Source organism: Streptomyces atroolivaceus (assembly GCF_000717025.1).
In the GTDB taxonomy this organism is placed as follows: domain Bacteria; phylum Actinomycetota; class Actinomycetes; order Streptomycetales; family Streptomycetaceae; genus Streptomyces; species Streptomyces atroolivaceus.
Map to the genome: position 1 here is coordinate 343,654 of NZ_JNXG01000018.1, position 50,833 is coordinate 394,486.

Below are 50,833 nucleotides of genomic sequence, written 5' to 3' on the forward strand. Positions count from 1 at the left end.
TCCGGCGGGGGAGTGGGGGTTCATGACCGGGGGTGCCGAGGGCGCGTGACACCGACACCTCAGAGGTGTAGCTCAGCGAGTGGCACCACGGATGCGCACGGTGCACTCGGGCCGGTACGCAGACCTACCAGCGCCTGGCATGTACCGTGCGTGGGCTCCGGCCGACGGCCGACCGGCAGCGTCGTACTCACACGCCCTCAGGCACTCCCGCCGTCCATTCTTCTGAGCTCGGTTACTTGGCAGGCTCCGCGACTTCGTCGCGCTTCGCAGCCGGCACCGGGCTGTAGTAGACGGAGCGTCCCTGCTTGGAGCGCTCCAGCAACCCTTGGGCGACGCCGTGCTCGAGAGTGTTGCGGACCACGGTGACCTGGGCCGGGCGCTGCGGGTGGGTCTCCGTCAGGGCGGCGGTCACCTCGGCGGCGGACTTCGGCTCCCTCTGATCCGCCAGATATCCGGTGACCAGCTCACGCCACGTCGGCTCGCCGGCCTCCTTGGGTGCTGCCGTCTTGGCGGCGGAGGTCTGCTGCGCGGCGCGAGTGCGAGGCTTGGACCCCTCTCCTCCTCCCTTGGCGGAGGACTTTCCCTTGGCCTGGCGGGCGGCGGGCACGGACGCCGCCGCCTTCCGGCCGTTGCCCTTGCGGGCAGCCGGCTTTCCGGGGCCACCCAGCACCTCTTGCATCTTGACCAGGATCTGCTCACCCTCCTCCAGGCGGACGAGCTCGTCCTGCAGCCGGGCCAGCTCGGCACGCGCCTGCTCCTGCTCGGTCCGGTTGGCGGCGAGATCGTCCGTGATCCTCTGCGCGTAGTCTGCGCTGATGCCGGATGTAGGAGTGTTTTCGGACATGCAGTCCTCGTCTTTCGTCGTGTCTCAAACGGGTATGGGCGGCTGATGCTACCCACAAACGAAGGCAACGCCCCAGTGGATGCCGATTTACCACAGATGCAAGGCCTTCCTCGGCGCTCGATCGCAAGGAACCGGGGCGTGCTGCTTCACAGGTTGAGGTTCCCAACGCCACGCTGAATGCGAGTTGTTGGCGCGAAGTTGCGGATGCAGGAACCGCGATCAGGAAGTTCGGGCGGGCGAGCCGTTGGTCGTCCGGCCGGAAAGTCCTCTCTGGGCAAGCTGTCTGCCGAGGAGCGGTACACCGTCGAGCTCCGGCCCTCGTGAGGCCGGGTCCCCACACGGGTGGACGCGAACGAGCGACGGCGAGCAGTGCGGGCTGGTGCGGCGAGACCGGTCTCGGCGTCACCCCTGGTGGGGCACTCGCCTCCTCGTTCAGGGTGGGCAGGTGCGGGGCGCGGATGTCCGCGACCGCTTCGGCCGCGAGCCCGGGAGCGTGAAGTCGGACCATCGCCCCTGTGCCACCCGGCATGTACGAAGGTGTCAGGGCTTCCACGGTTTTCACGTCGGTCCGTGAGCACTGCCTTCGTGCGCGGTTCGCTGACGGGAGGACCTTGCCGGGGCGCCGGGAAGGTCTCAGCGGTCAGCCGTGATCATTCGTGGGACGAGGGTCGACGATCCGGCGGCAGGAGTCCGTAGTTCGTGCACAAATCGTGCCGTAGGAGTGAGTCGGGTCCACTGGATGTGCACATAGCGTCGTTGCTCTCTGGTGGGGGCCGGTTTCGCCATGTAGCGTCACTGCCAGATGTCGTGGTCCGCCGTACCTGCCCGCGCTTCGGTGCGGGCGTTCTGCTGTGCCGGTTCGGGCCATGACATCTCCGGGACCGCGCGGTGCGGCGCCGGATATCAACGGGAAGGCACGAGCATGGCCAGCGGAACCGTCAAGTGGTTCAACGCCGAAAAGGGTTTCGGCTTCATCCAGCAGGACGGCGGCGGGCCGGACGTCTTCGCGCACTACTCCGCCATCAACGCCACTGGCTTCCGGGAGCTCCAGGAAGGCCAGGCCGTCACCTTCGACGTCACCCAGGGCCAGAAGGGCCCGCAGGCGGAGAACATCACGACTGCCTGATCCGGTAGTCGAGTCGCCCAGGCCCCGGACACGATCCGAGGGCCTGGTGCCGACACAGCCGGCGTAGGCGTCCGCCGGGGGCGGACAGATGTACGTCTGCCCCGGCCCGGGGCGTCGAGCGGGCAACGTCAGGCGGACTCGCGCAGTTTCGTCATGCCGACGCGGGCCGCAGCCCCCGCCGAGACAGGCCCCGGTCCGAATAGCTCCCGCGTCCCACATCGAGGTGGGCGCGGTTCGGGGAGCGGAGAGGCCTTGCTCCAGAGGACACCCACCCTGAGCACCTGTTCGTGCAGGGGGTTGTCCAGCCGCCCACGGCCGTGCCCGGCCTCGCAAGGGAGCGAACTGCGTCGACTGGGGCGGCGTGTGTCGTCGCCGGCCACGGTCGAGCACATCTTCACGTCCTGCCTGAGGGGGTGTTCCGGGCTCGGACGGGGTATGTGCTCGGTGCGCAGGCCCCGAGTCCGGTCTGCGGAACGGCTCACGATGCCGACGTCACGTCGGATGTCCCGACTCACCCTGCTCACTGAGGAGTCAGCAAGTGGAGACGGACGAGGGTGCGAGTGCGGGTGATCATCAGGCGCAGGTGATCGTCGTGGGTGCTGGTCCAGCCGGTTCGGCTACGGCCCTGCACCTGGCGCGGGCCGGTGTGGACGTATTGCTGCTCGAGAAGGGCACCTTCCCCCGGGACAAGGTGTGCGGGGACGGCCTCACCCCTCGCGGAGTGCAGCAACTGGTCCGCATGGGCGTCGACATCGACGCTCCGGGCTGGATGCGCACCAAGGGCATGCGGTGGGTGTGCGGAGGACGCCAGGTACACATCGACTGGCCTCGCTCCGGCAGCCATCCGGACTTCGGTCTCACTCGCTCCCGGCGCGACTTCGACGACATCCTGGTCCGCCAGGCTGTGGCCGCCGGAGCACGGTTGCTCCTGGAGACGAAGGCAACGGGCCCCCTGACCGACCGTGCCGGACGCATCACCGGCGTAAGCGCTGTCGTGGGAGCCGACCAACAGCCGAGGAACTACCACGCCTCCGTGGTGATCGCGGCTGACGGCGCCTCCGCCCGAACCGCTCTGGCCATGGGGTTGGAGAGGGACCCGAGCAGGCCGGTGGCCACCGCCGCCCGCCGCTACTACCGCAGCGAAGCCCGCACCCACGACCCCTACCTGGAGCTCTGGGCCGATCTGCTCTGTTCCCGGACCGGACGTGACCTGCCGGGATACGGCTGGATATTCCCGCTCGGTGACGGCCGGGTGAACGTCGGGTTGGGCGCCCTTCCGCACAGACGTCACGGTGCGGTCGATCTGCGGGCCACCATGGAGCAGTGGGTGACACGGCTGCCCCCGCACTGGGAACTGCGGGAGGAGAACGCCGACTCGCCGCTGCGCAGCGCCGCTCTGCCCATGGGCTTCAACCGGAGGCCGCAGTACCGTCGCGGCCTGCTACTGGTCGGCGACAGCGGTGGCATGGTCAGTCCATGGAGCGGTGAAGGCATCGTCCAAGCCATGGAGGCGGGTGAGATCGCCGCAGAGACCGTCGCCCTGGCCCTGCAGCGTCCGGGCGGCGCCGGGCGTGAGCAGGCTCTGCACCAGTATGCGAGCGAAGTGAACTGCCGCTGGGGGCGCTACTACCGGCTCGGCAACACCGTCGCCGAGCTGGTGTTCGCCCGCTACGGCTACCGCCCGCTCCTCAACCGCCGAGTCATGGCCTCGCCCACTCTGGTGCACACTCTCGCCCGGTTGCTGACGCACGGAACCGACGCGCCCTCAGGCGACCTGATCGACACCGTCGTCCGCGGCCTCGTGCGGATGGTTCCCGCGCCACGTCGGCACGCAGGGGGCCTGGGCGTACGCCGTCGGTGATTCCTGAGGCGCGTCCTCCGCCCGAGAGCGACCGGATGAGCGACCGGTCGAGCGGCCCGGCAGGAAGGCCGGAAGGTCCGCTTCCTGGTATCCCACCGAAGCCACTCCGGTCGACAGCCCGGCGTGCGCAACGGCTGTGTCGGACCCTGCTCATCTGGCGGGCCTCACGACCTGTACGCCGGCCTCGCAGCCCCGTGGCCGAATCGTCTCGGTGTGGGCTTCCGGGCGCGGGTCAACCACCTCGAACCCGGCGGGCCTCCACCGCCGAACCACCTCACAGTCCTGCCAGCGACATGTCGAGTACCCCTCCCACGGCGCCGTAGAGACTGCACCGGAGGGAGTGACGTGCCCTGCGGCGCAGGGCGAACGCCAGCAGGAACGAGAACGCGAAGAGCCCACCGAGGGCGACCGCCGCCCATTGGCTGTGGATGAAGAAGACAAAGCTGATGACTCCACCCCAGACCAAGACCGGCAAGAGCGAGCCACGCAGTACGGTCCAGAACGCGACCCGCACCGCCCCGGCCGGCAGCACACGTCCATTCCACACCTCGATGTGGTTCCTGGTCACACAGTGCTCAGGGCGCATGCGGCCATCAGACCACCCCATGATTCCCGGCGGGCTGGTATGCGCGAGAGAACGCCCCGGAAGGGACGCGGACTGGTAGCAGCCCACCGCCGAGGCTCCGATACCGAGGGCCCGGCCTGTTCCCGCGACCGTGCCCCGTCGAGCGAGCGGCAGGTGCGTCGTCGGGCGGCGTGGCGCCGTGGCGGTCCGGAACAGGTGTGACGGACGAGGCAGCGGTCGCGACCGGCACCGGGACGTTCCGGGCGTCGGCTGCGCTGTCTCTGCTGCGTCACGCTCGCCGCAGACCCGGCCCGGCCGGAGGTCGGTCGCAACGCGCGACTTCGTTCGGCCGAGCCTGTCAGGCGCCCCGTCCGACGCGGCGCCCCGCCGAGGTCCGCCCCGTCGTACCCGGCCGTCGCACCGGCCCGTCGGACCAGGCATCGGCCGAAGCGGGCGACTGCGGGGACGATCGAGTGAATCGCGGCGACACACCGCAGTAAGGGGCGAAATCTGGCTAGAAACACCCAGTCAGTGAACGCACATTCGCTCAAATGGCGGGCGATCCGTACTGGAAGGCTGACAGTGGGAACGCTGAACAAGCTGGAGCAGCGCTTCGAGGCCTGGGTCAACGGCGCCTTCGCGAAAGCTTTCAAGTCTGCGGTGCAGCCCTTGGAGTTCGTCGGCGCGCTCCGGCGCGAGTGTGACGTCAATGCCAGGATCTGGAGCCACGACCGCACGGTTGTGCCCAACAGCTTCGTCATCGAGCTCAACACCGACGATCACGCATTGCACAGCACATGTCTGGTCATGCTCGGCGAGGAACTGGTCGAGAAGGTACGCGACTATGCCGAGTCGCAGCTCTACTCCTTCGTCGGCCCTCTGAAGGTGCAGCTCCAGTGCGCGGACGACCTGGAGACGGGGCGGTATCGGGTGAGGAGCCGTATCGAGATCCCGCCGAACGTCCAGCAAGCCATGGAAGCCGCCGAAAGGCGCGCCGTGGCTGCGCGTGAGTGGGGCGGCCACGGGGAGGCCATGACGTGGAGGCAACCGCCACGGTCTGTGAGCGAGGGGAAACAGGTACTGACCGTAGAACAGTTCATAGAGCATGAGCTGACGGTCGACAGTAACGGCATGCTGGTCCGAAAGGGCCTCCGGGCGGTCGCCAGGTCGTCGCAGCTACGCAGCATGAAGGATCTCGGAACGAAGGGTGCTGACGCTCCCGAGCTGCTTCCGTCCGGGCACGGGCCGTCGACCCGCCTGCACCTCGGGGACCGGCCTCCAGACGGTCCCACGGCGGGGGCCGGCCGGCCGAACGGCCTGGTTCCCGAGGTCCAGAAATGCCTTCCTGCCGGCCAGCCGCAGCCGTCTGAGTCAGATGTCGAGGACTGCTCCCGCGAAGACGCACCTCGCCGACCCGAAGAACACGGTAGATCGATGGCGGAAGCATCCCGTCGTCGACGCGCCGAACCTGTCCCCACGAGCTCTTCGAGATCCTTGAAAGGACTGAACAGTATGACGCACGACCGTGACATGAGCGTGGGCAGACCTGCACCTGATGGAGGAGAGGAAAGGCCGGACGCCTTCGGAGGCCACAGGCCGCCGGATCGGTATGCCGCGAGCGATCCTCAGTCCGCCGTATCGCGGGAACCCCGGCCGTTGGCGCGGTCGGGCGACGAGTACATGCCCGGTGAGTACGGGCAACAGGCTTCCGCGGGCGTGCCCGCTGCCAACAGCTTGGGTGCGGCCCCTCTGTCACGCCCGTACGCCGGAGCGGCGCAGCCCCCACGGTTCGCCGATGTTCCGCCGGTCAACCACCGGGCCGCGGCCAACTACGCCCCCGTAGGTCCCGACCGTTCAGGGCACGGCGCCGCTCTGGGGCACAGCTCGTCGGTCGAGCTCTCGTCGGACCGTCTTCTGCGCAACAAGGCCGGCGTCCGGGGCAGCTTCAAGAAGCTGCGTATCGGCGGCAGGAGCGCGGAACGGGTACGACAGCAGAAGCTGGCCGTGCTCCGCACGCCGGTGATGGACTGCTACAAGATCGCCGTCATCAGCCTCAAGGGCGGGGTCGGCAAGACCACCACCACGACTGCTCTGGGTGCGATGCTCGCCACCGAACGCCAGGACCGGGTCGTGGCGATCGACGCCAACCCGGACGCCGGAACACTCAGCCGCCGGGTACGCAGGGAGACGAGCGCGACCATCCGTGACCTGGTGGCCGATCTCCCGAACCTGCCCAACTACATGGCGGTACGCCGCTACACGTCCCAGTCCCCGAGCGGTCTGGAGGTTCTCGCCAACGACGTGGATCCCGCCCTCTCCACCGCGTTCAACGACGAGGACTACCGCAAGGTCGTCGGCTGCCTCGGGCAGCACTACCCGATCATCCTCACGGATTCCGGCACCGGCCTGCTCCACAGTGCCATGGGTGGTGTCCTTGACCTTGCCGATCAGCTGATCGTCGTCGCCACCTCCAGCGTGGACGGCGCTGCCAGCGCGAGCACCACCCTGGACTGGCTCAACGCCCATGGCTACGCGGACCTCGTCCAGCGGAGCATCACCGTGGTGTCCGAGGCGCGTAAGACCGGCAAGATCATCAAGCTGAACGACGTGGTGGCGCACTTCCGTGCTCGTTGCCGGGGTGTGGTGGTTGTCCCCTTCGACGAGCACCTCTCGGCAGGAGCGGAGGTCGATCTGGCGAAGATGAGGCCGCAGACCCGTGAGGCCTACTTCAACCTGGCGACTCTCGTGGCCGCCGACTTCCACCGTACCCAGCACGAGCCCGTCGGCTGGCCCGCCCTCCCGCACTCGGGGTACAACTCGGCCAGCGTCTTCTCGGCTCCTGTCTGGGGCTGAGCGCTCTCCTCCCGACCACGCAGGTGCAACGTGCAGCGGGTCGTGCGGCGCATCCGAACGGCCGTTGCCGTCCGACCCGTCGTCGCGATGAGCACACGTGGGCGGAATGACCCCGCTCCACGGTAGTGGCCGCCCCCGGCTTGCCGGGCGGCGGCCAGGGCCGGGTGCGGCGCCGGCCGCACCGAGACACGGCGGTGATCCGCGGGGTCGTGCCCCCTCTGTGGCTCCCGTCGCTCCGGTGCGCTCCCCGGCGATGAGCCACGGGGCCGGACAAGGGCGTGCGAGCCCTCATGCTGTGAAGTCGATTCCGGGGACCATGCCCGTCGTGGACGGAGGCGCCCTTCTGTCAGGGGGCTTGGGGGGAGGAGCGGTGACTGAGGACCGTCTCCCGGAACGACGCGACCACCGGGCGTAGGTCGGTGTGGTGCCACGCTGCCCAGAGGTGTACTGATTCCCGGTGCCAGGGCAGTTCGCGTACTTCGACTCCTTCGGTGGTTCCGTGGATCATGCTTCTCTGGATGAGTGCGAGCCCGAGGCCGGAGGCGACGAGGCCTAGGGCCGTCAGCGGTTCCGGTGCGTCCAGGCGGATGTCAGGCGTGAAGCCCGCTGCCGTGCAGGCGGCGATGAACGTGTCCCGGGCTGCCGGCTGATGGGACGTGTTGACGGCGATCCAGGGCAGGCCGTCCAGGTCGGGCGCTGTGATGTCCTGACGGCTCGCGAGGGTGTGATGCGCGGGGATGGCGAGGAGCAGCGGGTCCTCGAGAAGTGGTGCTGCCATCAGATCGGGATCGTCTGCTGCTGGGGGCTGCTGGACCAGGGCGATGTCGAGGCTGCGTTGCCGCAGGCCGACGAATTGTTCGTCCGCGGTCAGGCTGTAGAGGGCGACGTGGATGCCGGGGCGTTCCTGCTGCAGGGTGCGCAGTGCCGAGGGGAGCACGCCCGTGTGCATGGCGTCCGGGACGTAGCCGATGCACAGCCCGCCCTCCTCCCCGCGTCCGAGACGGCGGCCGAGGTTCTCCAGCCTGTCGGCATGCCGCAACAGCGCGCGAGCCTCGGTGAGGAAAACCCGTCCGTCGGCGGTCAGGCGGATGCGCTGCTGCATGCGCTCGAAGAGGGTGAGGCCCAGGCTCTTCTCGAGCTGGGCGATCTGGCGGCTGAGTGGTGACTGCGAGATGTGGAGCTGTTCCGCGGCGCGGCCGACGTGTTCCGTTTCGGCGACGGCGATGAAGTAGCGAAGTTGTCGCAGGTCAAGCATGTAAGACCTCGGGGGACTCAACTCAGTCCAAGCGAGTCTTGGACAGTCTCAAGTATGGATCGTAGCGTCGAGGGAGTCAGACCGGCGGACCTCGCCTTCCCTAGGAAGCGACGTCGCCCCCCTCCCCTCTCCAAGGAAACACCCCATGGGTATCGCTTCCCTACTGCCCGGACCGCTCGGCTTCGGTACTGCTCCGCTGGGCAACATGTTCCGACACGTCCCCGACGCGGAGGCGGCCGCCACCGTCGAAGCCGCCTGGGACCACGGCATCCGCTACTTCGACACCGCGCCCTTCTACGGTGCGGGGCTCGCCGAGATCCGCCTGGGCGAGGTCCTGGCCGCCCACCCGCGTGAGGCGTACGTCCTGAGCACCAAGGTCGGCCGCCTCGTCCTGGACGAACCGGAAGACCCCGCCGCCCGTGAACTCGGCGAGAAGGGAGGCCTGTTCGAGTACGGCCGCCCCAACAAGCTGCGCAACGACTACACGGCGGACGCGACGATGCGCTCGATCGAGGACAGTCTCGGCCGGCTGAAGACCGACCGGCTCGACATCGTCTGGGTGCACGACATCGCGCAGGACTTCTACGGTGACCAGTGGCTCGCCCAGTACGAGACGGCTCGCACCGGCGCCTTCCGTGTACTGGAGCAGCTGCGTTCCGAGGGTGTCATCAGGGCGTGGGGCCTGGGTGTGAACCGGGTGGAACCACTCGAGCTCACTCTCGACCTCGACGAGCCCACCCCCGACGCCTTCCTCCTGGCCGGCCGGTACACATTGCTGGATCACGCCCGTGCGCTGCAGCGCCTGCTGCCCGCCGCTGCCGAGCGGAACGTCGACATCGTCGTCGGTGGACCCTACAGCTCGGGGATTCTGGCCGGAGGGACCCATTTCGAGTACCAGGAGGCGCCCGCCGAGATCGTCAGCAGGGTGGCGCGGATCAAGGCTCTGGCGCAACGGCACGGCGTCGGCATCAAAGCCGCTGCCCTGCAGTTCTCCCTGGCCCACACCGCCACCGTTGCCGCCATCCCCGGTGCCACCAGGCCCAGCCGTGTCGCGGAGGACGTCGCCGCGCTGGGCGAGCGGATCCCGGCCGGGTTCTGGACGGCGCTGCGCGAGGAGCGGCTGATCGCGGCCGACGCTCCCGTACCCGCCGTCTGAATGCTGACCGACACCTGCAAGGAGAACCCTCATGGCCACGACCACCGCATCGGTACGCATTCCCGCACCGCCCGACCGGGTCTGGCAGCTCATCGGCGGGTTCGACAGCCTGCCCGACTGGTTGCCGTACATCCGCAAGAGTGAGCTCGGCGAAGGCGGCCGGACCCGTTCTCTCACGAACGAGCAAGGCGGCCGGATCACCGAGCGTCTCGAAGCCTTCGACGACAAGGCCCGCACCTACAGCTACTCGATACTCGAGGCACCGTTCCCGGTGACCGGTTACCTGTCGACCATCACGGTGCGCGAGGACCCGGAGAGAGGCTTCTCCCTCGTCGAGTGGAGCGGCACCTTCACACCGGACAGGATCGGCGACGACGAAGCGATCGCCCTGTTCCGCGCTATCTACGGTGACGGTCTCGAGGCGCTGCGGCGCACCCTCGCACCCTGACCGGAGCGAGGCAATCATTCGACGACAGGTGAAACTGTCATTTTTAGTCGACGGTAAATTTACTTGTCATCTGAAACAGTGACAGGTAAATTTGTCGTATGGACGATGCAGTGGTGATCCCGACCCCGGACAAGAACGACGACGACTTCTGGACCACCGTCATGACCCAGGTGGAGCCCGCCTGGAACGACCCCACCGATGACGACGCGTTCACCATGGACGAAGCAGTGCTCGACGCGGTCCGCGCACTGGCTGAACGGATTTCGACCCGTGCGCTGGCCTATCGCACCGCGGGCAAGCCCTTCGAACCCGCTCTCATGGCCGCGCCCGATGTGCAACTGGCGCTGCTGCGGGCGCTGTACGAAGCCAAGCGGTCCGTCGACCGGCTCGCGGAAAGCGCAGCGACCGTAGCAGGCCGCAGTGGAGTCAACTATGCCCAACTGGGTGCAGCCTGGGGTGGCATCAAGCGTCAGTCCGCTCGCCTCAAATGGCCCCACGCGGTAGCCAAGAGGTCCGCCAGCGAGTCCATCCCGCTTCGCTACGCAGGCGGTACAGCCGTCATTCACCACGATCCGGACGCCGATGCCTGGTGGTACGCGGCCATCGCCGCGGACCGCCAGGAGGAGGAGTCCGACGCCGTCCACGCAACCTCCACCGAGGCCATCGCGCGGGCTACGGAATTCCTGCTGGCACACGCTCAGCCCGCCCGGCCGGCCTCCGCCTGACCGCAAGGCACAGCCCCGGCGGCAGGTTCAGGCGGCGTCACAAGACGCCGACCGCCGGGGCGGAGGTGATGTGGACGCGGGTAGCGCACTGCACGACGCTGCCCGTTCGACCCGGCGCTCGCGGGGGTCGAACGGGCAGCGTCGTACGACCTCGCGATGGCGGGTTCAGCGCATGAGCGTCGATCCGTTGATGGTCCGTGCCCGTGGCCTGTGGTCAGGTCCCGATCATCACCGGGTGCGTAGGTGGCCACAGAAGTACTTCCGGAACGGGTGCACCATGGCCCCGCACCCGTACCCGCGGTGGAGCCCGTCGTCGCACTCGGGAACGCAGCAGGACAAGGATGCGTTGTCCGTTACCCAGGGGGTACGCGAGGTGCGAGAACGGCCCGCCCCCCGAAACCGGAATGGGCGTGCACCGAAGGGAGTACGACATGACCGACCGCAGGCCCCAGGGCACCGCCTACACGGGGGCCGAGGGCAGCCCGCCGCCTGTACCCGCAGATATGCCCGACCAGCAGGTTCAGGACGGAGAGGACGCGCTCGACGTGATAATCCCGCCGAGTACCGAACGCCCCGAAACGGAACCGCAGGCTGAGCCTGATGGCGACGATCCCGACCCGGACGAGGCCGGATCGGGACGCAGCGCTGCCCGCAACGCCGGTGTCCACCCGGAAAGCCCCACCCCGGACGAGCCGACGGGGTGAACCGCCCGGCCGCGTCCGCGAGTGCCCGGTGCCTGTACGGGGCACTCGCGGGCGGTAGCCTCTGACACCCTCCTGTGGAGGGCCACGCGCCGAGCAGGGCGTCGGGCGGGCGGGCATCACGCCGAGAGGAGCTCCGCAGACGGTCGGTGCGACGGTCGAGGCTGCCCGGATGTCAGGGATGGAACGCTCCTGCCTGTCATGCGCCCGCCCATCCACGGGGGAGTCCCGGCAATCAATCGGGTGCGGCACCGGCGCCGCACAGCCCGGCGGAGGCGACTGCTCCCGTGCCGGCGCCTGACGGCACACTCGCCCGCGTGGCGGACGTGCTGGTCACGGCGCACACTGGCCGGGGATGACGGCAGCCGGTCCGGAAAGGCCTGGGACGATGGGCGACTACGCGAACCTCCCCGGTGTCACGACGTGGTACGAGACCGAAGGCGCCGGCGACCCGCTGGTCCTGCTGCACGGCGGCTTCTGCACCAACGACACGTGGGGGGCGCTGCGCGCCGACCTCGCGGCCGAGTACCACGTCTTCCTGCCCGAGCGGCGCGCGCACGGGCACACCCCCGATGTCCCGGGGCCCCTCTCCTACCAGGACATGGCCGACGACACGGTGGCGTTCCTGGAGACGGTCGTGGGGGGACCGGCGCATTTGGTGGGCTGGAGCGACGGCGGCGTCGTCGCGCTGCTCGTGGCCATCGCCCGCCCCGACCTGGTCCGCAAGGTCGTGGTGATCGGGGCCAACTTCCGGCCGTCTCCCGAATGCTTCGTGGAACCGGCGATGCTGGACACGATGACGCCGGCCGGTGCCGACCTCGCGTTCTTCCGGGAGATGTACGAGGCTGTCGCACCGGACGGCGCGGAGCACTGGCCGGTGGTGGCGGCGAAGGTGATCGACATGTGGCGCACCCAGCCGGCACTCACCACCGGGGACCTGGCCCGTGTCCAGGCGCCCGCGCTCGTCATGGTCGGCGATGACGACATGATGACGCTGGAGCACACGATCGCGCTGTACCGCGCGGTCCCCAGGTCCCAGCTGGCCGTCGTCCCCGGTGCCTCCCACCTGGTCCCGCTGGAGAAGCCGGCCCTGGGCAACCGGCTGATCACAGATCACCTCCTGCAAGATGAGGTGGAGACGCTGCTGCCCATCCGGCGCGCGCCGGCACCCGAGGCCGCGGGCGGCACTGCGGCATGACGATGCCGGGGCCCGTCCTGCCCAGCCACTTGACCGCGGGGCCGTAGGTGTGCCGCTGAGACGGAGACCTGCCCGAACTTTCCCGGCCCGCGAACCGGCGGCGGGAGCACGGACCGGCAGGCGCACGCTTCTACGTCCGGCGGCGTGTCGCCCCGCACGCGCGGGGCGACACGCCGCCGATACAGGACTTCTCGCACCCTTCGGGACGAACGGGTGACGTCCCGGTCCACAGCCCGGGGTCACCGGAGTCACCAGGGTTCAGACGTCCTGCCTGGCCCGTGCCATTTCGTGTACCCGGCCGCGGACGAGGAACCAGCCGCCGACCAGCGCAGCGGCGATCAGCGGCAGGAACATCACGGTCGTCCGGCCGACGCCGCCGCCCCACCACATCAGGAAGGCCACACCGACGAGGAACAGCAGGGTGACGATCTGGGTGTACGGCGCCCAGGGCAGACGGTAGGCGGGCCTTGTGACCTGACCGTTCTGCGAGCGGTGCCAGAACACCAGGGAACAGAGCATGATCATGCCCCAGGTGCCGAGGATTCCGATCGAGGCGAGGTTGAGCACGATCTCGAATGCCTGGCCGGGTACCACGTAGTTCAGCCCGACGCCCAGAACCCCGAAGCCTGCGGTCAGCAGGATGCCGCCGTACGGGACCTGCCCCTTGTTCATCAGGCCGGTGAAGCGGGGGGCGGAACCTGACAGCGCCATGGAGCGCAGGATGCGGCCGGTGGAGTAGAGGCCGGAGTTCAGGCTGGACAGGGCGGCGGTCAGCACGACCAGGTTCATCACACCGGCCGCACCCGGTACGCCGAGCTTGTCCATGACGGTGACGAACGGGCTCTGGTCCCCGGAGTAGGCGGTGTAGGGCAGCAGCAGCGCGAGCAGCACCACCGAGCCGACGTAGAACAGCCCGACCCGCCACATGATGGAGTTGATCGCACGGGGCATGATCTTCTCGGGGTTCTCGGTCTCGCCGGCGGCGACGCCGCACAGCTCGACCGAGGCGTAGGCGAAGACGACGCCCTGGATCACGAGCAGCATCGGAAGGGCGCCGACGGGGAAGACACCGGTATCCGAGACGGTGGACAGACCTGGGGTGTGGCCGTCCACCGGATGCTGGGTGACAACGAGGAAGATGCCGATCAGCATGAAGGCGACGAGGGCCGCAACCTTGATGATCGCGAACCAGAATTCCATCTCGCCGAAGTACTTCACCGAGATGAGGTTGGCCGCCAGCACCACGGCGAGGGCGATCAACGCGAGGAGCCACTGTGGGATGTCGCTGAACATGCCCCAGAAGTGGGCGTACGTCGCCGCAGCCGTGATGTCCGCGATCGCGGTCGTCGACCAGTTGAGGAAGTACAGCCAGCCGGCCGCGAAGGCGCCCTTCTCGCCCATGAACTCACGGGCGTAGGAGACGAAGGCGCCGGACGACGGGCGGTAGAGGATCAGCTCACCCAGCGCGCGCACGACGAAGAAGGCGAAGACACCGCAGACGGCGTAGGCAATCGCGAGCGAGGGTCCGGCGTCGGCGAGCCGACCGCCCGCACCCAGGAAGAGTCCGGTGCCGATCGCGCCGCCGATGGCGATCATGTTGATGTGGCGGGACTTGAGGTCCTTGCTGTAGCCGGCGTCGCCGGCGTCCACGTGGGGGGAGTTCGCAGCTGGTGTGTCAGCTGCGAACTGATCGGCTGCTGTGATGCTGCCGTCACTCATGGAGGGGGTTCGCCTTTGTGAGGGGATGATGGTCGGTCCCGGCCGGGTCCGTGGGGGGAACACCGGCGATGGCTCGAAGGCGCATGATCAGGAACCCTGCGATTCTGGCAGTGCGCCATACCTCTGGAAAACAAATCTGAGGTATTCCAGAGGTTTCGGCACAGTAAAGCAAGCGGGCTCTCATCTGCAGAGCAGTGAGCGCAGTGCTACGCACCTCAGAGATGAGCCCGGACCCCTGTGCGTCAGCCGCAGGCCTTGCGCCTTGACCGACGAGTCCCGCTCACCGGATGCGGTCCCGGCCGATGGCCGGCGGGAGGTGCGGGCCGGCTGCCCCGGGCCCCTTCGTCACTCGGTCTTGCCGTCGGACACGAAAGGCGTCATTCTGTCCGCGGGCCGGACCCCTCGGCCACGCCGCCCTACCGCGGGCGGCGCGCACCGGGTACGCGGGCGTGTTCCGTCGTTGTTGCGCGAGTGCAGTGCACGGCGCCCGGTGCCTGCACCGACCGGAGTGGTAGGCGCCATGAGTCACATGTGGACAGGCGAGAAGGTGTGCCTCCGGGGCGTCGAGCCCGAGGACTGGAAGAGCTTCCGGGCCCTGGCGCAGAACACCGTCGACGAACGCAACGCCGACCTGGTCGAGCCGCCACGCTCGGACGCGAGCCTCCGCGCCTGGACCGCTGACCGCGCCGGCCGGTCACCGCGCACCGAGGCGTTCCGGCTGGTGGTCGAGGTGCTGGCGGATCGCGTGTTCGCCGGGGCCGTGACGGTCGGAGAGACCGACAGCCGTGCGGGGCGGTTCAGGACGGGCATCGAGATCTCCCGCGATCACCGCGGGAGAGGGTACGCGACCGAGGCCACCGAACTGATCCTCACCTATATGTTCGCGGAGCAGCGATACAACAAGTGTGAAGTGGAGGTCTACGCCTTCAACGAGGCATCCCTGGCCCTCTACCGCAAGCTGGGGTTCGTCGTCGAAGGACGGCTCCGCCAGCACGAGTACTTCGCCGGCGGGTATCACGACGTCGTGCTGCTCGGGATCACCGCCGACGAATACTGGGCCACGCACAGCCGTCCGTCGGTGCAGTGAGCTGCGACCCGCAGGTCGAACCGGCGGCCGCACCCACCTCCTCCCGGCCCGCACTGCGCGCGGGGCCCGGGTGACACCCTGCTCGGCCATCACCTCACCCAGCCCCCGCCGCCTCGTCGTCCACGGGGATGCCCAGTCGGCTGATCACGGTGGTGAGGGCCGCTCCCAGCGGGAGCGCGATGCGGGTGACGGCGTGCCGGTCGCCCCGGGTGGGGTCCCGGTTGACGACCAGTACCGGCTTTCCGGTCTGCGCCGCCTGGCGAACGAACCGGAGCCCGGACATGACCGTGAGGGACGACCCCAGCACCAGTAGCGAGGTCGCCTGGCGGACCAGTTCGCGGCAGTGCTCGACTCGGGGCGGGGGCACGGCTTCGCCGAAGAAGGTCACGTCCGGTTTCAGGATGCCGCCGCAGGCGCTGCAGGGCAGCACGCGGAAGTCTCCGACCTGGTCGTCGGTCAGGTCGGCGTCACCGTCCGGATTGATCGCGGCGGCCACCGGAGCGAAGCCCACGTTGGCCTCCTCCAGCCGCCGGGCGAGCTCGCGGCGCGGGCTGAAGGCACCGCAGGAGAGGCAGACGACCCGCTCCAGACTTCCGTGGAGTTCGACGACGTCCTCGCTGCCGGCAGCCTGGTGCAGGCCGTCGACGTTCTGGGTGATCACACCCGAGAGCAGGCCGTGCCGTCCGAACGTGGCCACGGCCCGGTGCCCGGCGTTGGGGCGGGCGCGGCCGAAGGTGCGCCAGCCGAGATGGCTGCGCGCCCAGTACCGCCGCCGGGCCTGGGCATCGGCGGTGAAGTCCTGGTAGGTCATCGGTGTGTGCCGGCTGAGGCTTCCGCCCTCGCCGCGGTAGTCGGGAATGCCCGACTCCGTGGAGATACCCGCCCCGCTGAGCACCAGCACACCGCCTGCGCTCAGCGCATCGGCGACCGGCCTCAGATCCGTGGTGCCCGGCGGCAGGTCCTCGGTCGGGATCCAGCTGAGAGTGGGGCGCATGCGCATGCACCCAGGATACGGAACACGCTGCAACCGCCGATGGCCCCGCTCCTGCCGGGAGCGGGGCGCGCCATGGTCGTCCGCGGGCGTGCTCGTCGCTACTCGCCGGGAGCCCGGTACCGTACTCGCTCGGCTGTGCGCAGGGCAGCCAACGTTTCGTCGATGGTCAGGAGAGCCGTCGTCTCGAACGAGCTGAGCGCGCCGCCCCCGCTGATCGCCAGCGCAACCGCGGCCATGGACACGTTGTCCGGAGCTTCCCACAGGTTGTAGCCGTCGTGGGTGCCGAAGGCGTACCAGAAACCGTGCAGCTTCCCACCCACGGACTCGATGTAGGACCGAGCGGCCTCGGCGCGGTCCTCGGGGTGGCTGATCAGCCTTGCCCACGTCTCGGGTGTGTAGCTGAACCTCGACAGATAGAGCGGCATCGTGTCTCTCCTTCGGTTCACCCGGAGATGCCCGCGCCGGGCGACGGAGGAGCCGAGGCGGCCCGCGTGTCCCCCGAACAGCCGGGGCCGACGACCGGCGTGGCCTACGGCCGACGGATGGGCGGGCCTCCCGCGGCGGATCCGATCGGAAGCCGCGCCCCGCTCGGCGGGTTTCTGCCTTTCAGCCCCGCCGCTTCCGCTTCAGACGTCTCGGCCCGGGTGTGCCCCGCCACCGGTCCTGAACGAGTTTCACTCCTCGGCGCTGCTGCCGGCCACGTGCGAAAGCCGAGGGGTGCCGGGGGAGCCCGGCCGAACCCGGACAGTGCTCACCGCTCCTTGCTCCCGGTGTCAGCGGGACTTCCCCAGGCCCGCCCGGAGCAAGGACGCCCCGGCGGGGGTGAGGGTGTGCAGCACGGCCGGGCCGTGCCGGACGGTGGTGATGAGCCGCGCGTCACGCAACGCGGTGGCGTGCCGGCTGGCCGAGGACGTCGAGACCCCGGCCGCACGGGCCATCTCCGTGGTCGTGGCGCCGGTGGACGCGGCGCGCAGAGCAACTGCGCGCGCACGCCCGAGCAGGGTGATCAAGGGCCTGTCGGCAGCGTCCTCGTGCGGGGCATCAAGGGGGCTCGGTTCGTGGAGCATCGAATACCAGAGCACGGGTGGCAGCTGAGGATCGGCGAAGGCGACCGGTTCGCCCCAGTTGAAGTAGGAGGGGACGAGCGTCAGCCCACGGCCGCCCAGATACAGGTCCCGGTCGGCGGCCTGCTTGGGATAGCTCACCTCCAGGACCGGAGAGCGCCAGCGCAGCATGGGCCCGAGTCCGGAGAGCATGCCCTCGACCCCGCCGTCCAGCAGCCCCCGGCAGCGTACCGCCCGTTCCGCCTCGATCCTGGCCTGTGTCTGTTCCTCGTACGGGGCGACCACCGCGTCGTGGTACGCGCGCAGCATCCCCACGAACTCCTTGCGCGACTCCAGCCGGGTCAGCCTTCCGGCCCACGTGGGGGCCCCGACGGTCCGGTCGAGGATGGCCACCTCATCGAGGACTCGCTGCGGAGGCGTGGCGACGATGGATTCCATCCCCATGGCCAGGTCGCCCACCGCGTGAGCGGGAGTCAGGAAATCCGGGAAGTACGCGGCTCGCGGGTACAGGGGCAGCAGGGCGTTCCGCAGAACCCGCTCCAGCCCCTTGTCCCGCAGTTGCTGCCGTGCCGTGCGGTACCACTCCGCGTAGGCCCAACGGCCTTTCCGTGACTGTAATCGGTGCAGACTCGCGGCGATCTCCCAGACCGGATCAGGCGCGGTGGCGATCCTGGTTCTGGCCAGATCCGCGTCACTGAAATGTATGCGGAGCATGCCCTCGTCCCCCTTTTTTTTGCCAGGCTTTGCACTGTTCAGCAGCAGCCCTGGTTCAGTACGTCTGGCTGGGTGATCGTAGGTCGCGGAAATCAAGAGGTGATAAACGGGAGTTCGACGGACATGGGGTGCGCGTTTATCTCCGCCTGTGCGAGCGTCCTCCTGCTGACGCGCCCGCATGCCGGAGGGTGGGGCTTGTTGTCCAAGGGGTGGGCAGCTGTCCTGGAGGACTCGGAGGGGCGTCGTGGCGAGAGCCGGCGACCATCGGCGTACGTCTTTCGTCCCGGTCCGCCTGGGGCCGCGGGCCGATGTACCGAGTGCCGGTGACGGCTAGCTTCACAGCATGCTTATAGGACTACTTGGCACCGGCAATGTCGCCCGCGCACTGGCCCAAGGGTGGAGCGTCGCAGGACACGACGTACTCCTGGGTTCACGTCGACCAGAGGACCGGGCAGATGCAGGCTTCCCCGTAGCGGGCCTGAGCGAGACAGCCGCCCAGGCAGAGGTGCTGGTCAACGCCACTCCAGGAGCCGTCTCCGTGGAACTGCTGCACTCCATCGGGGCACCGGCGCTGGCGGGCACCCTGCTGATCGACGTCGGGGTCGGCCTCTCCGACGACTACGCCGAACTCTCGCACCCCAACAGCAGCCTGGGCGAAGAGATTCAGGCGGCCTTCCCTCTGACCCCCGTCGTCAAGACCCTGTGCACCATGGATTCCACCGTGATGATCGCCCCGGACGGTCTCGACGGCCCGAGTACCGTCTTCCTCTCCGGCGACGACGCCGAGGCCAAACGCATCACCGGCCGACTGCTCACCGACCTCGGCTGGCCCCCGTCGTCACAGCTGGACATGGGTGGCATCACCACCGCACGCGGACAGGAGCACTTCGCCCTGCTCTTCATGGGCATAGCGGGTGGTCTGGGTGCTCACACGTTCAACATCAACGTGGTCACCCGCTCCTCTGTCCAGGGTCCGCCGTCCAAGTGATCCTGCCTGACTGATCACGGCCGTGCGTGACGGCGTGCCATGAACTTCCCGGTACCGACAGGGACTTCGTGTGCCGGGGACTTCTCCGCTCGGCGACGGGGCGGCCTCAGGAGGTCCGGACCACGCTCGACGGGACCGCCAGGAAGATCCGGGCCGGAGCTGTCCGGAAGGATGGGCCTGAGCGGACTCGCCATCCCGCGCTCGGCGGGGTGCCGGTGTCACACCTGTACCCCGTACGGGTGCCCTGGCGTCAAAGGGTCGCCCGTTCTCCTGCGGCGTGCTGCCAGCTCGTCCGGCAGGTCCTCCGCCGGTTCATGACGGACGTGGTCACAGGGGGCGCCGCGGCGGCCCTCCGGCAGGACACGCCCTGTGACGGTGGAGGCCGGACGGTGACGTGAGGACTGCCCCGATGAGCGGTACTCTGCAGCCGCTGATCGACGGCCCGGAGGTATGCCTTGCGCCTGTTGCTGACTTCGGACACCCATGTGCCCAAGCGGGCCAGGCACCTGCCCGCCCCTCTGCTGGCGGCAGTAGACGCAGCGGATGTCGTCATGCACGCCGGTGACTGGGTGGACGAGGCGACCTTGGACCTGTTCGAAGCGCACGCGCGGCGCCTCGTGGGTGTCTTCGGCAACAACGACGGGCCGGAGCTACGAGCCAGGCTCGATGAGGTCGCACGTGTCGAGTGCGGAGGGCTCCGCTTCGGTGTGGTGCACGAGACGGGGCCGTCGCAGGGGCGCGAGGGACGGTGTGCGGCTCGCTTTCCCGATCTCGACGTCCTGGTGTTCGGCCACAGCCACATTCCGTGGGACACCACCGCTCCCGGCGGGCTGCGCCTGCTCAACCCGGGCTCGCCGACCGACAGGCGCAGACAGCCGCACCGCACATACATGACCGCTGAGGTGTCGGGCGGCCGGCTCGTCGACGTACAACTGCACCGCCTTCCGCACCCTGTCTGACGGAGGGTCCGGACAACATCCTCACCGTCCGCACCCGTGCGAGCAGCCGATGCCGATGCCGGCCTTCGGGCAACCGCCACACTCTGCCGCCGGGAACGGCATCGTGGTGAGGTGGACACCGATCCACCGGTGCGCGTTCGGCCGCCTTCCGGCGCAGCCGGACCGGGAATGGTTCTCCTTCGTGAGCACCCCACGGACACCGCCGCGCCGCCAGATCGCGCGGTCGCCCCACGCCGGGGGATGCCTCCGGCTTCCGGAGCGGTGTCATGTCTCACTGCAGGCCGGCCCGGGGGTTGCAGATCTGGCACGCCTCGATGTCGGGGTCGGTCAGTGCGACGACTGCTTCCTCACGGGACATGAACCCGAAACTGTTCTTGTACAGCATGCAGTTCCCCCGGTGCAGCAACGCGCTCGAGCTCGAGCGTTGCGGCTGGATCTTCCACGACTGTGCGGCACGAGCCCGCTCGCGCTGACGCTTCTCCTGCTGTTCCTGGCCTTCGAGCTCTCGGATCCGGCGGTCCACGCATCGCAGCTGCCAAGCAAGATATGCCCGTGTCGCCCGCCACTTCTCCAGCCGGGACGTCTCGCCGGTCCCGGACAAGGCTACGGCCCCCCGTCCGCGGTCACTGTCCCGTGCTCCGGGGGCGTGCGCGCTGAGCCTGCCCCGCCCCGGTGTGTGGTCTCCCGGGAGGTATGGGTGGGCACCGTCGTGCTGAAATCGAGCCCTTCATTCCGGAGCCGGGCCCCCTCGTCTCGTTGCCCGGGGGGTGCGGGCGGAGCTGTCTGCGCGTTCGAGCCGTCAGCCGCTGTCCCAGTGCTTCTCGGCCGACCGTACGGGCATCGGCTCGGCCGGCCACGGGAGGCCGGCGGCGCGGTTTCGGTGAAGGGCGAACTGGGCGTCGCGCAGGTCGAGGGAGCGATACTTGTCGGCACACTTGAATGGTACGTCTGTTCGATTTGTTCACGCGAGTTGCCCACCGCTTTGCTGTGCCGGGCGCTCCGGTTCGTCCTCTTTTCCTGCGATGAGGGAGGCTGGGGCGCTCCGTGTCCGGCTCCGGCTCGTTCGGAGTCCCCCGGCGAGGCGGTCGGGCGGGGGAAGGCGGTCCCTGGGCGGAGTCGCGGACGTGGACGCTTGTTCTGCCGCGGGTGGCCCGCTGCGCGGAGGTCGCAGGCGGGAAGGTGATCGTCAGAGGCGTTTCGGCGCAGGCATCGCGCCGTCAGTGCGGACCTTCGCGTTGTAGGCCTGACCGGAGGCACCGAGATGTCCGCCGAGGCCGTCGGTACGATGTCTGCCCAAGTCATAATGCGGTGGACAGCCCTCCGTCGCCGGGCGACCATCTCCGCGATGGAAGACGACACGCACTCCCTGCCCAAACGCGTCCGGTTCGTGGAGCTCGGCGCGACGGCGCTGCGGGCGCTCGCTCACGGTGACCTCGCCGGCGGCAGCGCCGCCGCCGGGGTCGCCCTTGACGAGCACTTCGTCAGCGAGCGGGCCCGCTCGATCTTCGGTTATCGCGCTGAACAGCTCGCCGAGGACCCGTCGGCCGCGCCGTGGATCGCGCGGGCCGTGGTGTCCGAGCCGGACGGAGCCGTCGTCGGGGACGCAGGGTTCCACGGGCCGCCGGACGAGACCGGCATGGTGGAGGTCGGCTACACGGTCGTACCCGGGTACCGCCGCCAAGGCTATGCCCGCGCCATGCTGAGGGCGCTGCTCCTGCGGGCCGCCGCAGAACCCCAGGTCAAGACCGTGCGGGCCACGATCAGATCTGACAACGCCGCCTCTCTGGCAACCATCGAAGGCTTCGGATTCACGCCAGTCGGCGAGCAGGGGGAAGAGCGAGACGGGCTTGAGATCGTCTTCGAGGTCCCGGCGGGCGCGCTTCGGGCCGAGGAGTTGTCCGGCTCGGATGAGCGGCCGAGCTGACTGGGCTCCTGCGGACCGTTCCCCTCCTGGTCACCGCCGTCTGCTGTCTGCCGTCCACCGGCGCGAGACGTCGACACCGGGAGGAGCAGCGCAAGCGGGTACTCGCCGACATGTTTTCCGGCTAGGCGGAGCGGCGTCCGTCCGTACCGGCCGAGGGCACCGTACGGTGCGTTCAAGGCCGTGTCCGGCTGGCGGGCGCCCTGTGGCGCCCATCTGCACCGGCTGACGGAGAAGATGCCCACCGAGGGCGTCCCGTCTCCGCCCCGTGACCGTTTCCCGGTGCCATCCCCCGAGGGCCCGGGCGACGAAGAAGCCCCCGGCTGCCGCACCAGCGCGGCCGGGGGTTTCTCCACGCCCCCGAAGTGCGGGCTCCCATGTCCGCGTGAGCCGTCGCGCCGGCCAGGTTCTGCTGACAACCTGACAACCTCATCCGCACTGTGCCGCTGCCGGTAGACGCAGACAGCCCTCCGGAGTGGGGACGGAGTGCCCGGCTGTGGCATTCGAGGGCCGGATGAACACACAAACGGAAAGATCTATACCGGTTGCACCGGTGATCTTCGGCTGCGTAGTGTCCCCGTGGGATATCGGGCACCCGTTCGCACTGTCTCTGGATCGATACGCCGCGTTCAGCGGGGTGGCACCGGATGGAAGAAGACATCTCCGCAGCAGGCGTCACCCGGCAACGGACCGTTCCCCGGAGCGTGTTGCCGACGTGACGGCGGGGTCTCAGAGAGTGGGTAGACATATGCAGCCGACGTTCGTACTGGTCCATGGAGCCTTCGCGAACTCCTTCTCCTTCGCTCCCCTCCAGGCGGAACTCGGCCTTCTCGGGCACCGTTCGGTCGCTGTCGACCTCCCCGGCCACGGTTTCGGAGCAAGCTACTCGAGTGCCTACCAGGCGCCGCAGGACCTCGAGGGTCTCGCAGCAGCGCCCGGCTCGATCAAGGGCGTCACGCTGGCCGACAACGTCACGCACCTGATCGGGATCCTGGAGCGGGCGAAGGAGAACGGCCCGGTGATCCTCGTCTCGCACAGCCGCGGCGGTGCCACGGCGACCGCTGCGGCCAACGCACGGCCGGACCTCATCGACCGCCTCGTCTACGTCGCGGCCTGGTGCCCGGTGGATCTGGACGTCAACGACTACTACGCCGAGCCCGAAATGGCCACGGTCGATGCCGCGTCGCTGGGCCTGGCCATGGTCGGGAACCCGGCCGAGCTGGGCCTGCTGCGCATCAATTTCCGGACCTCGGACCCTGACGCCCTGGCGGCGTTCAAGGCGGCCTTCGTCGCCGACGGCACCGAAGAAGAGTTCTTGACCTTCCTGAACACCTTCCAGCCTGACGAGAACCTGGACGTAGGCACCTCGGCGGACCGGGCGCGGGCCGATTCCTGGGGCCGTGTCCCCAGGACGTTCGTGCGCCTGGCCGACGACGCGAGTATGCCGCTCGCCATGCAGGACCGGCTGATCCGCGAGGGCGACGCGCTGACACCGGACAACCCGTACGACGTCCGTACCCTCGAGGGCAGCCACCTGAAGTGGCTGATCGCCCCGGCACCGGCGGCCCGGCTCCTGGGGGAGGTCGGTGCGCTCACATCCCGGTGAGTCGGTCATGAGTTGTTCCCACTGCGCCGACCGTGCGGCCGGTGCCGCCTGAGGTCCTGAACGGTGAAACGGTCCGGGGCGGGAGGGTCCTGCCGGGTGCGGGGCCGGCTCGTCGTCCAGCCCTTGTTCAAGGCTGTTGATCTCGAAAGGATGAACCCCGGCCGGATTCCGTGTGCCGGAAGCGACAACCTCCCACGCTGCTGCTGTGCAAAAGACAAGTGGCGGTACGGACCGGGGCCCACGCGCCGGCAGCGCCCGCGTGGGGAAGCAGAGGCAGCCGCAGGAACCTCCGCGGAGTTCGGTGCGCCCGGGGGCGGAGGCCACGCGCCGGGCGCCTCTGGACGAGCAGGTGCGGTACTGGTTCGACAACACTCTCACGGGTGGGGTGGCAGGCCTGATCGGATGGCTCGCCGTTGCCTGCCTGGCCATCGTTGTGCCTCTGAGCGCGGTCCTGGTGTGGACGGACGACCGGGCTCCCGACGCCCTTTGGGCGAAGACGGCTGCGGTGTGGCGGACCGTAGGCCAGACGCTCAGACTGGGCGGTGAGGTCGGATCGCCTCTGCGTGTCGCCTTGTCTGTTCTGCTCGCCCTCGTCGCCCTCTTCTACGTGTCCACCCTCGTCAGTCTCATCACTGCTGCGATCACCGAGAAGCTCGTCGCTCTACGCCTCGGGCACTCCACGGTCCTGGAAGAGGGGCACACGGTCGTACTCGGCTGGTCCGCCCAGATCCACACGGTGGTGACCGAGCTCGTCCTGGCCAATGCCAACCAGCGCCGGAGCGCGATCGCGGTGCTGGCCGACCGGGACAAGACCGATATGGAGGAGGAGCTGAGTGCCGAAGCGGGGAGCACCGGGCGCACACGCATCATCTGCCGCAACGGACGGCCCGCCGACCCGGCCGCGTTGGCACGGGTCAGTCCCGGCACGGCTGACGTCGTTCTGGTGCTTCCGCGCGACGAGCCGGACGAGGACGCGGAAATCGTCAAGAGTCTGCTCTCCCTCCGGGCCGCAGTGGGCGACGACTGCCGGGTGCGGGTGGTGGCTGTCGTCCGCGACGAGCGCTACCAGCTCGCCGCGCGTCTCGCGGCAGGTCCGGACGCGGTCGTCCTCGAGGTCGACGACATCACCGCCCGATTGGTGTCGCAGTGCGTCAGGCAGCCGGGCCTCTCTCTCGTCTACCAGGAACTGCTCGACTTCGCCGGGGAGGAGTTCTATGTCATCGACGCTCCGGCCTTGGCGGGTCAGGCTTTCGGCCGGGCACTGTTGGCCTACCGGAATGCCTGCGTGGTCGGTGTCGTACGGGCAGACGGCAGGGTGCAGCTGAATCCGGCGGTCGACTCGGTCGTTCTCCCGGGGGACCGGGTGGTCGTCATCGCGCAGGACGACGACACCGCGGTACCGGCCGACGAACCCGCGGCAATCGACGAGTCAGTGATCGTGTCCCGCCCACCGACGGTGGCGCGACCACAACGGCTGCTCCTGCTGGGGTGGAATCGCCGGGCCCGACGCATCGTCGCTCATCTGTCCGGCCATACCGGGGCGGGCTCCGTCCTCCATGTGGTGGCTGACGGAGGGGAACTGACGGGTCACCAGGTACGGGAGGCGGCCAACGAAGCCATCGGACTGGACGTCACCTTCCACCCCGGCGATCCCACCCTGCCCGAGACGGTGAACGGTCTGGATGCCGCCGGTTACGACGGTGTCATCGTCCTGGGGCCCGACCGTTCGGCGGGCAACGGGGCGCCGGATGACCGGGCCCTGGTCACACTGCTACTCCTGCGCGCCCTTGAACGCAGGACTGGGCGGGCGATCTCCGTGGTCACCGAGATGACCGACGACCGGAACAGGGCGATCGCGCCGGTCGGACCCGGTGCCGACTTCGTCGTCAGTGGCAAGCTGATCGGCCTCCTGATGGCCCAGATCTCCCAGAACTGGCGTCTGGCCGACGTTTTCGAGGGCCTCCTGTCTCCCGACGGCAACGGCATCCACCTCAGGCCGGCCGGTGACTACGTCCGGGAGGGGCATCAAGCCTCCTTCGCCACCGTCGTCGAGTCGGCGTCACGCCGCGGGGAGTGCGCCATCGGTTACCGGAGCCGTGAGAGCGCGACAGTCGGGCCCGGCCATGGGGTCCGGGTGAACCCTGCCAAGACGGTGGTCCGGCGCTGGATGGCGGACGACGACGTCATCGTGATCACCGCACACTGAGAACGGGCCGCTGCGCTCGCACTCCAGCACCGGCGTACGTGCCGTCACACCTGGCAGGTCACCCCGCGACCGCACCTGATGTGGCCCGGGCGGAGACGGCCATGGTCAAGGCGGCGGCGGGTGCACCGGAACCGGGTTCCGCCGGCCTCACTTCAATACGGTCCGGACGATGTTTCCGGAGTGCGGGGTCCGGTTCAGTTCGGTGCGGATGTCCGCGACGCCCTGATCCGCCAACGCTCTGTTCTCCCGGAGACGGGGCTTGAGGGGTGCGGGTCGCCGGGTGATCCCGACCGCAGGGGCTGCACCGGCGCGAGGCGGAGTCCCGAGGGCTTTGGTATGAAGACCACGATGACGTGGTGGTGGGCGGGCGCTCCCTTCATCCTGCTGGCCTCTGTGATCGCATCCGTCATGGGAACGCCGGAGGTGCGGGAGGACGTCGGCGGGATGTTCGGTCCGGCAGCTCTGATCAGTGCGGTGGCCGCGCCGGCCATGGGGTTCACCGTGGCGCTCGTAGGACGTCGGCAGCAAGCCCGCCGTCGCTTCGCCATCATGGGAGCCGTGTCCGGCGTGCCGGTCCTCCTCTTCCCGGTCTTCGGAGTGCTGCTCGCCGAGTGTCCTGATGGTCATCACTGCTAGGGCGTGTCGCCAGGGCACCGCCCGCATCAGCAGTCATGCGCGGATGACAACTGCCTGACAGGCCTCGGCGGTCTCGTCGGGGGGTGGCGATGCCGCACCACTGCTTCAAGTGGTTGAAGCAACGTTCCGCGACGTTGCGCTGCACGGCGGCAGATCTCCTCCCGCACGCCACCGAGACCATGACCGGGGTGCCGGGCTTTCTCTCCTTCTAGACCGAGCGCATCGACGCCGGCGAGCACGGCGGCGACGTGGACCGCCTCTCCATGGGCATGGCCAGCGTCCGAACACGTTCCGTGCACCAACGCCGACGCGGGCGTCGATGTAGCGCTGTCCGGTGCGGTGGCCGCTCTGCTCCGGCGCGGCATGGACGCCGGCCAGGCAGCGGACAGCTCTCCGGCATGGTGGAGTTGATGAAGCGGAGGTGTAACCGCGGCTCGACGCGCGCCCGTTGGTCTGGACGTGATCAGCCGGGGCCACTTGGCCGACGCCGAGCGGGTCGTGCCGGAGCGGCTGCTGCCGTCGACCGGCAACCGGTGCGGCCGGCGGCGGGATCACCGTCAGGTGCCAAGGGGCTTCGTCACCGGCTCGGCCGGGTGCAGTGGGGGAGTCACCGGAACTCTTCGGCAGTGGAAGACGGGTGGCATCGCATGCACGTCGACTACACCTCTGTGCGCGCCCACCACGCCGCTGAGGTCCCGACGCGGCACCGTGCGGTCATGCGGAATGAGGGCTCCACGAAGACCAGCCCGTGCCGCCGGCGCGGACGAGTACGCGGCTCCTCCTGGAGGAGGCGGTACGGCAGCCGAAGCCCCGGCCGGTCCGAACCGGCGCAGACGGCGCGCCGCAAGGGGCGTGGACACGGCAGGACAATGACCCGCCCGGTACGTCGCACGCCCTGCCGGCGACCGTGGGCCGCAGCAAGGATGAGCACACGGACCAGGCAAGCGGCTCCGCTCACCTGCCCTCGGCAGGTAGACATACGGTGGAAGGAACCACGTTGTTGCTGCTCATCTCTCCGGACGGTGTCGAGGAAGCCCTCGACTGTGCGAAGGCCGCCGAACACCTTGACATCGTGGATGTCAAGAAGCCCGACGAAGGCTCGCTCGGGGCGAACTTCCCGTGGGTCATCAGAGAAATCCGCGCGGCGGTCCCGGAGGACAAGCCGGTCTCCGCCACCGTGGGGGACGTACCGTACAAGCCCGGTACGGTGGCCCAGGCCGCGCTCGGCGCGGCTGTCTCCGGAGCCACGTACATCAAGGTCGGCCTCTACGGATGTGTGACGCCCGAACAGGCCATCGAGGTCATGCAAGGGGTTGTCCGGGCAGTGAAGGACTATCGACCGGACGCGTTCGTCGTCGCCTCGGGCTACGCCGACGCCCACCGGATCGGTTGCGTCAACCCGCTCTCCCTGCCCGACATCGCCCGCCGCTCAGGTGCCGACGCTGCCATGCTCGATACCGCGGTCAAGGACGGGACTCGCTTGTTCGACCACGTGCCGCCCGATCTCTGCGCGGAGTTCGTCCGGCTGGCCCACGACGCCGAGCTGCTCGCCGCCCTGGCTGGCAGCATCAAGGTGGCTGACATCGGCACGCTGACCCGTATCGGCACGGACATCGTGGGAGTGCGCGGGGCGGTCTGCGAGGGAGGCGACCGCAACGCCGGAAGGATTCAGCCGCACCTGGTGGCCGCCTTCCGGGCGGAGATGGACCGGCACGCCCGAGAATGCGCAGCGGCCGTGGCCGCCGCGGGCTGACCGCCGAGCATGCCGACACGCTCGCCCAGCCCCGTGCCCGTGCTCCGCGATGAGTGCTTCGCCGTGCTCGACCCGGCGACGGGCGAAGCCTTCGCCGAGGCTCCCGACCAGCAACCGGACGAGTTGGACGCCGTCGTCAACCGGGCCCACGAGGCCTGGCGCGGCTGGCGGTCCGACTCGTCCGCCCGCACCCCCGCGTTGTTCGCGGCAGCCGATGCCGTGGAGGCGGCGGAGGCTGACCTCGCTTCCCTGCTCACCCGTGAACAGGGCAAACCCCTGTCCGAGTCGTACGCGGAGATCGCCCGTGTGGCGGCCCGCCTGCGCTACTTCGCCGAGCTCGACCCCGGCCGGCAACCGATCACAGACGGCAGGCCGGTACACGGCGAGATCCGTTGGCGGCCGCTGGGGCCCGTCGGCGCGATCGTCCCGTGGAACTTTCCCCTCCAGCTCGCGTCGGCGAAGTTCGCGCCCGCGCTCGCCGCAGGCAACACGGTGGTGCTCAAGCCCTCCCCGTTCACACCCCTCGCCACGAGGATGCTGGGGTCCGTCATCTCCACCGCCCTCCCCAAGGACGTACTGACGGTCGTCACCGGTCGAGAGCCCCTCGGCGCCCGGCTCGCCTCTCATCCGGGGATCCGCCACGTGACGTTCACAGGCTCGATCCCCACCGGTCGGGCGGTCGCGGCCGGCGCGGCCGGCGCGCTTGCCCGGGTCACCCTGGAACTGGGGGGTAACGACGCCGCCATCCTGCTGGACGACGTGGATGTGGAGCGGGTCGCGGACCGTCTGTTCTGGGCGGCTTTCCGTAACTGCGGCCAGGTCTGCATGGCGGTGAAGCGCGTCTACGCTCCGGCCCGGATCTACTCCCAGGTGGTCGAGGCACTCGCGTATCGCGCGAAGACCGCAGTCGTGGGGGCCGGGCTCGACCCGGACTCCGAGATGGGGCCGGTCAACAACGCTCCCCAACTGGCCAGGGTCGAGGGTTACACGGCCCGGGCCCTGGCCGACGGTGCCCGAGCCGTGGCCGGAGGTCACCGGCTGGACCGACCTGGCTACTTCTTCGCCCCCACGATTCTGGCCGATGTCCCGTCCCACAGCCCGGTGGTGACAGAGGAGCAATTCGGTCCTGTTCTGCCGGTGCTGCCGTACGGAAGCCTGGACGAGGCCGTCGAGGCGGCCAACGGCACCTGCTTCGGGCTGGGCGGCTCGGTATGGGGGACCGACCTCGACCGGGCCGAGGCGGTCGCCGACCGACTGGAATGCGGGACGGCCTGGATCAACCACCACGCCGAACTTTCCCTGGCCCAGCCCTTCGCGGGCATCAAGGAAAGCGGAGTCGGTGTAGCGGGTGGGCTGTGGGGGCTGCACGGGAACCTCAGGCCGTTCGTCGTGCACCGCCCGAAGGAGGCGTGACGATGCGGTTCCGTGCGGCGGTGCTGCGCTCGTACGACACCCGGTTCGGCGTCGAGGAACTGATCCTGAACGCGGGACCGGCCGACGGCGAGATCCTGGTCAGGATCGCGGGCTGCGGCATGTGCCGGACCGACCTCGTGGTCCGGAGTTCGTCGGGCCGCACGCCGTTGCCGGCGGTGCTCGGCCACGAGGGGTCCGGGGTCGTGGTGGAGACGGGCGGACCGGACACCGGCCTCCGGGCCGGCGACCATGTCGTGCTGAGCTTCGACTCCTGCGGACACTGCCGGAACTGCATCGGCGCGGCCCCTGCCTACTGCGACTCCTTCGCCTCGCTCAACCTCTTCGGGGGGCGCCCGGAGGGTGCGGCGCGGCTCACCGACGCGGCCGGGGGCGAACTGGCCCCACGGTGGTTCGGTCAGTCCTCGTTCGCCGAGTATGCGATCGTCCGGGCCCGCAACGCCGTCCGGGTCGATCCCTCCCTGCCCGTCGAGCTGCTCGGACCGCTCGGCTGCGGCTTCCTGACCGGCGCCGGAGCGGTCTTCAACTCCTTCGGCGTCGGCCCCGGCGACACCGTCGCCGTCTTCGGTGCGGGAGCGGTGGGCTTGGCCGCGGTGATGGCGGCCGACGCTGCCGGGGCGGTGACCGTAGCCATCGACCGGTACCCGGAACGGCTGGCCGTCGCCGAGCGACTCGGTGCGACCCCGCTGCACGCCGCATCGAGCGGCCTGCCCGAACGCATCCAGCGACTGACCGACGGCGGTGCGCGGTACGCACTGGACACGACGGGCTCCGCCAGGCTGATCAACGACGCGCTCCTGTCCCTGCGCCCGACGGGCCACCTCGGCTTGGTGGCCCGGCTCCGCACCGAGCTCCCCCTCCGGCCCGGGACCCTGGACCGGGGCCGCAGGATCTCCCACATCTGCGAGGGGGACGCAGTACCGGCACCGCTGATTCCGCGGCTGACCGAACTCTGGCAGGCCGAACGGTTTCCCTTCGACCAGCTGATCCGTACCTACCCGCTCGCCGACATCAACGAGGCGGAACGCGACTGCGACGCCGGCCGTGTGGTCAAGCCCGTACTGATCCCGGAGGGGACGGGCGGATGACCGAGGCGTCCGACGCCGTTCCCCGTCACCTGAGGGGCAGCCCGGTACGTACCTCCACCGGGGCCGGTACGTCCGCGAACCGACCCACGACGAGCCCTCCGGACCGATGATGCGGGCGCCCCGCCGGGACGCCGCCGCTCGTGCTGCTCGTGGCACGAGCTGTCTGGCGCTTGGGTGTCCGGACACACCGCGGATCCGTCAGCGCGGTTCTCACGTTCATTGTCTCTACTTCCCCAAGGGGTGCACATGGTCGACGCAGTGCGTCAGAACACCGGCGTGGACGGCGTGGAAGGGGGTGTCGGGCTGACCGCCCTCATGGTGGCCGCAGCACGGGCGATCGAGACCCACCGCCACGACAGCCTGGCGCAGGACGTCTTCGCCGAGCACTTCGTGCTCGCCGCACCGGCGTCCGCGGGCTGGCCGGTCCGCATGCAACAGGTGCCGGACGGGGACGCGAATCCCCTGTGGGGACGATTCGCGCGCTACTTCGGTCTGCGGACGAGGGTCCTCGACGACTTCCTCCTCCGCTCGGTGCACGAGGGGTGCGCGCGGCAAGTGGTGCTGCTGGGGGCGGGGCTGGATTCACGCGCCTTCCGACTTGACTGGCCTCCGGGCTGTGTGGTCTTCGAGGTCGACAGGGAGGGCGTGCTGGCGTTCAAGCGCGAGGTGCTGGGCGGCACGTCGGCCACCCCGAAGGCAGCACGTGTGGCTATTCCCGTTGATCTGCGCGCCGACTGGGTCGGAGCCCTGACCGACGCAGGCTTCGACCCGACCGCGCCGAGCGTCTGGCTGGCCGAGGGATTGCTGTTCTATCTTCCCGCCGCTGCGGAGACCTACCTCATCGACACGGTGGACCGCTTGAGCGCGGGCGGGAGTGCCCTGGCGTTCGAGGTCAAACTCGAGAAGGACCTCCTGGAATATCGCGACAGTCCGCTCTACACCTCGACGAGGCACCAGCTCGGCATCGATCTGCTCAAACTGTTCGATGGAGAGCCGCGGCCGGACTCCGCAGGCGACCTGGCGAACAAGGGCTGGTCCACATCGGTCCACACGCCTTTCGACTTCACGCATCAACACGGGCGAGGCCCGCTGCCCGAGCGGAACGACGCGCTGGCGGGTAATCGGTGGGTCTTCGCGGGGAAGCCCCAGCCGTAGCGCTGTAGAGATCACTGCGCGGTGGCCACAGGCTGGGCCGTCACCGAGTCCAGGCGCCGGCCCCCGACACGAGCCGCGGGCGGCCGATTTCCGCGCCGCCCGCGGCCTTTCGCGAGCTCCGGGGCCCTTCGGGCCGAAGGGAGCTGACAGAAGGCATGCCGGCTCGCGGACACGTGCCGCGTGGAAGAGGGTGCTGCTCCCCGCGTTCTGTAAGGGTTCGGTGCCCTCGGTGCCAGGGCGGGGCGAGGCGGCCGTCCACGCCGCCATCGAGCGCATGGGGACGGGTCGGACGGTGGTGATGGTGGCCCACCGGTTGCACACCGTCCAGCAAGCCGACCGCATCGTCTTCCTCGACGCCGGCAGGATCATCGAGGAGGGCAGCCACGAGGAACTGCTCCATCGTGGCGGCCGCTACGCCGAGTTCTGCAATCTCTCCCTGGCACCGGCAACGACGTGGCCCGGGCCGGACGAGGATGCGACGGACAGCTCCGCGGGGAGCGCGCCGACGGCGGACCGGCCGATCGCGGAGCAGGGACTGTCGTCGAAGTGATCGTGGGCCGGTGGTGGGGCTGCTCGGCGCCGGCCACCGGCCGGTGCCGAGTGTGCCTGCGCAGAATCGTCCGGGAGTTGTGTGAGGCGGCCGCACGGCAGGAAGGTGGTCCTCGCAGGCCGTGGCCTGGGCGAGGCCCTCGCGGGAGTTGGGCCATGCGGCGCCTCCGTACCCAGGGGCGATGAGCTGGGCGGGGGAGCTACTGTCACGAGCATGATTGAACACGATGCCCTCAGCGCTACCCGCGAGGCCTACGACGATGTCGCCCCCACCTACGCGCAACTGTTCCGCGACACACTGCATGACAGTCCCTTGGACCGCGCCATCCTGGGTGCCTTCGCCGAGGTCGTACACGCGAGTGGGAACAGCCGGGTCGCGGACCTGGGGTGTGGCCCTGGACATGTCACCGCTCACCTGCACGAGCTGGGGCTGGATGCGTTCGGTGTCGACGTCTCTCCCGTGATGATCGACTTGGCTCGGCAGGCCTGTCCGGGCCTGCGGTTCGACGTCGGCTCGATGGCCGCGTCCGACATTGCCGACAGCGCCCTGGGAGGCGTACTCGCACGTTGGTCCATCATTCACACTCCGCCGCAGGAAGTCCCCGCCGTTCTCGCGGAGTTCCATCGTGTGCTGACACCCGGCGGCCACCTTCTGATCGGCTTCTCGGCGAGCGATGGTTCGTCGCACGCGACGCAGGCCTTCGATCACGCAGTCGCCACGGCCTATCGGTGGTGGCCTGATCACCTCGCCGCGACGCTGCGCAACTCCGGGTTCGCCGAGGTGGCCCGGATGGTTCGCGAGCCTCAGCCCACCGACCGGCGGCAGTTCAAGGCAGTTCACCTGCTCGCCCGCAAAGCGGGCTAACTCCCCCGGCCCTGCACAGCGGCCGAACCGGACCGATCCGGACCGGATCCGGCGGGAACGCATGCGGGTCGTACCAGGACCTGCCCGAGTCCGATCGGGTGATTGAAGGAGTGGGGGCCATGCTGCATGGCTGTCGCCAGACCGGCTTCCCCTCGCGGACGCGCTACGTCACCGCGGGCGTCGCCGCACAGCTCACCCTCGCACGGGCCGGTCTCGCCACCGCCCTCGTCCTCCGGACGGCCATCGACCCGGCCACACCCGGAATCGGCAGGGTCGCATCTCGTGTCTCCCGCCCGCCTAGGCCAGGCCGTCGAGAGGCCGGAGGAAGCGGCGCTCGTACCGCTTGATGCAGCGGGTGCGACGAGCCAGTTCGAACGCTTCCTGGCACTCCGGATCGGACATGCTGTCCGTGCGGTACTGCTCGTACGCGGCCAGGCTGGGAAAGGAGAAGAGGGCGTAGGCGATGTCGCTGTCGCCCTCACTCGGCAGGAAGTAGCCGTGGTGAGTTCCGCCGAAACGGTTGACGAGCCGGACCCAGCGGCGGCCGTACTCCTCGAAGTCATCCAGCTTGTCGGCGTCGACCTCGTACTTCAGGTGAATGGTGATCATGCCTGCATGATGCCGTGTCATCAGCATTCCGTGCAGCTCGCGCACAGCGGCAGTCGGCCGGAGGCCCGCAACTGACCGGGGGTCTCTGCAGTACGCGGCTGCGGCAGCCGCACAGAGGTGCTCCGGGAGTAGCGCGAGGCCGCGAGACGGGTCTCGAGTTGCCATCGGCGTAGAAGCACCATGTGGCTGTCCCCAGGAGGAAGACTGCAGGGGGCAGGCTGTACGCACTTACCGCTCATCGGCAGCCTTGATCCATGCCTGTACTGCTCAGAACACATCGCTCGCACCATTTACTGCTGCTCCTGGTCGTGCTGGCGCTCGGGGTCGGCACGCCGACGTCGGCCGCCCGGCCGGCGCACGCGAAGTCGACGACCACCGCTGATCCGGTGCGCGAACTGGCCCGCTCCGCGGAGATGCTGCGCTCCGCGGAGCCCGGCGCCCCCGACGGCGATCTGCGCCCCCTCGGACGCATGATCGGCTCGGCGAAGATCGTCGGGCTGGGTGAGGCCACGCACAGTTCCCGGCAGTTCTTCACGATGAAACACCGTGTCTTCCGGTACCTGGTCGAGGAGAAGGGCTTCACCACCTTCGCGCTGGAGGCACCCTGGTCCACCGGCCTGGTTCTCGACGAGTACGTGTTGTACGGGAAGGGTGACCCGGAGAAGCTCATGCGGCAGGAGTTCCAGAGTTCGTACCGGATATGGAACACCCGCGAGTACCTCGATCTGCTGAGGTGGATGCGCGCCCACAACGTCCGACATCCGGACCGGCCCGTGCAGTTCATGGGCGAGGACAACGGCTACGCGGGACCCGGGCTCTTCGACGCGGTCACGGACTATGTGTCCGTGCACCACCCGGACCTGCTGCCGGAGTTCAGCCGCCTCTATCGCGAGTTCCGGCCGACACGGAGCGTGGAGGAGACGGTCAACGAGAACATGACCAGGCCCGTCGCCGAGCGCAGGCGGACAGCCGCGGACGTGCGGCGCGCCTACGAACTGCTGCGGGCGCAGGGGCCGGACGGGGACCCGGAGGCCTACGAGTGGGTCCTTCAGCACGCCAGGGCCATCTCCCAGACCGCCACCCTCTACTCGTACTATGACTTCTCCGACCCCGAGAAGGTCGCTCAAGCCATGCTCTACCGCGACCAGGTCATGGCGGAGAACACCGTGTGGTGGCAGCGGCACACCGACCGCCGGATGCTGTTGTCGGCTCACAACGGCCACGTCTCCTACGAATCCGACAACCCTGAGCAGTATCCGAAGACCCAAGGGGAGTTCATTCGCCAGGCTGTCGGGGCCCAGTACATGAACATCGGGTACACCTTCGGGCAGGGCTCGTACAACGCGATGGACCTGACGGAAGCCGGGGAGCCCTATCGCCGCTTCTCCGTGGAGCCGCTGGGCGTGGGCAGTAATGAGGAGGCGCTGGAGAGAGTGATGCACCGGGACTACTACCTCGATCTGCGGACCACATCCGAGCCGGCTCGGGGCTGGCTGAGGGAGAAAAGACTGACCCGGTCGATCGGGAACTCCTGGCCGGAGGACCCCTACCAGACATCGCTCGGGCGCCAGTTCGACGTGCTCATACACCTCCATCGCGTCACGGCCGCGGATCTCCTGCCGACGGCCCGGGCCGGAAGTCCCGGGTCTGCACCTCGGGTGGCACCGGCGCCGGACATGCACTGACCGACCGGCCTTGGAAGGGCTGCTCGGCACAGTGCCCGCCCCACACCGGAGCGTCGTGCGGTCAGCTCTCGTCAGGTGCGCCGTGCAGGAACTCCAGACGTTGCTGTGCCACCGTCAGGTGCCGGCGATCGAGCGACGGGAGGGCCCGCAGCAGACTGACAAGGTCGGGACCGCATTCCCTCGCCTTGGCCACATCCCTCAGCTGGGTCCAGCAGTAATGGGCGCTCTTCGCCGCGGAGAGAACCTCCGGCGCGTCCGGGGACTGGCGGACGAGCCTGGCCTGGCCGGCGCCGATCCACAGCTGTGTGGCAAGCATGAAATTGCCGGACATCTTGGCGAGATCAGCGCGGATCTCCACCCACTGGGTGGCCAGCGGCGAATCGAAGCCACCGGTCTGCAGAGCGTGCTGCTCCCACATCTGCGCCAACAGGGCAGCTTCTGTGTGCCGGCCGGCCTGGGCGAGCGCGTGGATGTGGGGGCGGGGGTCCTGTGCCACGAGGGCCGTGGGAGCAGGCAGAAGCGACGGTGCGGGAGCGGTCTGCTGCTGCACGACGATGTCCCGCTGTCGGGTCCGGGCCGGTTGCCGAGCCTGGTCCGTTCGCGGTCGATGGCCTGGCATGGCCGGACGCCGGTCGTCGTCTGTGGGCCCGGGGACTGGTGGGGGAGTACCGGAGGGGCCGGCCGGCGGTCGGAAGACCGGACCGGGCTGCGGCGGTTGCTGGTCCGGCGCCAGGGCATGGTCTGGCACCGGGTGGCGTACCGGCCGGTCAGGCTCGGCGGATACGTCGGCGCGTCGGTGGTGCGGCAGGAACGGGGCGTTCCCGGCGAGGCCCCGTGGCGCGTTCGTCGTCGGCTGCCGGACGGGCTCGTACGCGGCGATCTCCGGAGCCCTGGGAAGGACCAGGGCACCTGGGGGCAGGGCGGCGGCTGACACGGTGAACGCGTGCAGCCGGGCGTTCGTCGGCCGCTCCGGGCTCCGGCGGAGCTGCTCGATCCAGTGCCGGGTGTAGGTGCTCACTCCCTCGTCCCCGACGAATCCGGGTGGGGTGACCACACCGAACACCTCCGCGGCCGTCGAGGCGGGCAGGGTCCCGTACTCCTTCAGAAGAGGCCACGCCCCTTTGTCCGCCGCCAGGTCGAAGACCACAGTCGTGAGCCCCTGGGGACGGGTGCGCAGCTCGATGCCCAGCCATTCCCAGGGGAGCGCCGTGTAACGGGCGGTGGAGGTCGTGGTCCTGGAGAGAGCGAGGTAGAGCTGCTGCCCCCGGCGGTCGGTGGTGAGCCGGCCCGAGAGGTAGACGAACAGTGGACCGGGGGTCGCAGCGGCGGCGCGCAGCCGGACAAGCAGGGCGTTCTGATCGTGCAGGCCGTCGAGGTACGTGGTGTCGCTCGGCAGGCTGCTTTCCAGCAGGGCCGAGACAGGGACCATGGACAGTGCCGCGAGGTTCTCGGAGGGGAGCACCTGGACGGTGCGGCGCCGGGTGGCGCTGTCCCCCGCGATCATCAGTACATGCCCTCGCCGCTGTTCCGCCCCGTTGATCTGCATGGACACCACCGTACTCATGCCGCACGAAGTCCCGGAAAGCGCACCGACGGAGCTGCTCGCCGCAAGGGAATCACTTGCAGAAGGGCCTGCGACTCCAGTGCGCGCGTGGCGATCGCGGCGAAGGCTCGGAGAGGGCGAACCGGAGCCGTGCCGGTGCCTGCTCACAGCAGTCCTGCGGCGGTCCCGGGAACTCCGGATCTTCTCATGCCGGCCTGAACGGGCCGCCCAGCTCACCGAGGACCCACCGGGGCGGGCACGGGCAGCCCAGAAGTCGGCCGAGACCGGGCAGGAGGAGGGACCCCGACACTGCTCCCGTTCCCCACGCCTGCTGGGAGCCCGGCACCCGGCGTTGCCTGTCGCCGCCATGGAACAGATGCTTGAGCGGATACAGTCGCCGGCCAGGCCGTACCAGGAGCATGACGTGCCGCACCGACGGCCACTGCGCTGCTTCCAGATCAGTTCACGGCGGACCTGATCCAGCAACTGGTGCCGGACGGGCTGTGGGGGGTTCCGACGTTCCCCACCAGGTCATGGAGGTGTCCAGGGCCTGGTGGGGAGTCAGGCCTGCCGGGTTTCGACGTCCCCAGGGTGGCAGTCGCCGGTCTCACGGGCGGCCGTCTCATGGCCTGTGGGACGGGTGGCCGTCGGCGGCCCGTCCTGCACGGCCGGAAGCATCCGACCCAGGCGTGCGAGCGGGGACAGCACCATCACCACCGGGGAAGTCATCATGCCCGCGGCCGTCACCATGAGGCTGGTGCGCAGCCCCCACTCCGTCGCGAGGAACCCTCCGAGCAGAGAGCCGAGCGGGGCCGTCCCCATGCCGACGAACGTGATCGTCGCAGCCACGCGGCCCTGCATCTCGTCCGGGGTGACGGCCTGCCGCACCGCCATGACCGTGACATTCACCAACTGGCCGGCGGCCCCGAACACGAGGTTGATCGCAAGGAGCGCGGGGACCGTCGCCGCCGAGGAGCCGTGCAGCGCGGGCACACACAGGAAAACGCCGTCGCCGAGTACCGCCGCGGACACGAGAACCGTGCCGTAGCCGAACCGGCGTGGCAGGCGGGCGGCCAGGATCGAGCCAAGCAGCGCGCCCGGCCCCGTCGCCGCGAGCGCGAGCCCGACTGTGGTGCCCGACAGGTGCAGTTCTCGTGGCAGGAAGAGCAGGTAGCCGGTCATCATGGCCGCGAAGGAGAACTGGAAGGCGGCCGAGGCGAGGCACACGGTCCGCAGCGAGGTTTCCCTGACGACGAAGCGGAGTCCGTCATGGATCCGTCGCCAGACCCGAGGGGGACGTTCCGAACGCGCCGGGATCGATTCGGTCCGCCGGATCCGTCGGATCGACAGGAACGACAACGCGAAGAACACCGCGCTGGAGGCAGCCGCGATCGGCGCAGACAGCAGTGAGACCAACGTGCCACCGAGGGCGGGTCCGCCGATCTGTGCCGCGGACCGGCTGCCCTCGAGCGCGCTGTTGCCCTGCAGCAACTGATCGCGTCTCACCAGCCTTACGAGAGAGGCCTGATAGGCCACGTCGAAGAACACGGACAGCGCCCCGACGGCGAAGGCGACCACGAGCAGAGCGGGCAGACCGAGCCATCCCAGAAGACCGGCCACGGCGGCCGCGCCCAGTACGAGGGTCCGGCCCGCGTCCGTCACCACCATCACCGTGCGGGTCCTCCACCGATCCACCCACGCGCCGGCGAAGAGCGAGAGCAACAGGATCGGCGCCTGCCCCGAGGCGCGCAGGACACCCAACTCGCCGGCGCCGGCGTCGAGGGTCAGGACGGCGAACAACGGGAGGACGATCAGAGTGGCGTGTTCACCGAGTTGGGAGGCCGTCTGGCCGACCCAGAGCCGACGGAAGTCGCGATCCCGCCACAGACTTGGCGGAACAGGTCGATCGGAACCGGACACAGCGGAAGAAGAAGACGGCACAGGTATCCCTTGGACAGCCGGCGACGAGGCCCCTCACCAGGCGCACACCAGGTGCGCCCGCGATCCAGGCAGGGGAAGGCTCGCTGTGCCGCGACTTCAAGGGCAGCACGCGAAGACAGGCCGATGACGGCCTACAACGTCAACGCGCGCTCGGACGACCGACCATGTCTGCAACTCCTCGTGGGTCTGCTCCCTGCACCCGGGAACACTAGCCCGTGACGACTCAGCACGAAAGACGATTTCCGGGATCACGGCCGGGCCTCGCCACGGCCTGCCCCGTGCCTCGCACGTGAGGGCGCCCTGAAGATCTTCGGGCAGAGGGCGGGGTCGCGCCGAACAGCCTGCCATCATGTGCCCTGACCCGTCGTCGACTCCCGAGGAGCACCACACGTCATGCGCCTGACCCGTCTCACCACGGCCGTCCTGGCCACCGCGCTCGGCTGCGGCGGCGCGCTCGTCACCGCCCCGGTCGCCTCCGCCCAGGGCGGATGCCAGTACAAGGTCGTGTGGCCGACCGCCGGGGTGTATGAGAACCCCAATCCGAACAGCGTCGTCGTCAAGACCAAGTACGCCGGTGACATCGTCGGCGCGTCGACCTGCGAGGGCGCGTCCTACAACGAGTACAGCTATGCGCTGGTGGCCACCGATGCGGCAGCAGACGGACGGGGCTGGATACGCGTCGGGGCTGTCGTTCCCCTCTGACCGTGCATCTGGGAGTTCTGGCACCCATCCCCTGAAAGATCTCGCTGGTCATGCGCCGAAGTGACGAGCGGAAGCGCGCCACCGGTTCCGGTAGAAGACGGCACGAGCCCGATGCAGCCGGAATCGGGGCCGTTCACGGAATGGGTGCCAGAACCCACCGACGTGCTGTGCACGCCCTCGCAGCCGGGGCTCGCCCGGGCGTCCACGCGGCGCAGACTCCGCACGACCTTGCGCGGCCCCCATCAGTTCGTCGCCTCGGAGGCGCGTGGCAGCTGCGACTCCCGCCCGGACAGGGGGAGAAGGCCTTGTACGGCCTTGCACCTGCGGCGGGCGGGGTCGGCGAGCGCCGCTGAGGCGCGCTACGGCGGCGGCAGGGTGCCGGAGGCGTGGACCGCCCGTTCGGCCGCCGTGCCTTGTCTTCGGGACCAGAACGGGCGGTCGGACCAGCGTGCTTCCTGGGCGTGGGCAGCCCGGTGCGCGTGCTGGTAAGCCGTGCGGGCGGCGATGATCTTGGCTGAGTACGCGTCCAGAGCGCCCGGGACGCCGCGCAGGTGGGCGTCGATCGCCTGGCCCGTGCAGAGCCCGGAGTAGAGGGCGGTGAGGATGCCCTGGGAGGACAAGGGGTCGAAGGCCAGGGCGGCGTCTCCAGCCGCGATCCAGCCGTCGCCGTGAACCTGGCCCAGGTAGGCGCTGTGGGCGGGGGCGCGGCGGGGAGGACCCGGTGGGCCGAGTCCGTGGGGGAGGGCGGTGGGCGCCACGTACCGCGTGGCGAGCAGCCGGCGGCGGAAGTCCGCGGGGGTGATCAGGTCGGGGTCGGTGAAGTAGGCGACGAGGCGGCGTCGGGAGGGCAGCAGGGTGGTGTACCACCAGCCGTCAGGGGTGGATTCGACCAGGGAGTGGCTGTCGGTGGCTTCGGGCAGAGCACCGAGGACGAGGTGGTGGGAGGTCAGCCGGTCCTCGATGTGCCGGCGGGCCCCTGCGGGGACGGCGATCGCGGCGCGTCTGCCGGTGGCGTCGACGATCCAGCGACAGGTGACGGCGAACGGTCCGGCGGGTGCGGCGTGCAGGGTGAGCCGCCAGATGCCGTCGCTGTCGCGCACGGGCCTGCGTACGGCCGTGTGTTCCGCCACGTCCGCGCCTGCGGCACCGGCCGCGATGCGCAGGCTGCGGTCGAACAATGGGCGGTCCAGGTGCCAGCCGTGGCCGTAGGGATCACGAATGAAGTCGACGGTGTGCAGGGTGGTGGAGCCCCAGGCGGAGTGGTTGCCGTGGCACGGCAGATGTCCTGCGGTCAGGACCGTGTCGGGGACCTGGAGGTCGCGCAGGAGCAGGCGCGCCACCGGGACCAGGGCCTCGCCGGTCTTAGGCGGGCCGGTCGCCGCATCGGCGAGGAGCACCGTACGGCCTGCCCTGGACAGCGTGAGGGCGGCGGCGCAGCCGGCTGGGCCGCCACCCGCGATCACGACGTCGTAGTGGTCGCGTGGCGTTCCGCAGCCTGCCGTCGCGGAGGTCACCGGGAATCGTGGAGGGGGTCGAGCTTCTCCAGGTAGCCGGCGGCGATCGCCGCCTCGTCGTGGCCGGTGGCGCGCATGGCCTCGCCGATGGCCTGGGTCACCAGGGCGGCCTCCACCTGCTCGGCAGGCAGTTCTCCGCGCCAGGTGCCGGCCTCAGCGGCCAGCCGCGGGCCTCCTGCCTGCGGGACCTGGATATTGACGAGGTTGGCGTGGTCGGGTGCCCCTCGAAGTTGTTCGCCGGGGACGGACTCGACTTGGATGAACGCCGGGAACCTGCCGTCCCCGCCGTCGTACTCGTGGGTCTCGACGATGCCGAAGTCGGGCCAGTCGTCGATCATCTGCCGACGCTGCTTGTTGAGGTCGGAGCCGGTCAGCCCGCGCAGCCAGACCGCGCGTCGTCCGAAGGCCTGCTCCCTGGTCCGGAGAGCGGTGCCGGGGTCGTTGACGATGTCGAAGTCCGAGCGCTTCAGGACGTGGTTGGGGATCTGGGCGGGCCAGAAGGTGGGGAGGTACGGGCTGTAGCGCGGGCCGAGACCGCTCAGTACCTGGTAGCCGGAGCGGCAGCTTGCGGCGTCGCACTGCCAGGGGGCGGCCATCCACCGGGTGAGGTCTCCCGGGCCCTGCGCGGACAGCGGGCCGTCCACGGACTTGACCTCCTGGTCGCTGAGGACGTCGCCGTAGTCGCGCTCGGGCGTGCCCGGGGAGCGGTGCAGGATACGAAAGGGCTCGGCGTACATGGTCTTGATCCGTACAGGCCAGGTGACTTCACAGCCGGGGTGGAAGGCGTCCGCGGCACAGTTCTCCAGCGCGGCCCGGTCGAGCAGGGCCGGTTGCTCCTGGACGGGTGCCTGGTCGACGTCTTCGTGGTGCGCGTGGAGGGGGCCGGGCTGGAATCGGCCCTCGGCCCACCGGGCGAGCAGCCTGTCCTGGGTCGGGGAAAGCGTGATGTGCTGCCGTTCCGAGGTACCCCTGTCGCTGGACATCGCGTCGCCGTACAGCCAGGGCCATGGCAGCGGTGACGTTCCGTCCCGTTCGTAGTCGCGCATCTGGACGTAGATCTGGCGGCGCAGCTCCTGGCTGCTGTCACCCGGGTCGGCGAGGCGTGCTCGCAGTGCGGGTTCGAGGAAGTCGTGGGGGCCTTTCCAGCCGAACTGCGCGGCGAAGCCGTGGTTGGTCCACTGGAGGCCGCAGAACCTGCTGAGGATCGGCTCGATGTCGTCGGCGTAGGAGACGACGGCCTCGCCCGGCAGTGTTGCCCCGGTGGTGAACACGTCCTGGATCACGTCGTAGAGGGTGCGGACCGTCTTCACGCCGGGGGCGTAGTGCGGTGGGGCCACCACGACCCAGGCCGGCGTCGCCGTGCTCGTCTGTCCGCCGATCGTGACCGCAGCGGTCACGGGTCCGTCGGAGACGTCGTCGTACCAGGTGTCGTTGTTCGTGACCCCTGTGATCGGCTTCTCCGGGGTGGTGTAGGACGACGACTTCCCGTTGCCGCCGACTACCAGCAGGCGGCCGGTGGGCTCGGTGGAGATCTTGCCGAGCGGGACCTTTCGGCCCATGATCGTGCCAGTGTCGAAGGCACCCGTGTCGTGCAGGGAGGTGCGGACGGTACGGATGCCGGGGTCGATGACGAGCTTTCGGCGCTCGGCGCCGACCACGCCGGCGTTTCGCCGGCCTCGCTTCTCCGGCGTGAGGGACGTCGCTTCGGGGATGTCGAGCGGAATGTGGAAGCGGTACCAGGCGGCCTTCTTGTTGGCCAGGTGTACCGACCAGCGGATCTCGCTCACGCCGTCCTGGCCGAGTTTCAGCTCGCGGACGACCTCGCCCGCCTGGTTGTAGCCGTAGACCCGGAACCGGGCGGCCTGCTTGACGACCGCCCCGGCCGCGTCCTTGTGGGAACCGGGAGGAAGCGGCTTCTGGTGCGGTGACTCGGGGCCGATGAACGGCGCGGCGGAACTGTTGCCGACCCGGGCGATACCGATTGCCGGATGGATCTTCACTTGCACGATCTGCTGGTCCACGGGAAGCCTTTCGGTCGGTCACACCGAAGTGAACATAGGCATGGAAGTGGGTGTCTTCGCAGGTGGCGGGGGCCGTTGGAGGGAAGACCTCGCACCGTCGCGGCAGGTCGGGGGCCGGTAACCAGGTGGCCACCACCCTCCTCGGCCGGAGGATCACCCGAGAAACGGGTCACGCAGCTGATCAGGAGAAGAGGCGTCCGTCCCGATGGAGCCGTTCGTGTACCTGCCCGCCGACGACCCGCTCCTCGGCGTGGCCGGGATCGGACTCGGCCACGAGGCGGGACGCTGGTGGTGAGCGGTGGCGGGCTGCCGCCGGTGGAGCTCAGGCGTGCGCGTGTGGCGGACAGGGCGTAGAACCTACGGTTGAGGATGTACTGCCCCGAGAAGGCGATCAGTCGCGGTGCGAACGCCGAGATCGAGGGTCGACTGGCGACGCTTTGGCACGGAACGCCAGGGCGGTGAGGGCCCAGGCGCTGCACATGCCATGCGTTCCTGATCGAAGAGGTCGCCGCATGCTTGTCAGCGGCACGGGCTCCCGCTATGTTCCCGAGGTCTCACCGCGCTTCGGCCCAGCGCTCCGTCAGGGCCGTCCCCCACCTAGGAGCAGTCGTGAGGTTATTCAGACGTCTTCCGGCCCTCGTCGCCGCAGCCCTCCTGGCGTTGGCCGGACTCTCGGCCGCACCGGCGCAGGCCCGGGAAGCCGGCGTGACGGCCGCACCCGCCTTCAAGGCGCCCTACCCCTGTGGCCAGCGATGGACGTACAGCCACCACTCGGCCGAAGTACGCCGCGCGCTGGACTTCGTTCGCTCCGACGGCGGTGCTACGGCCGGCACTCCGGTACTCGCCTCGGCCGCCGGCACGGCCACCCGCTACTCACAGCCGAGTGGTGCCGGCAACTACATAGCCATCGACCACGGCGGCGGCTGGAAGACGTACTACTTCCACCTCTCGGCGTACTCCGTGGCGAGCGGCGCATCGGTCGCCCAGGGGCAGCAGATCGGCGTCACCGGCAGCACGGGGGCCTCCTCCGGGGCGCACATCCACTACGAGCAGCTGTACAACGGGGTGGGCCAGAACATCGTCATCAACGGCGCCGCCCTCTCCTACCCCGGCAGCTACAACCAGGCCTACCTGACCAGCGACAACGCGTGTGGTGGCAGCGGTTACCCGTTCAGTACCTGGGGCAGTGGGGTGAACGTCCGCGTCGACGCCCGTGTCAGTGCCTCGGTCGTCGCCACCCTCGCCGGTCCGACGGCCGTGCGGGTGCTCTGTCAGAAGCAGGGCGACACCGTCAACGCCGAGGGATACAGCAACAATTGGTGGAGCAAGCTGCGGGACCAGAACGGCTTCATCAGCAACATCTACATCGACCACCCGGACCAGAAACTTCCCGGCGTTCCGCTCTGCTGAGGTGAGGCCGGATCGTGGTGGACCGCCCTCGCCCCACCACGATCAGCACACCCAGATCTCTGGCATGCATGCTTCACATGTGCGCTGCGCGTACCCTCCGAGGGTGGTCAGCGATACGAGAACGATCACCCAGGGCAGTCGGCCCTTCGGGCGCGCCGCGTAGTCCACCCCGCCGGCGATCTCACCGGAGACCGCCACCTCGGCTCCGGCAGCCGCCTCGCCCATGGTGCGTATCTCCCCGGCATGCGAGCGGCCCCCCGATCGTGATCGGGGGGCCGCTCGGTCTCTACCTCTGTCCGCTGTTCACGCCTGACGCAGTGCGGTGCGGCCGGCGAAGCGCGCCGTGTGGCCCAGCTCCTCTTCGATCCGGATCAATTGGTTGTACTTCGCCGTGCGGTCGGAGCGGGAGAGCGAGCCGGTCTTGATCTGGCCGCATCCGGTCGCCACCGCCAGATCCGCGATGGTGGTGTCCTCCGTTTCCCCCGAGCGGTGCGACATGACAGCCGTCCAGCCCGACTGATGGGCCGTGGTCACCGCGTCCAGAGCCTCGGTCAGGGTCCCGATCTGGTTGACCTTGACCAGGACCGAGTTGCCGACGCCGGTGCGGATGCCCTCGCGCAGCAGCGTCTCGTTGGTGCAGAACACGTCGTCGCCGACGAGCTGGCAGCGGTCGCCCACGCGGGCGGTCAGTTCGCGCCAGCCGTCCAGGTCGTTCTCCGCCATGGGGTCCTCGATGGAGACGACCGGGTAGGCGTCGACGAGCTTGGCCAGGTAGTCGACGTTCTCGGAGGGGGTGCGGCGCACCCCCTCGCCCGTGTAGTCGTAGATCCCGTCACGGAAGAACTCCGACGACGCCGGGTCCATGAGCAGGCCGATGTCCGTGCCGGGGCGGTAACCGGTGCGTTCGATGGCGGTCATCACGAAGTCGAGCGCCTCCTCAGCGGTACGCAGCGCGGGCGCGAAGCCGCCCTCGTCGCCGACGCCCGTGGAGTGGCCGGCGGCCAGCAGGTCACGGCGCAGGGTGTGGAAGACCTCGCTGCCCATGCGGACGGCTTCGGCGAAGGTGTCCGCGCCCACGGGCGCGATCATGAACTCCTGGAAATCCAGGGGATTGTCGGCGTGGGCGCCGCCGTTGACGATGTTCATCATCGGCAGCGGCAGAAGGTGGGCGTCGGTGCCGCCGAGGTAGCGGTAGAGGGGCTGGCGGTGGGCCGCCGCAGCGGCCTTGGCGGCGGCGAGGGAGACGCCGAGGATCGCGTTGGCGCCGAGCCGCGACTTCGTGGCGGTGCCGTCGAGGGTCACCAGCGCGGCGTCGAGACCCGCCTGGTCCGCCGCGTCCCGGCCACGCACGGACGCCGCAACCTCCCCGTTGACGTTGGCCACCGCCCGGTCGACGCCCTTGCCGTGCCAGCGCGCGGAGTCTCCGTCGCGCAGTTCCACGGCTTCCCGGGCGCCGGTGGAGGCACCGGAGGGGACGGCCGCGCGCCCCAGGGACCCGTCCGCCAGGACGACGTCGACCTCGACCGTGGGGTTGCCCCGGCTGTCGATGATCCGGCGGGCGGTGACGGTCTCGATGGCGGCGTCGACGGTACCGACTGGCTTCGCGGACATGGGAGTTCCTTCCCGTTGTCATGTGCCGGGGCCCGGCTGCGACAACGCTGGCGCTGAGCCCGACAGGTGCAAAGAATACAGCAATGCTGCTCAGTTTGGCTGTACAGCATTGCTGTGCAGGTCAGGTGCACAGCTTTGCTGGCCAACGGGGTAAAATGCCCTATGCCCACCTCGGAAGCCGCCGCCATCGCCGCCGCACTGCGCACTGCGATGGGCAAGCTCACCCGACGCGTCAAGCACGAGGACCGCATCCCGCTGGGCCAGGTCGCCGTGCTCGGCGCACTCGACCGCGACGGTGCCATGACCACCAGCGACCTGGCCGCCGATCAACGCGTACGACCCCAGTCGATGGCCCGGGCAGTGGGGCTTCTCATGGAACAGGACCTGATCACGCGCCGGGCGCACCCCACGGACGGCCGCAAGTCGCTGGTCGAGCTGTCGGCCGCGGGCCGCGCCGCGCTCGAAGCGGAGCGCGGGCGCAGGGCCGGTTGGCTCGCGCAGGCCATCGAGGCCGAACTCACTGATGAGGAGCGGGCGTTGCTGGCGCGAAGCGCCGCCCTGCTGGAGCGGCTCGCCACACGCTGACGCCCCGACAGGCCACGTTCGCCCCGGCTCGAGACCCGGAGCCCCGGGGTCTCGGCTTCGCTCGCGCAGGAGGTGCTCCCTCCGCCGCACCGGCCGTGCGCCCAGGTACGTCCCGTGCGAGGACTTCCGGTCGGCCACGCCGAGAGCAGGTGCCGTGGTGACCCGGCCGCCCCCCGGAGCGGGCGCTTTCCCCGGGCAATGGTCGCCTGCCGGGGCAACGGCTCTCGCCAGGACATTCGGCCCCCTGCCCACTCGGCGAACCCGCAGTCCGAACACCATGTCACGCGTACGAGGTCTCGGCGCGCGCTGGGCCGATCGGCTGTGTGGCCACTCGTCCGAGGAGTCCGAGCAGGCTGAGTGTCAGGTAGCGGAGCCTCCCGCACGGTCTGGAGAGCTGCGTGTGCGTCCTTCCCGAGGAGCACGTGGGTCGTCCCGCCTGGCAGGGTGGGCAGCTCAGCCCAGTGCGTCACGGTCTCCGCGCTGGTGAGGCCGCACGGCAGACGGACGATCCCGTCGGAGTCGACGAAGCAGTTCTGGTGCTCTGCGTCGTCCCCACTCCGGTGCAGAGTCGTGAAGTACATCGGCCGTACCAGCCAGAACTCCTCACCCACCGCGGTATCGGAATCAGTGACGCTGTCAGGCGGATACCGCCCCGTGACCGCCGCTGCTACCGGCGTACCGCTCCGAGGCAACCTGTCGCGGGAATCAACCCATGTCACGGCGGTGTTCAGATTCGTCATCTCCAGCCTCACCCAGTCACTCGGCAGATCGTCTACTGTCCCTGTGCCCACCCGCTGGCAAGGACACTGCGCCGAGCTCAGTACCAGGAAAGACCGCTCGGTGTGCACGAAGGTTGCTTGTGACGGAGCGAGCAGGGCACCACGCCGACCACGGCCAACCCCTCCTCGGCCTTCACGATCACGAAGGGTCACGAGGGCCGACGGCACGTCAGCTCAGGGTTCGCCAACAGGTCCTGCAACTGCCGCGGGTGGGCGCATCGGCCGGGGCTCCACCCGGTTTTCGAGCGCACGCGGGTGAGTCCGAAATCCCCAGGCCCCGTCACCGGTTGCATGCGAAGATCTACCGGCCCCTCTCGGGCTCCACCCCGCCGCAGTAACGATTTCTCGGAGAGCCCATGCGCCGCGCCCACCTCCTCTCTGTCGCTGTCCTCCTGCTCTGCACCGCCTGTTCCAGCGATCCGTACCGTGACTCGGGGGAGGGGGCGAAGAAGGCCGTGGATCACGCCGCGGCCGTGCGCGCCGCGATCGAGAGGACGAGCGCGGACAGCGCCCGCGTGGACGAGAAGATCGAGTTGCAGTCCGCCGACAGCCCCACGGCTTACGTGTTCACGATAGCCGGGGCCTTCGACCTGGCTGGTGACAAAGGCCGGCTCTCGGTGGAGCTGGAGGAAAGCGGCATGGACCCCGTCGAGGAGGTCTTCGTCGGCGACACCGTCTATGTGCGGGGCTCGCGGGCGGTGGAGGAGGGGAAGTGGGCCTCGGCTCTCCGGAGCGAGGCCCTGACGCGGTATTTCCTGCGCGCGCCGCTGAACGACCCCGAGCACCTGCTCCGCCAGATGAAGGCGATGCAGCAGGTGTCGAACGAGGGCCAGGATCAGGTGAACGACGCTCCTGCGGTGCACTATCGGGGCACGATCGACCATGCCACCGCGACGCTTCGGATGACGGCGGAGACGAAACAAGGGCTGCACGACCTGCGCGAGAAGCTGGGCGAAGACATGCCCGTCTACGCGGACGTGTGGGTCGATGGGAAGGGGCGCGCCGTGCAGGCCCGACTGTCCTACTTCGGCGGGATGAAGGCCATGACGACGATGACGCTGTCGGATTTCGGGACGCCGGTGAAGGCCGAGGCGCCGCCGGCCAGGCAGGTCGTCCCCGTGACGGCGGGCGAGGACGTCCTGCTGGCCTGAGTGGGGCGGGGCAGGGCACGGCGCGGGGTCACCCTGGGCGACAGTCAGACCGAAGAGGTCGGCGACGGAGACGACACAGTCTGCCGGCGCGTGCGGCTGCTCGACTGGCATGGAGGGTCCGAGACTGCCGGGATGTGCGCGGTGGGTATGCCGGTGCGTTTGCGGGGCCCATCGGTCACGGCCTTCGGACGAGTGCCAGGGCGCCGCACTCCTTCGACGAGGACACTGTCACTTGGACCGCACCCGCAGTCGACGACGCCGGGCCCGCCTCACCGAAGCCCGGCAGAGGCCGTTCGCCGCCGAAGTGCGCGAAGTCGAGTCCATCGACGTCGACATACCCGACGGGCGCCGACCTGCTGTGGTGCGATCCCCGGTCCGTACTCACCACGGCAGATCGGCACGTGGGCTCCGCACCCATGATGCCTGGCTCCCAGCGCGAGTAGCCGGTATACAGCAGGCATCGTTTACCAGTTGTTGGATTGCCGATACTTTGCGTGAGGAGAGCGGGGCGTCGCAGATGCGGCCTGCGGTATCGGAAGGGAAGGACGTACATGAAGCGAGGCATGGCTACAAGCCTGGGGGCGTTCGTGGCCTCCGCGGCGCTGGCCCTCACGGTCTCTGGGTCCGCGTACGCGGCCGAAGGCGTGCTGATCGTCAATGGCGCCGAGTACAAGCATCCCTCCGGCTGCTATCCCGTCATCTGGTACCCGTCGTCGGTGACCAACCACACCGATGCCATCGCCGAGGTGCACTCCGGCCCCAACTGCACGGGGCTGGTGGAGGAGCTCGTTCATCCGGGGCAGACGTACCACTCCGAAACCGCCGGGAGTGTCTTCGTCCTCTGATGTCCCCTCCGGCCACCCGTCGGCCTCCGTCGTGGCTGCGGCCCACCGTCCGGCGGTGGGTGGCCCGGGCGTATGGATGTTGCCTCCACTCGCTTCGCGAGGAGGGCCCCGGGTGATCGAGGCCGGGCGGCGTGGGACGCGAAGCGGCACCGGCTCGTCCTGCCACTCCCATGCCGGCCGCAGCATGGACGGCAACGGCCTCTGCACGGCTCCGGACATCATGAACTTCCGCACCTCGCCCGGGCCCGACGAGACATGGTCGTCCTTCGTGCAACCCCGCGCGAGCGCGTGGCCGTCCGTCCGAACGAAACGCATGTGCTGTGCAACCCGTAGCGCCGGAGCCCAGGAGTTGCGAGGTCGCTTTCCTCCCGTGCTCGACGTGGAGTCCGGCGCGCGGCTGACCGGCGCCCTTCCGCCGTCCGTCGCTCAGCTGCCCCGGGCCGTAGACCCGGCCGGCGATTGCCGGCGGGTCTGGGAGCAGCCGTGCCTCAGCTCCAGTTGCCGGTCACCCAGGCGACGAGGCGTGGGCGGGGCGTCCCGTCGCACGGTACGAGTCCCTCGGTGGAGACGATCTCAGCGGTGAAGACCTGTCGGGCCGTCACGGTCAGATGGCTGGAGACGTCACCGGGTTCCCGGATCGTCTCCGGGCCATCGGACGCGACCGTCGATTCCTGGGTGAAGCAGCCGGCGTCGGAGAGAGGCTGGCCCAGATACCAGCCACTGACGAAGACGGCGTACAGGGTGGCGGCGGCGCCTAAGCGGCGCGGGGTTATCCAGGTGGGCACGAACGAAGTCTTCCACGAAGCAGAGCTCGGACGGTAAGCAAGCCGGCACTCGCTCATACGGCAAGAAGGAGAAGGTGCGCCGGAGTTAGGTACTGTTTCTCGGATCTCCTGACGGGGGTGGGGTGTTGGGGTCAGGCTGGCTTCATGGGTCGTGGGGATCTGACGAATGCGGAGTGGGATCGGCT

At 69.3% G+C, this 50,833-nt stretch carries 43 protein-coding genes and 2 pseudogenes; 28 read left to right on the plus strand and 17 right to left on the minus strand.

Features of this window, described 5'->3' with window-relative positions; translation table 11 throughout:
* Positions 1 to 232 precede the first annotated feature (232 nt).
* A complete protein-coding gene (locus OO67_RS30355) occupies positions 233 to 844 on the minus strand; it encodes a hypothetical protein (RefSeq protein WP_033304951.1) in 612 nt (203 codons plus the stop codon).
* 922 nt (positions 845 to 1,766) lie between these two features.
* On the opposite strand from OO67_RS30355, the gene OO67_RS30360 reads away from it, so the two are divergent.
* Positions 1,767 to 1,970, plus strand: a complete 204-nt coding sequence (locus OO67_RS30360; RefSeq protein ID WP_014158060.1) for a cold-shock protein — start codon at positions 1,767 to 1,769, stop codon at positions 1,968 to 1,970.
* Positions 1,971 to 2,508: 538 nt separating this feature from the next.
* A complete protein-coding gene (locus OO67_RS30365; RefSeq protein WP_033304952.1) occupies positions 2,509 to 3,831 on the plus strand; it encodes a geranylgeranyl reductase family protein in 1,323 nt (440 codons plus the stop codon).
* 274 nt (positions 3,832 to 4,105) lie between these two features.
* Here OO67_RS30365 and OO67_RS30370 read toward each other — a convergent pair whose 3' ends face one another.
* The gene (locus OO67_RS30370) at positions 4,106 to 4,417 is read right to left on the minus strand and encodes a hypothetical protein (RefSeq protein ID WP_033304953.1); all 312 of its coding nucleotides are present in this window, start codon (positions 4,415 to 4,417) and stop codon (positions 4,106 to 4,108) included.
* A 561-nt stretch (positions 4,418 to 4,978) separates the two neighbouring features.
* On the opposite strand from OO67_RS30370, the pseudogene OO67_RS40215 reads away from it, so the two are divergent.
* Together OO67_RS40215 and OO67_RS40220 are read left to right on the plus strand one after the other, a co-directional pair.
* A pseudogene (locus OO67_RS40215) lies at positions 4,979 to 5,272 on the plus strand (DUF3662 domain-containing protein); the annotation flags it as partial.
* A gap of 840 nt (positions 5,273 to 6,112) precedes the next feature.
* Positions 6,113 to 7,249 carry a MinD/ParA family ATP-binding protein gene (locus OO67_RS40220; protein WP_341864667.1) on the plus strand — a complete coding sequence of 379 codons (1,137 nt, stop codon included), beginning with the start codon at positions 6,113 to 6,115 and terminating at the stop codon, positions 7,247 to 7,249.
* Between the two features lie 346 nt (positions 7,250 to 7,595).
* Here OO67_RS40220 and OO67_RS30380 read toward each other — a convergent pair whose 3' ends face one another.
* Positions 7,596 to 8,504, minus strand: coding sequence for a LysR family transcriptional regulator (locus OO67_RS30380; RefSeq protein WP_033304955.1), 909 nt, complete (start codon positions 8,502 to 8,504; stop codon positions 7,596 to 7,598).
* A 145-nt stretch (positions 8,505 to 8,649) separates the two neighbouring features.
* Here OO67_RS30380 and OO67_RS30385 point away from each other — a divergent pair, with 145 nt between their 5' ends.
* The 5 genes from OO67_RS30385 to OO67_RS30405 all read left to right on the plus strand — a co-directional run bounded on the left by OO67_RS30385 (position 8,650) and on the right by OO67_RS30405 (position 12,732).
* Positions 8,650 to 9,660 carry an aldo/keto reductase gene (locus OO67_RS30385; protein WP_033304956.1) on the plus strand — a complete coding sequence of 337 codons (1,011 nt, stop codon included), beginning with the start codon at positions 8,650 to 8,652 and terminating at the stop codon, positions 9,658 to 9,660.
* A 31-nt stretch (positions 9,661 to 9,691) separates the two neighbouring features.
* Positions 9,692 to 10,108 carry an SRPBCC family protein gene (locus tag OO67_RS30390; RefSeq protein WP_033304957.1) on the plus strand — a complete coding sequence of 139 codons (417 nt, stop codon included), beginning with the start codon at positions 9,692 to 9,694 and terminating at the stop codon, positions 10,106 to 10,108.
* Between the two features lie 98 nt (positions 10,109 to 10,206).
* Positions 10,207 to 10,833 carry a hypothetical protein gene (locus tag OO67_RS30395; RefSeq protein WP_033304958.1) on the plus strand — a complete coding sequence of 209 codons (627 nt, stop codon included), beginning with the start codon at positions 10,207 to 10,209 and terminating at the stop codon, positions 10,831 to 10,833.
* 431 nt (positions 10,834 to 11,264) lie between these two features.
* Complete coding sequence (locus tag OO67_RS30400) at positions 11,265 to 11,537, plus strand: hypothetical protein (protein WP_033305032.1); 273 nt, start codon at positions 11,265 to 11,267, stop codon at positions 11,535 to 11,537.
* A gap of 385 nt (positions 11,538 to 11,922) precedes the next feature.
* Positions 11,923 to 12,732: an alpha/beta fold hydrolase gene (locus tag OO67_RS30405; RefSeq protein WP_033304959.1), complete on the plus strand. Its 810-nt coding sequence runs from the start codon at positions 11,923 to 11,925 to the stop codon at positions 12,730 to 12,732.
* A 258-nt stretch (positions 12,733 to 12,990) separates the two neighbouring features.
* Here the strand turns inward: OO67_RS30405 and OO67_RS30410 are convergent, their stop codons facing one another.
* The gene (locus tag OO67_RS30410; protein ID WP_033304960.1) at positions 12,991 to 14,451 is read right to left on the minus strand and encodes an amino acid permease; all 1,461 of its coding nucleotides are present in this window, start codon (positions 14,449 to 14,451) and stop codon (positions 12,991 to 12,993) included.
* Between the two features lie 520 nt (positions 14,452 to 14,971).
* Here OO67_RS30410 and OO67_RS30415 point away from each other — a divergent pair.
* Positions 14,972 to 15,538 (plus strand): GNAT family N-acetyltransferase, encoded by a 567-nt coding sequence (locus tag OO67_RS30415; RefSeq protein WP_033304961.1) that lies wholly within the window; start codon positions 14,972 to 14,974, stop codon positions 15,536 to 15,538.
* 94 nt (positions 15,539 to 15,632) lie between these two features.
* Here the strand turns inward: OO67_RS30415 and OO67_RS30420 are convergent, their stop codons facing one another.
* The 3 genes from OO67_RS30420 to OO67_RS30430 form a co-directional block, all read right to left on the minus strand.
* Positions 15,633 to 16,538, minus strand: coding sequence for an NAD-dependent protein deacetylase (locus OO67_RS30420; RefSeq protein ID WP_033304962.1), 906 nt, complete (start codon positions 16,536 to 16,538; stop codon positions 15,633 to 15,635).
* Positions 16,539 to 16,630: 92 nt separating this feature from the next.
* A complete protein-coding gene (locus tag OO67_RS30425; RefSeq protein WP_033304963.1) occupies positions 16,631 to 16,957 on the minus strand; it encodes a GYD domain-containing protein in 327 nt (108 codons plus the stop codon).
* A gap of 348 nt (positions 16,958 to 17,305) precedes the next feature.
* On the minus strand, positions 17,306 to 18,310 hold the full coding sequence (locus tag OO67_RS30430; RefSeq protein WP_033304964.1) for an ArsR/SmtB family transcription factor: 1,005 nt from the start codon (positions 18,308 to 18,310) through the stop codon (positions 17,306 to 17,308).
* A gap of 343 nt (positions 18,311 to 18,653) precedes the next feature.
* Here OO67_RS30430 and OO67_RS30435 point away from each other — a divergent pair, with 343 nt between their 5' ends.
* Together OO67_RS30435 and OO67_RS30440 are read left to right on the plus strand one after the other, a co-directional pair.
* On the plus strand, positions 18,654 to 19,298 hold the full coding sequence (locus tag OO67_RS30435) for an NADPH-dependent F420 reductase (RefSeq protein WP_033304965.1): 645 nt from the start codon (positions 18,654 to 18,656) through the stop codon (positions 19,296 to 19,298).
* A gap of 455 nt (positions 19,299 to 19,753) precedes the next feature.
* Positions 19,754 to 20,257 carry a metallophosphoesterase family protein gene (locus tag OO67_RS30440; protein ID WP_033304966.1) on the plus strand — a complete coding sequence of 168 codons (504 nt, stop codon included), beginning with the start codon at positions 19,754 to 19,756 and terminating at the stop codon, positions 20,255 to 20,257.
* A gap of 271 nt (positions 20,258 to 20,528) precedes the next feature.
* Here OO67_RS30440 and OO67_RS30445 read toward each other — a convergent pair whose 3' ends face one another.
* Positions 20,529 to 20,780, minus strand: coding sequence for a DUF6233 domain-containing protein (locus OO67_RS30445; protein ID WP_244300347.1), 252 nt, complete (start codon positions 20,778 to 20,780; stop codon positions 20,529 to 20,531).
* 822 nt (positions 20,781 to 21,602) lie between these two features.
* On the opposite strand from OO67_RS30445, the gene OO67_RS30450 reads away from it, so the two are divergent.
* The 10 genes from OO67_RS30450 (at position 21,603) to OO67_RS30495 (ending at position 33,467) form a co-directional block, all read left to right on the plus strand.
* Complete coding sequence (locus OO67_RS30450; protein ID WP_051710038.1) at positions 21,603 to 22,181, plus strand: GNAT family N-acetyltransferase; 579 nt, start codon at positions 21,603 to 21,605, stop codon at positions 22,179 to 22,181.
* A gap of 745 nt (positions 22,182 to 22,926) precedes the next feature.
* Positions 22,927 to 23,784, plus strand: coding sequence for an alpha/beta hydrolase (locus OO67_RS30455; RefSeq protein ID WP_033304968.1), 858 nt, complete (start codon positions 22,927 to 22,929; stop codon positions 23,782 to 23,784).
* A gap of 301 nt (positions 23,785 to 24,085) precedes the next feature.
* A complete protein-coding gene (locus tag OO67_RS30460) occupies positions 24,086 to 25,990 on the plus strand; it encodes a CASTOR/POLLUX-related putative ion channel (RefSeq protein WP_051710010.1) in 1,905 nt (634 codons plus the stop codon).
* Positions 25,991 to 26,326: 336 nt separating this feature from the next.
* On the plus strand, positions 26,327 to 26,626 hold the full coding sequence (locus tag OO67_RS30465) for a hypothetical protein (RefSeq protein ID WP_033304969.1): 300 nt from the start codon (positions 26,327 to 26,329) through the stop codon (positions 26,624 to 26,626).
* 997 nt (positions 26,627 to 27,623) lie between these two features.
* Positions 27,624 to 28,379: a (5-formylfuran-3-yl)methyl phosphate synthase gene (locus OO67_RS30470; protein WP_033304970.1), complete on the plus strand. Its 756-nt coding sequence runs from the start codon at positions 27,624 to 27,626 to the stop codon at positions 28,377 to 28,379.
* Positions 28,380 to 28,388: 9 nt separating this feature from the next.
* Positions 28,389 to 29,792 (plus strand): aldehyde dehydrogenase family protein, encoded by a 1,404-nt coding sequence (locus OO67_RS30475; RefSeq protein WP_051710012.1) that lies wholly within the window; start codon positions 28,389 to 28,391, stop codon positions 29,790 to 29,792.
* Positions 29,793 to 29,794: 2 nt separating this feature from the next.
* The gene (locus OO67_RS30480; protein ID WP_033304972.1) at positions 29,795 to 30,898 is read left to right on the plus strand and encodes an NAD(P)-dependent alcohol dehydrogenase; all 1,104 of its coding nucleotides are present in this window, start codon (positions 29,795 to 29,797) and stop codon (positions 30,896 to 30,898) included.
* A 246-nt stretch (positions 30,899 to 31,144) separates the two neighbouring features.
* Positions 31,145 to 32,053, plus strand: coding sequence for a class I SAM-dependent methyltransferase (locus OO67_RS30485; RefSeq protein WP_033304973.1), 909 nt, complete (start codon positions 31,145 to 31,147; stop codon positions 32,051 to 32,053).
* Positions 32,054 to 32,273: 220 nt separating this feature from the next.
* Positions 32,274 to 32,603, plus strand: a complete 330-nt coding sequence (locus OO67_RS40230) for a hypothetical protein (protein ID WP_382056255.1) — start codon at positions 32,274 to 32,276, stop codon at positions 32,601 to 32,603.
* A 213-nt stretch (positions 32,604 to 32,816) separates the two neighbouring features.
* Complete coding sequence (locus tag OO67_RS30495) at positions 32,817 to 33,467, plus strand: class I SAM-dependent DNA methyltransferase (protein ID WP_033304975.1); 651 nt, start codon at positions 32,817 to 32,819, stop codon at positions 33,465 to 33,467.
* A 297-nt stretch (positions 33,468 to 33,764) separates the two neighbouring features.
* Here the strand turns inward: OO67_RS30495 and OO67_RS30500 are convergent, their stop codons facing one another.
* Entirely contained in the window at positions 33,765 to 34,076 is a 312-nt protein-coding gene (locus tag OO67_RS30500) for an NIPSNAP family protein (protein WP_033305035.1), read from the minus strand.
* A gap of 254 nt (positions 34,077 to 34,330) precedes the next feature.
* Here OO67_RS30500 and OO67_RS30505 point away from each other — a divergent pair, with 254 nt between their 5' ends.
* On the plus strand, positions 34,331 to 35,761 hold the full coding sequence (locus tag OO67_RS30505; protein WP_051710016.1) for an erythromycin esterase family protein: 1,431 nt from the start codon (positions 34,331 to 34,333) through the stop codon (positions 35,759 to 35,761).
* Positions 35,762 to 35,822: 61 nt separating this feature from the next.
* On the opposite strand, the gene OO67_RS30510 is transcribed toward OO67_RS30505, so the two are convergent.
* Both OO67_RS30510 and OO67_RS30515 read right to left on the minus strand, forming a co-directional pair.
* The gene (locus tag OO67_RS30510) at positions 35,823 to 37,307 is read right to left on the minus strand and encodes a hypothetical protein (protein ID WP_063746181.1); all 1,485 of its coding nucleotides are present in this window, start codon (positions 37,305 to 37,307) and stop codon (positions 35,823 to 35,825) included.
* A 558-nt stretch (positions 37,308 to 37,865) separates the two neighbouring features.
* Positions 37,866 to 39,245 (minus strand): MFS transporter, encoded by a 1,380-nt coding sequence (locus tag OO67_RS30515; protein ID WP_078598361.1) that lies wholly within the window; start codon positions 39,243 to 39,245, stop codon positions 37,866 to 37,868.
* Between the two features lie 393 nt (positions 39,246 to 39,638).
* Between OO67_RS30515 and OO67_RS30520 the strand changes: the two genes are divergently transcribed.
* On the plus strand, positions 39,639 to 39,947 hold the full coding sequence (locus OO67_RS30520) for a hypothetical protein (RefSeq protein ID WP_033304977.1): 309 nt from the start codon (positions 39,639 to 39,641) through the stop codon (positions 39,945 to 39,947).
* A gap of 359 nt (positions 39,948 to 40,306) precedes the next feature.
* On the opposite strand, the gene OO67_RS30525 is transcribed toward OO67_RS30520, so the two are convergent.
* On the minus strand, positions 40,307 to 41,461 hold the full coding sequence (locus OO67_RS30525; protein WP_051710020.1) for an NAD(P)/FAD-dependent oxidoreductase: 1,155 nt from the start codon (positions 41,459 to 41,461) through the stop codon (positions 40,307 to 40,309).
* Positions 41,458 to 43,482 (minus strand): LodA/GoxA family CTQ-dependent oxidase, encoded by a 2,025-nt coding sequence (locus tag OO67_RS30530; RefSeq protein WP_033304978.1) that lies wholly within the window; start codon positions 43,480 to 43,482, stop codon positions 41,458 to 41,460. The genes OO67_RS30525 and OO67_RS30530 overlap by 4 nt, the downstream gene beginning before the upstream one ends.
* A gap of 609 nt (positions 43,483 to 44,091) precedes the next feature.
* Here OO67_RS30530 and OO67_RS30535 point away from each other — a divergent pair.
* Entirely contained in the window at positions 44,092 to 44,892 is an 801-nt protein-coding gene (locus OO67_RS30535; protein ID WP_033304979.1) for a M23 family metallopeptidase, read from the plus strand.
* A 42-nt stretch (positions 44,893 to 44,934) separates the two neighbouring features.
* Here the strand turns inward: OO67_RS30535 and OO67_RS30540 are convergent, their stop codons facing one another.
* Both OO67_RS30540 and eno read right to left on the minus strand, forming a co-directional pair.
* On the minus strand, positions 44,935 to 45,117 hold the full coding sequence (locus OO67_RS30540) for a hypothetical protein (protein ID WP_033304980.1): 183 nt from the start codon (positions 45,115 to 45,117) through the stop codon (positions 44,935 to 44,937).
* Between the two features lie 78 nt (positions 45,118 to 45,195).
* Positions 45,196 to 46,503: a phosphopyruvate hydratase gene (gene eno, locus OO67_RS30545; RefSeq protein WP_033304981.1), complete on the minus strand. Its 1,308-nt coding sequence runs from the start codon at positions 46,501 to 46,503 to the stop codon at positions 45,196 to 45,198.
* Between the two features lie 162 nt (positions 46,504 to 46,665).
* Here eno and OO67_RS30550 point away from each other — a divergent pair, with 162 nt between their 5' ends.
* Positions 46,666 to 47,088, plus strand: coding sequence for a MarR family winged helix-turn-helix transcriptional regulator (locus OO67_RS30550; protein ID WP_033304982.1), 423 nt, complete (start codon positions 46,666 to 46,668; stop codon positions 47,086 to 47,088).
* A 395-nt stretch (positions 47,089 to 47,483) separates the two neighbouring features.
* Here the strand turns inward: OO67_RS30550 and OO67_RS40235 are convergent.
* Positions 47,484 to 47,828: pseudogene (locus OO67_RS40235) on the minus strand (AQJ64_40280 family protein); the annotation flags it as partial.
* A 395-nt stretch (positions 47,829 to 48,223) separates the two neighbouring features.
* On the opposite strand from OO67_RS40235, the gene OO67_RS30555 reads away from it, so the two are divergent.
* A complete protein-coding gene (locus OO67_RS30555) occupies positions 48,224 to 49,018 on the plus strand; it encodes an SCO4651 family lipoprotein (RefSeq protein ID WP_033304983.1) in 795 nt (264 codons plus the stop codon).
* Positions 49,019 to 49,581: 563 nt separating this feature from the next.
* Positions 49,582 to 49,863, plus strand: coding sequence for a hypothetical protein (locus OO67_RS30560; RefSeq protein WP_033304984.1), 282 nt, complete (start codon positions 49,582 to 49,584; stop codon positions 49,861 to 49,863).
* A 488-nt stretch (positions 49,864 to 50,351) separates the two neighbouring features.
* On the opposite strand, the gene OO67_RS30565 is transcribed toward OO67_RS30560, so the two are convergent.
* Positions 50,352 to 50,648: a hypothetical protein gene (locus OO67_RS30565; RefSeq protein ID WP_051710022.1), complete on the minus strand. Its 297-nt coding sequence runs from the start codon at positions 50,646 to 50,648 to the stop codon at positions 50,352 to 50,354.
* Between the last annotated feature and the right edge of the window lie 185 nt (positions 50,649 to 50,833).

What these genes read in the sequence shown, in the direction of transcription:
- OO67_RS30420 (WP_033304962.1), bottom strand. Translation starts at nt 16,538, where the DNA reads ATGCGCATGCGCCCCACTCTCAGCTGGATCCCGACCGAGGACCTGCCG.
- OO67_RS30425 (WP_033304963.1), bottom strand. Translation starts at nt 16,957, where the DNA reads ATGCCGCTCTATCTGTCGAGGTTCAGCTACACACCCGAGACGTGGGCA.
- OO67_RS30355 (WP_033304951.1), bottom strand. Translation starts at nt 844, where the DNA reads ATGTCCGAAAACACTCCTACATCCGGCATCAGCGCAGACTACGCGCAG.
- OO67_RS30520 (WP_033304977.1), top strand. Translation starts at nt 39,639, where the DNA reads ATGCGCCTGACCCGTCTCACCACGGCCGTCCTGGCCACCGCGCTCGGC.
- OO67_RS30540 (WP_033304980.1), bottom strand. Translation starts at nt 45,117, where the DNA reads ATGGGCGAGGCGGCTGCCGGAGCCGAGGTGGCGGTCTCCGGTGAGATC.
- OO67_RS30505 (WP_051710016.1), top strand. Translation starts at nt 34,331, where the DNA reads ATGCCTGTACTGCTCAGAACACATCGCTCGCACCATTTACTGCTGCTC.
- OO67_RS30450 (WP_051710038.1), top strand. Translation starts at nt 21,603, where the DNA reads ATGGAAGACGACACGCACTCCCTGCCCAAACGCGTCCGGTTCGTGGAG.
- OO67_RS30430 (WP_033304964.1), bottom strand. Translation starts at nt 18,310, where the DNA reads ATGCTCCGCATACATTTCAGTGACGCGGATCTGGCCAGAACCAGGATC.
- OO67_RS30405 (WP_033304959.1), top strand. Translation starts at nt 11,923, where the DNA reads ATGGGCGACTACGCGAACCTCCCCGGTGTCACGACGTGGTACGAGACC.
- OO67_RS30480 (WP_033304972.1), top strand. Translation starts at nt 29,795, where the DNA reads ATGCGGTTCCGTGCGGCGGTGCTGCGCTCGTACGACACCCGGTTCGGC.
- OO67_RS30510 (WP_063746181.1), bottom strand. Translation starts at nt 37,307, where the DNA reads ATGCAGATCAACGGGGCGGAACAGCGGCGAGGGCATGTACTGATGATC.
- OO67_RS30550 (WP_033304982.1), top strand. Translation starts at nt 46,666, where the DNA reads ATGCCCACCTCGGAAGCCGCCGCCATCGCCGCCGCACTGCGCACTGCG.
- OO67_RS30395 (WP_033304958.1), top strand. Translation starts at nt 10,207, where the DNA reads ATGGACGATGCAGTGGTGATCCCGACCCCGGACAAGAACGACGACGAC.
- OO67_RS30415 (WP_033304961.1), top strand. Translation starts at nt 14,972, where the DNA reads ATGAGTCACATGTGGACAGGCGAGAAGGTGTGCCTCCGGGGCGTCGAG.
- OO67_RS30455 (WP_033304968.1), top strand. Translation starts at nt 22,927, where the DNA reads ATGCAGCCGACGTTCGTACTGGTCCATGGAGCCTTCGCGAACTCCTTC.
- OO67_RS30560 (WP_033304984.1), top strand. Translation starts at nt 49,582, where the DNA reads ATGGCTACAAGCCTGGGGGCGTTCGTGGCCTCCGCGGCGCTGGCCCTC.
- OO67_RS30410 (WP_033304960.1), bottom strand. Translation starts at nt 14,451, where the DNA reads ATGAGTGACGGCAGCATCACAGCAGCCGATCAGTTCGCAGCTGACACA.
- OO67_RS30495 (WP_033304975.1), top strand. Translation starts at nt 32,817, where the DNA reads ATGATTGAACACGATGCCCTCAGCGCTACCCGCGAGGCCTACGACGAT.
- OO67_RS30475 (WP_051710012.1), top strand. Translation starts at nt 28,389, where the DNA reads ATGCCGACACGCTCGCCCAGCCCCGTGCCCGTGCTCCGCGATGAGTGC.
- OO67_RS30435 (WP_033304965.1), top strand. Translation starts at nt 18,654, where the DNA reads ATGCTTATAGGACTACTTGGCACCGGCAATGTCGCCCGCGCACTGGCC.
- OO67_RS30485 (WP_033304973.1), top strand. Translation starts at nt 31,145, where the DNA reads ATGGTCGACGCAGTGCGTCAGAACACCGGCGTGGACGGCGTGGAAGGG.
- OO67_RS30385 (WP_033304956.1), top strand. Translation starts at nt 8,650, where the DNA reads ATGGGTATCGCTTCCCTACTGCCCGGACCGCTCGGCTTCGGTACTGCT.
- OO67_RS30465 (WP_033304969.1), top strand. Translation starts at nt 26,327, where the DNA reads ATGAAGACCACGATGACGTGGTGGTGGGCGGGCGCTCCCTTCATCCTG.
- OO67_RS30390 (WP_033304957.1), top strand. Translation starts at nt 9,692, where the DNA reads ATGGCCACGACCACCGCATCGGTACGCATTCCCGCACCGCCCGACCGG.
- OO67_RS30380 (WP_033304955.1), bottom strand. Translation starts at nt 8,504, where the DNA reads ATGCTTGACCTGCGACAACTTCGCTACTTCATCGCCGTCGCCGAAACG.
- eno (WP_033304981.1), bottom strand. Translation starts at nt 46,503, where the DNA reads ATGTCCGCGAAGCCAGTCGGTACCGTCGACGCCGCCATCGAGACCGTC.
- OO67_RS30360 (WP_014158060.1), top strand. Translation starts at nt 1,767, where the DNA reads ATGGCCAGCGGAACCGTCAAGTGGTTCAACGCCGAAAAGGGTTTCGGC.
- OO67_RS30370 (WP_033304953.1), bottom strand. Translation starts at nt 4,417, where the DNA reads ATGCGCCCTGAGCACTGTGTGACCAGGAACCACATCGAGGTGTGGAAT.
- OO67_RS30400 (WP_033305032.1), top strand. Translation starts at nt 11,265, where the DNA reads ATGACCGACCGCAGGCCCCAGGGCACCGCCTACACGGGGGCCGAGGGC.
- OO67_RS30500 (WP_033305035.1), bottom strand. Translation starts at nt 34,076, where the DNA reads ATGATCACCATTCACCTGAAGTACGAGGTCGACGCCGACAAGCTGGAT.
- OO67_RS30555 (WP_033304983.1), top strand. Translation starts at nt 48,224, where the DNA reads ATGCGCCGCGCCCACCTCCTCTCTGTCGCTGTCCTCCTGCTCTGCACC.